The following is a 57,671-nucleotide window of genomic DNA, read 5'->3' on the forward strand; positions in this document are numbered from 1 at the left end:
GGCTCATGTCTTCAACAGAAAATCCGGTGGTGATAGCTAAGGGGATCCACCTGTTCCCATGCCGAACACAGCAGTTAAGCCCTTATACGCCGAAAGTACTCGAGTGGAAACGCTCCGGGAGGATAGGGAGCTGCCGGTTAAACCAGAAAGAGCATCGCAGAAGCGATGCTCTTTCTTTTTGTGTGTAGATCTGCTTTAAACGGTCATTTCCGGATATTTTTTCCGGATGAGTTCTTTGATGAAGCGTACATAGGTGCTGCTCTCTTCTGTCAGACCGTTTTCCTTCAGGTACAGGATACCCATGAAACAACTCTGTTTCAGAGGGAAGGCAGTCAGTCCGTAGAAGTCCAGCAGGGAGGACGGCAAACCGAAGCCGATGGCAAAGCTGTCGGTGCTGGCCACGATCTGGTGCCGAAGGGATGCACTGGAAATTTCGATGATCCTGGAAGGATCGGCATACCGGGCGGCCTCTTTGATGGTCTGGAGTACCGGGGTCCCTACGTAATCTACGAAAGGATAATCATGGAGCCCGTCAAGGGCCAGCTGGCCATCCCTGATCAGAGGGTGATCTTTCCGGACGGTGATGATCAGCGGGAGCCGAAGCAGGGAATGGTAGGTGATGTGCCGGTTTTTCAACCGATTCAGCCAACTGCTCTCGAATTCTCCCGTTCGCAGGATGGAACCGATCTGGGCCGTTCCCTGATACACGTCATTGACAATCTGGTCAATGGTGCCGTTGGTGAAGCGGAACTGCAAAAGGGAGGGATTTCCATAGAATTTCAGAGTCTGGAGAAAGGCCTGTTCGTAAATATAGGAATTGGTGGATGCCACATGAAGAAGCTGGATGGCCTGCTGGGTCGCCAGGTTCTTCATTTTTTTGTATTCGCTGATGATTTTCCGGGCATGCTGAAGGAACAAGCGGCCTTTTTCTGTGGGCAGCACCCCATTGTGGCTGCGGATAAAAAGAGAATAGCCCAGCTCCCCTTCCAGAGCATGCAGGCTCTGGCTCAAATGAGGCTGGGACAAATGCAGCACAGCAGCTGCCCGATTGATGGATTTCTGTTCCGCAATGGTCAGGATGTGCAACAGCAGGAGTATGTTCATGGGATGGAATCTCCTCTCATTATAATTGATATTTATACCTCTAAAGAATATACATATTTTTCAAAAGCAATATTCCATGATATAGTCATCATAACAAATTTGGCCAAATATGTAAAATAAAGCAAAAGGAACGTTTAATTATCGAGGGGGAGTGTGGATATGAGTCCATTAAATATAGTCCTGGTGATTCTGGGTGTGACTATCCTTGCGTTCATTACGGGTAAACTTCCTTATACCGTTATTGCAATAGGGATCATCTCCTCTTTGCTGCTGACCCATGTGATGGACATCAAGCAGGCCTTCTGTGCGCTGACTGATAAGAATGTAATCATGCTGGCAGCCATGTTCGTCATCAGTGCCGGCATTGTGAAATCAGGGATCCTGGATCATGTGAAGGACTGATCCATCAGTATCAGGATAAGTCCCATCAGGTTATCCTGGTGTGTATGCTGGTTGCTGCTTTCCTTTCCATACTGAGCAGTGCCGTAGGGACCATGGCCATCCTGCTGCCGCTCATTATTTCTGTGGCCCATGACCTTCATATGAGCCGGAGCAGGCTGATCTACCCGCTGGCGGCTGTGGCCAATATCAGTACGGCCTGCACGTTCCTGGGACAGGGTGCTTCCAATATGATGTGGAATGATGTGATGATGCGGATCGGAGGCAAGATCCCCTTTACCATCTGGGATTTTACTATTGCCCGGATGCCGGCCATCCTTCTGGCCATCGTATATGGCATCTTCATTGCGCCGAAGCTGCTGCCGGACATTCCGGATTCTGCCTTTGATGACACCATGAATTATGGGGCCGGTAAAGAAAAAGAGGATGCCAACCCCAAACAGAAACTGGCTGCTGTCATTTCTCTGCTGACCATAGCCGCCATGCTGGTCCTGGACTATTTCAAAATTGTTCCTATGTATCTGAGTGCCTGTATCGGTGCAGCGCTGCTGATTGCCACCGGTGTGCTCAGTGAAAAAGAAGCACTGGGGTCCATCCATGGTCCCACCATGTTCCTTTTCATCGGGATGCTGCCGCTTTCCGATGCCCTGAAGATTACCGGAGCGGCCGATGTGGTGGCCTCTCAGATCCAGCTGCTGCTGGGGAATACCACAAATCCTTATCTCATCATGGCCGTATTCTTCATCATCCCGCTGATTGTGACCCAGGTCATGTCCAATATTGCGGCCATTGCCGTATTCATCCCGCTGATTTCCAGTGTGGCCGTGAGCATTGGGGTGGATCCTCGGGCAGCGGTTATGGGCACTATGGTGGCCAGCGGGACGTCCATCCTGACCCCCATGTCCTGTGCCTGCCAGGCCATGATCATGGCACCGGGCGGGTATACGCTGAAAGATTATCTGAAATGCGGAACGCCGCTGGCTCTTTTGATCACCGTGGTGAGCATCATCCTGCTCCCCATTTTGTATCCTTTTTATAATTGACATCTGTTCTGGGAAGGAAGATAAACTATGGAAACGAAAAAAGCAAAAGCACTGCAGGGAATCGAACAGAAAAGAGAACAGCTCATTGCACTGAGCGATGCCATATGGGATCATCCGGAAATCCGGTACACGGAATATGCTTCTATGGAGCTATTGTGCCAATTCCTGGAAAAAGAAGGATTCACGGTGGAAAAGGGAATCGCCAACATTCCCACGGCATTCCGGGCCACCTTCGGCAGTGGTCACCCTTTTATGGGATTCCTGGGAGAATATGATGCGCTGGATGGCCTTTCTCAGAAACCCGGCATTACCCATCCGGAAGCCCTGGTACCTGGCGGAAAGGGGCATGGCTGCGGCCATAATCTGCTGGGAACCGGCTGTGTGGCTGCAGCCATGGGCGTGAAAGCCTATCTGGAAGAGAATCATCTTTCTGGTACAGTTATCTTTTTTGGATGCCCTGCCGAAGAAGGAGGATCGGGGAAGAGTTTCATGGCCCAGGATGGGGTCTTCGATGGACTGGACATGGCTTTTTCCTGGCACCCGGAAGCCTGGAACGAAGTCCTGGCAGGTGGATCACTGGCCAACCATCAGGTCCTTTATGAATTTTACGGCAAGGCTTCCCATGCTTCCGGGGCTCCGGAAAAAGGCCGCAGTGCACTGGATGCAGTCCAGCTGATGGATACGGGGGTGGAATATCTGCGGGAACATATGATCGATGCGGCCCGGATCCACTATGCCATCCTGGATGCGGGGGGAAAATCTCCCAATGTAGTACCGCCCTTTGCCAGTGTGCTGTATCTGATCCGGGCTCCCCGGAATGAACAGGTACAGGAATTGAACGACCGTGTGGATGAAATTGCCCAGGGGGCAGCCTTGATGACCCGGACCCGGGTGGAGAAAAAATTCATCAAGGCCTGTTCCAGCCTCATGGACAATACTGTCATGGAAGAAGCTCTGCAGAAGAACCTGGAGGGGATTGAACGGGAAGCCTATACGCCGGAGGAACTGGAACTGGCGCATGCCCTTTCGGCCAGCGCCGGCGGCCAGAAAATGGATCTGGAAAAGCTCCTGGAAAATTACGACAGATCCCATCGAGCGGAAGTGCGGAAACTGCTGGCACCTTATGCGAAAGCAACGGTTAATGATTTCATCATGCCGCTGAAGGATCGGGAGAACATGCTGAAGGCTTCTACGGATGTGAGCTGGATCTGTCCCTGTGCGATTTTCACTGTCGCTACCTGGCCCGCCGGTGTGACACCGCACACCTGGCAGGCCGCCAGCCTGGGCAAATCCACTTTTGCCCAGAAAGGGATGTTCTTTGCGGGGAAAGTCATGGCCGGGACAGCCATCGATTTCCTGGAACATCCGGAGATGCTGGAGCATGCAAAGGAAGAGCTGAAGAGCCGCGTGGGGGAACAGGGGTATGTAGCACCCATCCCGGCCCATGTGAAACCGCAGATTCCTGAAAAACACTGACAATAGAAAAGCTGGATGAGGGGAAAGAAACTGTTATCAGTCGGCTTTTGATGAACTGATAAACTCCAATACAAAAAGAGACTTTTGATTCGTATGAATCGAAGGTCTCTTTTCGTGTTCATAGGCCCTTATTTTGCAGATCACATAGCAGATGACCCATAACCACAACGAAATGTTGTGTATGCACCCATTATTATTTGTTTTTCATTGTGATATTTTCATGTTACAGTATAGTCAGAAAACATTTGATCCGGATGCAATTGTAGAATTCAACATGAGGAGGAATCAATCATGGGAATCGTAATTCCTTTTTTAGCAGGATTGGCCTTGATGCTGCTACTGATGATCAAAACGAAGCTGGGTCCTTTTATGTCGATGTTGTTGGGCGCATTTATCATAGGCATAGGATGTGGCCTTCCTGCTGGCAAGGCAATTTCTTCAATTACGACAGGGTTCGGGAATATCTGTCGGAGCATCGGTATTGTAATCATTTTTGGGGCTGTTTTGGGTGATTATCTCGATAAGTCCAATGCTACACAGAGAATTGCTTCCACTTTGCTGCGAATCGCAGGAAAAAAGAGAGCAGATGTGGCTTTATCTGCCACCGGCTTTTTGGTCAGTATTCCTGTGTTCTGTGATGTTGCACTGATCATGCTGGCTCCGCTGGTCAAAGCCATCGCGAAAAAGAGTGGGCAGGCACTTGGCGCCCTGGCAGTAGGATTGGCTCTTTCTTTGTTGACGACGAATACCTATGTGGCGCCGACTCCGGCACCGATTTCCATTGTTTCGATTCTCGGTATGGACCTGGGCGAATCGATTTTCTGGGGATTGATAGTTGCTGCTGTTAATTGCATGACAATTCTGGCATATTGTCGATTTTATCTGGAAAAGAAACCTCAGGGTTGGTTCCAGAAAAGTGATACTGCTATAATGACTGATATGGATGAACCGGAATCGGCATCCAATAATGAAAGAAAAGGACAGCCGTCTTTCCTGGCTTCGATTTTACCTGTGATTGTGCCCATTGGACTCATTCTTCTGGCTACGACCTGTAAGATGCTGAGGGTGCAAAATGAAGCTTTTCTTTCAGTAGTTAATATGTTGGGAGATAAGAACATCGCTCTTTTTATTGGAATCGTAACGGCAGTTGCACTCTTATATCGGTATTTACCCAGAGAGGAAGTCTTCAAATCTATGAATGATGCGCTGACTTCATCTGGTCCGGTCATCTTTATAACGGCTGCTGGTGGTTCTTTGGCCAATGTGATCAACACAACGGGTGTAGGGAAGGTATTAGCTGACAGTCTGACTGGTATGGCTCTGCCTTATCTGTTGATTCCCTTCCTTATCTGTGGCTTTTCTAAATTTGTCCAGGGTTCTTCGTCCGTTGCCGTGATCATGGCCTCTACCTTGACGTTACCCCTGGTACAGAGTGGCATGCTCAGCCCGGTAGTTGCTTTTATTGCCATCTGTGCCGGGAGCGGCTTTGGCTCCCACGTCAATAACAGCTATTTTTGGGTCTTTGCCAACTTGTTTGGTTACGATACCAAAACGACTTTAAAATCCCTGTGTGTCGGCCAGCATGTCATGGCTTTTACGGGGCTCCTATGCGCTTATGTGCTGAGCCTGTTTTTATAAATCAATGAGGGGGGCTTGATTTTGGAGAATGCAGAAAAGTATTTCCTTTTGGCCGTAGAAGAAATGAATTTTACACGGGCAGCGAAACGGGCCTATGTGACCCAGCAATGTCTGAGTAAGAATATACAGCAACTTGAGAACCGCCTGCAGGTGGAATTGTTCCAGCGGGAGCCCAAACTGGCTCTGACACCGGCAGGGCGGATGCTGTATGAAACCCTGCGCAGAGTGGAGCTTCTGGAAAACGAGTTCCATTCCAGACTGGAACTGGTCCGCCAGGACAATTCCGGTCTGCTGCGCCTGGGCATCAACAGTTCACGGGGACAAGTCCTGCTGCCGACTGTCTATGAAAGATATCAGAAAATCTATCCCAACATCCTGGTTTCCGTTACGCTGGATGACATCGTGGGACTGGAAAAGAAATTACTGGATAATCAGCTGGATCTGTTCCTCGGAGTGAATTGTGAAAGCAAGACGTATCTCCAGGTGGAAACCGTAGCACGGGACCAGATCTTTCTGCTGGCCACAGATGCATTCCTTCGGAAATATATGACCGGCCGGAAAGTGGAAGGCAGGCTGGCCAGTGGGGATACGCTGGAACTGCAGGATTTTGCTGTCCTTCCCCTGGCGGAGAACCGGCAGGGCAGTACAGTAGCGGCTGTATGCCAGCGCTTTCTGCAGCAAAGGGGAATCACAGCCATTTCCAAAATCCAGGTCAGTGATTATGCTACCCAGATTGCAGTGTGTGGAAAATCTTTGGCTGCCGCATTCTGTCCCCAGTCTCTTTTGTCTCTTGTGGCAGATTATAATAGCCATTCAATCGACAAACTGATGGCCTTTCATGTGGCTGGACTGGATGAAACGGTCAATTTATCACTGGTGCGGCCGCAGAGGGAAAACATGCCGGAAGTAATCAATGTTTTTCTAGAAGTCATGCGTCAGGTTATCCATGAAAATGAACTGTTCACCTATGGAATGATCAAATAAAGGAGGAATTCTCATGAATCATATTGATCCCAATGCAGAAGCTTATTATGTGGGGCTGATGAATGCCTGTGGGTATCGGGACAGGGACCTGAAAAAACCATTGATCGGCATCGTCAATTCCTGGAATGATGTGAATCCGGGACATAAACCGCTGAAAGAGCTGGCTCAGGTAGTCAAAGAGGGTGTCTGGGCTGCTGGCGGAACTCCGGCAGAATTTACCGTTCCGGCCCCCTGTGACGGCATGGCTCAGCTGCGGGGCGCCCAATGTGTATTGCCTAGCCGGGATCTGATTGCAGCTTCTATAGAAGCCATGGCCAGGGCCCATAATTTTGACGGCCTGGTCTTCCTGTGTGCCTGCGATAAAATCGTACCGGGCATGCTCATGGCGGCTGCATCTTTGGATAGACCCAGCCTGTTTCTGACGCCAGGGTCCATGCTTCCTTATGAAGAGGACGGGCAGATGTTTACCACACCGGATTTAAAGGAAGCCATCGGCAAATGGCGCAGTGGTGCCATCAGCGAGGAAACTTTTCAGCGGTATCGGCAGAATATGTGCGCTTCCTGCGGTACCTGTTCCATGTACGGGACTGCCAATACCATGGCTGTATTTGCTGAAGTGGTGGGGCTGGCTCCTTTTGGCAGTGCCACCATGCCATTCTGTGTTTCGGGCAAGACGAAAATGGCCCGGGATGTGGGGGAGCGGATCGTGGAACTGACCCGGCAGGGCATCACGGCCCGGCAGTTCCTGACGGAAAAATCTCTGACCAACGGTATCCTTCATGTAGGAGCTACAGGAGGCTCCAGCAATTTTGCTCTGCATATCCAGGCCATTGCCCGGACGGCAGAGATTCCCATGGATTTGAAGAAGTTTGATGAAATCCAGGCAAGGGTCCCTCTGATTGCCAAATTCAAACCCTCCAGTCAGTATAATCTGATTGATTATGGGAAAGCCGGTGGCGCTCTGGCCAGTTTGAAGACTATCGAAAAATTCTTGTATACAGAGGTACCTGTTGCCATGGGGGGGACGCTGAAGGAAGCTCTGGATGGGTTTAACAGGCCCATTGACCGGGAAATCATCCATGATCTGGAACATCCGATCCAGGAACAGGGATGTTTTTCCGTACTGTATGGCAATTTGGCCCCTCAGGGAGCGGTCGTGAAAAAGAGTGGCGTGGATCCGGCGATGTTTGTGCATCGGGGGCCGGCAGTTGTATTCAATTCAGAGGAGGAAGTCATGGACACGCTGCTCCATTCTGAAGTAAAACCAGGTAGTGTTCTGGTTATCCGATATGAAGGTCCAAAGGGCGGCCCTGGTATGCGGGAAATGTCCATTCCGGCCGCCATGCTCATTGGTATGGGCCTGCAGAAAAGTGTGGCTATGATTACTGATGGACGGTTTTCAGGGGCATCCAGAGGACCCTGTGTAGGGCATATCGCTCCGGAAGCCTGGGATGGGGGCCCTATCGCCTGTGTGCAAAACGGGGATATGATCCATATCGATCTGGATCGCCATATCCTGGAAGTGGAAATTTCAGAGGAAGAAATGGCGCAGAGAAAAGCAAAGCTTGTGAAACCGGAACATCCGGCCAAAGGCATCTTGAAAAAATACCGCAAAGGGGTGGAAGGCGCGGATACAGGGGCTTTATGGCTGTACTGAGCCTGCCAGGCTGCAGAAACAAAAAACAGGCCTCTTGACAATTGTACCCATTGGGGGTATCATAAGAATCACAGAAAAGGGTACCCTGGTAGGGTATTAAAAGGAGAGGATTCTGCCATGAAGCAATATATCGTCACGGGCATGACCTGTGCATCCTGTCAGGCTCACGTGGAGAAAGCCGTTGCCGGTGTGCCGGGCGTGAAGAGCGTTTCGGTTTCGCTGCTGACCAACAGCATGGGAGTGGAAGGGACCGCTTCCGATGCGGAAATCATCAAAGCGGTGGAAGATGCCGGTTATGGGGCTTCTCTGAAAGGGGCCTCCCAGGCCCGACAGGGAATTGCGGAAAAAATGGCCGCTGATGAAGAGGCCCTGAAGGATCACGACACGCCCCGGCTGCGCCGTCGTCTGGTGATGTCCCTGGGCTTTTTGCTCGTACTCATGTATCTGACCATGGGTCACAACATGCTGGACTGGCCGGTGCCGGTTCTGCTGGAGGGGAACCACCTGGGCCTGATGCTGACCCAGATGCTGCTGGCCATCATCATCATGTCCATCAATAAGGATTTCTACACCAGCGGGTTCAAGACACTGCTTCACGGGGCACCCAACATGGATACCCTGGTGGCTTTGGGTTCCTCCGTTTCATTCCTGTGGTCCCTGGGTGTGTTCTATGAAATCACCTATCTGACGGCTCATGGAGCACCGTTTGCGCGGCTCCATCATATGTATATGCACGACCTGTATTTTGAAACGGCTGCCATGATCCCCTCTCTGATTACTCTGGGCAAGATGCTGGAAGCCATGAGCAAGGGACGGACCACCGATGCCCTGAAGGGCCTCATGAAAATGGCTCCCAGGACGGCTGTGCTGATCCGGGATGGGAAAGAAATCACGGTTTCCATCGATGATGTGCAGAAGGGAGATATTTTTGCTGTACGCCCCGGGGAAAACATCCCGGTGGATGGTGTGGTGGTCAAGGGCACTTCTGCCGTGAACGAAAGCGCTCTGACCGGTGAGAGCCTGCCGGTGGACAAGAAACCGGGGGACAAGGTATCCACAGCCACCATCAACCAGTCCGGGTACCTGGAATGTGAGGCCACCCGGGTAGGGGAGGATACCACCCTGAGCCAGATCATCAAACTGGTCAGTGATGCGGCTGCCACCAAGGCGCCCATTGCCCGGATCGCCGATCAGGTTTCAGCCGTATTCGTTCCCGCCATCATCGGGATTGCCCTGGTTACCACCATCGGCTGGCTGCTTGCCGGTGTGCCTGCTGCCCAGGCCATCAGCTACGGCATTGCCGTACTGGTGGTGGCCTGCCCCTGCGCCCTGGGACTGGCAACCCCTGTGGCCATCATGGTAGGGAGCGGGGTGGGTGCCAAAAACGGCATCCTGTTCAAGACTTCCCAATCTCTGGAAATGGCCGGAAAAGTGAATATCGTGGCCCTGGACAAGACCGGGACCATTACCAGGGGCCAGCCCAAGGTCACGGATGTCATACCGGCAGCTGGCTATACGAAAGAAAGCCTGTTGCAGCTGGCCTATGATCTGGAACAGAAATCTGAACATCCACTGGCCAGGGCTGTGGTGGAAGAAGCACGGAATCAGGATATGGAGCCGGGAGCCGTGGATGATTTCCAGGCCCTGCCGGGCAACGGACTGCAGGTCATGCAGTATGGCAGCAGGCTGCTGGGCGGCAGCCTGACCTACCTGGAAGAACAGGGAATGGTGGGAGCCGACATGAAAGCCCATGCTGCGGAACTGGCCGGACAGGGCAAGACTCCGCTGCTGTTTGCCAAAGACGGCAGACTGGCCGGGATGATTGCCGTAGCTGACGTAATCAAGGAAGACTCGTCCAAAGCCATCCAGGAACTGAAGGACATGGGCATCGAAGTGGTCATGGTCACCGGGGATAACCAACGGACCGCTGAAGCCATCGGGAAACAGGCCGGGGTGGACCGGGTCATCGCCGGGGTCCTGCCGGAAGGCAAGGAAACTGTGATCCGGCAGCTGCAGGAAGCGGGTACGGTGGCCATGGTGGGCGATGGCATCAACGATGCGCCTGCCCTGACCCGGGCTGACCTGGGCATCGCCATCGGGGCCGGTGCCGACGTGGCCATCGATTCCGCCGACATCGTGCTGATGAACAGCAGACTGACTGACGTATCCGCTGCTGTGCGGCTGAGCCGGGGAACGGTGCGGAACATCCACGAGAACCTGTTCTGGGCTTTCTTCTACAACATCCTGCTGATCCCCTGTGCCGCCGGACTGTATCCCTTCCGGATGAATCCTATGCTGGGGGCAGCGGCCATGAGCATCTCCAGCTTTACGGTATGCATGAATGCCCTGCGGCTGAATCTGTTCAGGATCCATGATGCCAGCCATGACAAGAAACGGGAAAACAGGGCGAAAGCCATTGTGGAAAGCGAGACTTTCCAGGTGGCAAGACCTCAGGCTGCTGCTGCCGGCCATACCGTGGTGCTGGACGTAAAGGGCATGATGTGCGCCCACTGCGAAGCCCATGTAAAGAAGAGCCTGGAGGCCCTGGATGGGGTGATCAGTGCCCAGGCTGACCATACGACCGGCAAGGTGCAGGTGCGGGAATCCAAAGAGGTGCCGGAAAACGACCTCAAGAGTGCCATTCTGAAAGCAGGGTACGAATACCAGGGAATCAAGGCCTGAGAGCCTTGTTCCCCCTCTTTTTCCCCTTGACGAAATTTCGTTAACAACGGTATAATGGTTAACGTAATACCCACTGATAAAAGGAGGATGTCTTTGACCTATGGCTTTGGAAAAAGGCGCAGTTGTAGATGGGATCGTCACCGGGATTACGAATTTCGGTGCATTTGTGTCGTTACCCGAAAATAAGGTTGGTTTGATTCACATTTCTGAGGTTTCCAATGTCTTCGTCAAAGATGTACATGATTTCCTCAAAGTGAAGGACAAAGTCACCGTAAAGGTGGTTTCGGTGGATGAAAAGGGCAAGATCGGCCTTTCTCTGAAGGCTTTGATGCCGCCGGCTCCCATGCAGGAACGGAAACCGGGCCACTCTTTCGAAAACAGACATTTCGAAGGGAAACGCTTCGAAGGCGGGAACAAGCACTTCGAAGGCGGCAAACGGTTCGAGGGCAAGAAGCGGTTCGAAGGCAAATCCTTCCACGGAGCTCCCCGGCCCACGGGTCCCGTAAGCTTCGAAGACAAGCTTTCCAGGTTCCTGAAGGAAAGCGATGATCGTCTGCTGGATCTGAAACGGAATACGGAATCCAAACGGGGCGGCCGTGGTGCTCGCAGAGGAGATTGATGAACACAAAAGGTACTTCCTCGGAAGTACCTTTTTTTATTAAGGAGTGAGTGGAAGACGTGAGTATTCTGGAAGACAGCATGAAGAAACTGGTGGCAGATTCTCCACTCTGGCAGCCTCAAACGACGGTGATCGCCGCCTGCAGCGGGGGTGCCGATTCCCTGGCCCTGACTGACGCCATGGCCAAACAGGGAGAAGAGGATCAGGTACGGGTCCTGGTGGTCCATGTGCAGCACCATCTCCGGGGGGAAGAAGCCGAACGGGATGCCCGCCTGGTAGAAGCGTACTGCGCACAGAACGGACTGGCATTCAAACGGGTGGATGTGGACGCTGGAGAACTGGCCCAAAAAGAAGGGCTTTCCATTGAAGATGCGGCCCGGCGGCTGCGCTATGAAGCCCTGGAAACCAGCCGGAAGGAAGCGGATGCGGCAGCCATCTTCCTGGCCCATCATCGGGATGACCAGGCGGAAACGGTGCTGCTCAATCTGCTGCGGGGTGCCGGTACCCGGGGCCTGCGGGGGATGCTGCCGGTGAGCGGTTATCTGGCCCGTCCCTTTTTGGGCATTACCCGGCGGGATACGGAAGCCTACTGCGAGGAGCAGGGGCTGACCTACTGCCAGGACAGCAGCAACGGGGATCTGACCCTGAAACGGAACTGGGTACGGCAGAAACTGCTGCCCCTCCTGGAAACCCAGAATCCCCAGATCCGCAAGCAGCTTGCCCAGGCGGCGTCCCTGGCGGCCGATGATGAAGCCTACCTGGAACACCAGGCCAAACGGTATATCAACTGTTATGGACGGGAAGTCTTTGACACCTGGGATATCAAGGTGGAAAAAGAATTTGCCGCCCTGCCCCTGGCTCTCCAGAGCCGGGTGATCCGGATCCTGGCCCGGAAAGTGGGCGGCAGTGAAATCGGTTATGAACATGTCCAGAAAATCCTGGATATGATTGCACGGGGAGTGGGCAACAAAGCCCTGGATATCCCCGGCAGTGTCCGGCTGATCTATCTGAACGGCCGGCTGATGGTGGGAAAGAACCAGCGGTCCCGGGAAGAGGAACGGGCTGCCAAACTAGCACAAAAGGAGCGTCAAAGAAATGAACGACAAAATTGAAAAGATCCTGATCGACGAGAAAACGATGAAAGCTCGCATCGCTGAAATGGGCGCCCAGATCAGCAGGGATTACGCCGGGGAAGAACTGGTAGTCATCGGCCTGCTGAAGGGAGCTGCCTACTTCCTGACGGAACTGACCCAGCACATTACTGTCCCCGTGCGCATCGATTTCATCAAGGCCTCTTCCTATGGTTCTGGCACCAAATCTTCCGGCAAAGTGGAAATCGACTACGATACCAGCCGCAATATCGCCGGCAAGAACGTATTGCTGGTGGATGATGTGGTGGATACCGGCCTGACGCTGAAGGCTGTGGGCGAGTTGTTCCACAACCGCAACCCGAAATCCCTGAAATTTGCGGCCATGCTGGATAAGAAGGAACGCCGTCTGGTGAAAGTGCTGCCTGATTACTCCGGGTTCGAGATTCCCGATGAATTCGTGGTGGGCTTCGGCCTGGATTATGATGAAGAATTCCGGAACCTGCCTTACGTGGGCATTTTGAAACGTTCCGTCTATGAAAAATAATTTCTCCATGTCCTGAGGCAAAGCGGGAAACGCCCCAGGCAGGAAAGGAGCCAAGTGTGAGTAAGTTTATCCGCAATCTTGTATTTTACCTGCTCATCGTCATCGTAGGGGTCTGGATCTATGATTATTACAATGCTTCCAGCACTCCCAAGAATGAAATGAGCTACAGCAACTTCATCAAGGAAGTCCAGCAGGATGAGGTGAAGAATGTTACCATTGTGGACAACTCCGTGATCAAGGGCAAACTGAAGAACGGAGCCGAATTCACTACCATTGCCCCCCGGGACAACAAACTGGTGGAAACCCTGGAAGCCCGGGATGTGGAAATCAAGGCGGAATTGCCGCCTCAGCCCTCCATGCTCAGCAACCTGCTGACTTCCATACTGCCCATGGTGGTCATCGTCATTTTGTGGTTCTTCATGATGAATAACGCCCAGGGCGGCGGCAGCCGGGTCATGAGTTTCGGCAAGAGCAAAGCCAAACTGTATGGGGACGGCAAGAGCAAGGTCACCTTCAAGGATGTGGCCGGGGCTGACGAAGCCAAACAGGAACTGGAAGAAGTGGTGGAATTCCTGAAAGCGCCTCAGAAGTATAATCAGCTGGGGGCCAAGATTCCCAAGGGCGTACTGCTGTATGGGCCTCCCGGAACTGGTAAGACCCTACTGGCCAAGGCCGTGGCCGGGGAAGCCGGCGTGCCCTTCTTCAGCATCTCCGGTTCTGATTTTGTGGAAATGTTCGTGGGCGTCGGCGCTTCCCGTGTGCGGGATCTGTTCGACCAGGCCAAGAAGAATGCTCCCTGTATCGTATTCATCGACGAAATCGATGCTGTGGGCCGGCAGAGAGGTGCCGGTCTGGGCGGCGGCCACGATGAACGGGAACAGACGCTGAACCAGCTGCTGGTGGAAATGGACGGCTTTGGAGCCAATGAAGGGATCATCATGATTGCCGCCACCAACCGTCCGGATATCCTGGATCCGGCCCTGCTGCGGCCGGGCCGCTTTGACCGGCAGATCGTGGTGGACAAACCGGATATCCGGGGCCGCCGCGCTATCCTGCGGGTCCATGCCAAAGGCAAACCCATCGATTCCAGTGTGGATCTGGGTGTGATCGCCCGTCAGACGCCCGGCTTCACCGGGGCGGATCTGGCCAACCTGGTGAACGAAGGAGCCCTGCTGGCTGCCCGGAACAACCAGGTGACCATCACCATGAGCGATCTGGAAGAAGCCGCTGAACGAGTGATGATGGGACCGGAACGGAAAAGCCGGGTCATTACCGATGAAGAAAAGAAACTGACAGCCTACCATGAAGGCGGGCATACTCTGGTGGGCATGCTGCTGGATCATACGGATCCGGTGCATAAGGTCACCATCATCCCCAGAGGCCGGGCGGGCGGCTATACCCTGAGCCTGCCTACGGAAGACCGGTACTATGCAACCCGCAGTGAAATGCTGGATCAGCTGAAAGTGCTGCTGGGCGGACGGGTAGCTGAAGCCCTGGTGCTGCACGAAATCTCCAGCGGTGCCAGCAGCGACCTGCAGCGGGCTACGGAACTGGCTCGCCGCATGACCTGCGAATACGGCATGAGCGAGGTCCTGGGGGCCGTGACTTTCGGCCATCGCCAGGAACAGGTATTCCTGGGCCGGGATATCGGACGCCAGAATGACTACAGTGAAAAAGTGGCTGCCCAGATTGACGGTGAAATCCGCCGGTTCATCGATGAAGCTTACGAAGGCACTGTCAAACTGCTGAACGACAATATGGACAAACTGCACCTGATTGCCAGGAACCTGATCGAACGGGAAACCCTAGAAGGCCATGAAGTGGAAGAACTGATCAAATATGGCCATATCCTGGAAAAAGGGGAAGTGCCTCCCAGAGAGGATGCTCATGAACCCAGGGATGGGGAAGCAGATCCCATCGGGTAGCAGCTTCTGACGGGGTGTGAGAAAACATTTTTCACACCCCCTTTTCTTTTGACAGTTGTGTTAACTAAATCCTAAATATATGGAAACGAAAGGAAGTGCTGTTATGCGCAACGAAATTTTGAAGATCCTGCGGGACAAGGCTCCGGAACCGGTTTCCGGAGAAGAACTGGCCAGAACCCTTGGCATCACCCGGACGGCCATCTGGAAACACATCCAGGTGCTGAAGGAGGAAGGATACGGCATCGAAGCCTTCACGAAGAAGGGGTATGTGCTCACCAGCGTGCCCGACAAGCTGCTGCCATCGGAAATTGGCGAAAAGCTCCATACCCGGTTCCTGGGCCGTCACATCTGTTATGAGGAAAGTGTGGTCAGCTCCAACGAAGTACTGAAAAAACTGGCGGAGCAGGGGGCTGCCGATGGCACTGTCTGCGTAGCCGAAGAACAGTCCGGCGGCAAGGGCCGGCTGAGAAGAGGATGGTTCAGCCCCAAGGGCAAGGGGCTGTGGTTTTCCGTACTGCTGAAACCCACTTTCCTGCCCCAGGAAGCGCCCAAAATGACCCTGCTGGCCGCAGTGGCCGTGGTACGGGCCATCCGGGAAGTATGCGGCGTGGAAGCCCAGATCAAGTGGCCCAACGATGTGCTGTTGGAAGGGAAGAAACTGGTGGGCATCCTGACGGAAATGAGCGCCGAATTCGGCCACATCAATTACCTGGTGTGCGGCACCGGCATCAATGTGTGCGTACCGAAGGAAATGGTTCCGGAGGACCTGCGGGCTTCGGCTGTTTCCATCACCGATGTGACCGGCGATAAGGTGGATCGGGTGGCACTCCTGGCCAGGGTACTGGATTATATGGAACTGTATTATGACGAAGCCTGTAAGAACGGGTTCGGGGCTGTTTTCGACCAGTGGCGGAAGTATTCCATCACTCTGGGCAAGCAGGTGAAAGTCATCGCACCGGACAAGACCTACGTGGGCACGGCCATGGATATTGACAGCACCGGGGCCCTGCAGGTGCGGAAGGAAGATGGTACAGTGGAAACGGTGCTGGCGGGAGATGTGTCCATCCGTCCGGCCCAGGGAAAGGGGAAATACGCATGACTCGTACAAGGGATTTAATGGGGGCAGCCCTGTTTGCGGCTCTGATGATCGTCAGCTCTTATGTGACCATTCCCATCGGGCCGGTACCGATCACCCTGCAGACTTTCATGGCCATGCTGACCGGCTTCTTGCTGGGTCCTGTGTGGGGGGCGGTGAGCATCATCGTCTGGCTGCTGCTGGGCTGCCTGGGCCTGCCGGTTTTCAACCAGGGACAGTCGGGCATCGTCATGCTGGCAGGACCCACCGGGGGCTTCCTGATCAGTTTCCCCCTTGTGGCCTTTTTGTCCGGAAAGATCAGCTGCGGCAAAAGTGGGGACAGCCTGCTGAAGAACTTCGGGTATCTGGCGCTCACCATGGTGGTGTGCTACGCCATCGGGGCCATCGGTTTCAAGCTGAGCTTTGCCTGTTTCCTGCATAAGCCCATGACCTGGGGCAGGACCATGGCGTTGGCAGTGGTTCCCTTCCTGCCGCTGGACATTGTCAAGAGCTTCCTGGTAGCCCTCCTTGGCATCCGCATCCGCCGGGCTCTGAAAGCCGGAGGCATGTGGCGAATTCCTTGACTTTCTCGGGCTTTCCCCCTATAATAAAAGCGTTTCTGACCAGGGTAGAGAGGCCCTGATATACTAGACCGGAATATTTTGGAGGTAATGAGACCATGTTGATGGTAATGGATGTTGGGAATACCAATATCGTAGTAGGCGTTCATGACGGCAAGGCTTGGCAGGCACATTGGCGGATTTCCAGCATCCGTTCCCGTACTTCGGATGAATTCGGCATTGTCCTGGGGAGCATGTTTGCCTACAGCGGCATGGATATGAAGGATATCGAGGATATCATCATTTCCACAGTGGTGCCGCCCCTGCTGGTGCCCTTGTGCAACATGTGCAAACGGTATTTTGGAATCACACCTTTTGTGGTGACCAGCGAAATCAAGACGGGCCTGCAGCTGGATTATGATGATCCGTCCCAGATCGGGGCTGACCGGATCGTGAACGCAGTGGCTGCCCATGAAATGTACGGCGACAAGGGCAACCTGATTATCATCGACTTTGGTACGTGCACTACGTTCTGTGCCCTGCGGCCGAACGGGGAATACCTGGGGGGTGCCATTGCCCCGGGCATCGGCATTTCTGCAGAAGCCCTGTTCCAGAAGGCGGCCAAACTGCCCCGGATCGAACTGATCAAACCTCCCAAAGCCATCTGCCGGGACACCATCCATGCCATGCGCAGCGGAGTTATCTTCGGGGCTGTGGGACAGATGGACGGTCTGATTACCCGCATGAAAAAAGAATTGGATGGACAGGCATTCGTTGTGGCCACCGGCGGTTTCGGCAAGCTGATGGCTTCTGAATCGGAACACGTGGATGTGGTGGAACCGTTCCTGACCCTGGAAGGTCTGCGGCTCCTCTACAATATGAACCATACCCGGCAATATTGATCAGGAAAAAATGAGGGGGAACGGTCAGGCCGTTTCCCCATTTTTTCTTTATGAGAAAGGAACATATGCAGGAACAGAATATCTTTACAAGGGATCCGGTGATCCTGGGCCCGATGGCCGGGGTGACAGATCTGCCATTCCGTGTGATCTGCCGGGAACAGGGGGCCGACTATGTGGTATCGGAGATGGTCAGTGCCAAGGCACTGCTGTTCAAGAACCCCAAGACCTTTGCCATGCTGGAGGTGGATCCCCGGGAACATCCAGTGGCCATCCAGCTGTTTGGCTCTGTGCCGGAAGAACTGGCGGAGGGCGCCAGAATCGTGGCGGAACATGGAGCTGATGCCATCGACTTCAACATGGGATGCCCGGTACACAAAATCGTGTCCAACGGTGAAGGATCCGCTCTGATGAAGGATCCGGAACGGGCCTATGCCTGCCTGTGTGCCCTGGTGGACGCAGTGGATCTGCCGGTGACGGTGAAGTTCCGGGCCGGCTGGGATGACGAGCACAAAAATGCTGTGGAGATCGCCCGGCTGGCGGAAAAAGCCGGGGTGGCAGCAGTGGCCGTCCATGGCCGTACCCGGGGCCAGTTCTACAGCGGGAAAGCGGACTGGGATATCATCCGCCAGGTGAAGGAGGCAGTTTCCATCCCGGTCATCGGCAACGGGGATGTGTTCACGGCCCGGGATGCCCTGGCTCTGCGGGAAGCCACTCACTGTGATGGCATCATGATTGCCCGGGGCGCCCAGGGCAATCCCTGGATTTTCCGGGAGGTGAAGGCGGCCCTGGCTGGTGAGCCTGTACCGGAAGTGACCCTGCAGGAACGGTTCGCCATGGTGCGGCGGCACCTGCGGGATCTGATTGCTTTCAAGGGCGAGAAGGTGGCTGTCCGGGAAATGCGCGGTCACGGGGCCCATTATTTCCATGGCCTGCCCCGCAGTGCGTTCTATCGCAACGCCATCAACCAGACCTTGACAAAAGAAGCACTGGAACAGGTGCTGGATGCATACGAAAAAGAGCTGTCGCAGCATTGAGCGACAGCTCTTTTGTCATTGATTTTCAAAAAAATGCATTCCGGCAGATGGTATCCATGATGTTTTCTTCCCACACGTAATTGCCGCTGTACCGGCCGGCACTGCGGGGATCGTCGTCTTCGGCAATGGCTTCGCCGTTCATCATATAGATGAAACCATCCTTCGTGCCGGGAATCAGGAATACCCCGGACAGCAGGCCGTAGGCTTCGCCGGTATGGCCCACCAGATCCAGTTCATGATCTTTGACGGCACGGCTGGTGCCATTTCCTCTGATCTGATACAGGCCAAGGCCATAGGATTCGATGGAGCCGCCATAGGTAAAACCGTTGGGATTCTTCGGATCATAAGTCCACTGGGGCGTCATCATCTCTTTCAGCAGTCCCGGACGGATGATCTGCTTCCCTTTGTATCGGCCTCCGTTCACCAGCATTTCCAGCGTATGGCCCAGTTCGTCATAACTGATCCGCAGACCGCCCTGGGGGGAGAAGATGGTGGCGTTGGTGCCGGGGACATAGTCCTTCAGATCATAAAAGGTATCCAGATCCCGGTGGTCCGGATTCTGCACTTTCACCTGATCCTTCGGGGGCTGCTTTCCCTGGTAATCATCGATCTGGGGGATCCAGCGACCGTTTTCATCCCATTTGCCGTTGCTGTTTTTCTGGTAGATCACGCCAAGGTTGCTGAATTCTCCTCTGGACAGGTTGCCAGGGGTATAGTCCGCTTTGATGTCCAGCTGTTTCAGGATGTGGTCCTTCTGGTATTGATCGAATCGTTCACCGGTGACTTTTTCGATGATGGTGCCCAGGAGACCGTAGTTGATGTTGGAATATTTGAAGCTCCTGCCCGGGGCCTGGCCCAGGGGGGCAAAGTGGTCTCCGCCTTCATAGAATTTGCCTTTTTCTGTAAAAAATTCCTGCACGGAGTCAGAGGGAGGGATGGCGTACAGCTTGCCGTCCCGGAGACTGGAGGTGTGGGAGAGCAGCATGCGTACGGTAATGGGTGTATCCGGATAGTTGGGGTTCCGCAGCCTGAAGCCCAGCAGATCGCTTACATCTTCATCCAGCTTCAATTTGCCCTCATCCACCAGCTGCATGATGGTGAAGGCAGTGAACATCTTGGATACGGACGCAGCACGGAACCGGGTCCTGCTGGTGATGGGCAGGTCTTTCTGGCCGGGCTTTTCCGCAAAATACCGGTGGCCGGCGAAATGGGTGTAGGCTTTTTTGCCGTTTTTATATACTTCTACCCCCAGACCGGGCACATGGGTGCCGCTGTGGCCGATCATGGCATCCAGCTCGGCGGTCAGCTGTTTCCTGGCAGGAGCGGGAATGCCTTTCTTCGCCCTGGCAGCCAGGACGGCGGGAGGCAGCAACAGGGCGGCGCACAGCCCCAGGGTTGCAGCTTTGATGAATCTTCCTTTGCGCATGGGACAACCTCCTGAATTGTAAATTCTTTTTGCTATTGTCATTATAACTGTGAACATTTTGCCCGTCAACATGTATACAAAATACTATATAATGTAAAAATATTAGACAAATCGATTGACACAGAATGGGGAATCAAGTAAAGTAATAGTGTAAATCGATAGAAATGCTGCTTCATTTTGTGTGGAACATCCGCCAATGTCCCAGGGAGCAAGATGAGTTCCAGCAATGGTGTAAAACAGGGGTTTTATGCCTTGCTGGCTTTTTTATATCCCGGGGCGGCATTTCAGTCATCAGTCAGGGAGGCAGACCAATGGAATTATCAAAATGGGTGGACAATAACAAACAGGCCATGGTAGAAACGCTGCAGCAGGCCATTCGGATCAAGAGTGTCCGGGAAGACGCACAACCGGGGAAACCTTTCGGGGAAGGGCCGGCGAAATGCCTGGAATTCATGCTGGAGAAAGCTGCCGCTATGGGGTTCATAACGGAGAATGTGGATCACTACATGGGCTGGTGCGAATATGGAGAAGGGACGGAGATGGTAGCTGTCCTGGGGCATTTGGACGTGGTGCCGGAAGGAGAAGGCTGGGACAGGGATCCCTACAGCGGCGACTGTGACGGGACCAATGTGTACGGCCGGGGCACTATGGATGATAAAGGTCCCACCACTGCTGCTTTGTATGCCCTGAAGGCCCTGAAGGACAGCGGAGTGCCTCTGAAACGGCGGATCCGCATTCTGTTTGGCACCAATGAAGAGACCGGCAGTGCCGATATGAAACATTACCTGGAAAAGGGCGGGGAAATCCCGGTGTGCGGCTTTACGCCTGACGGAGAATATCCGGTGATCAACGGGGAAAAGGGAATTATCAATGTAACTTTCTCCAGAAAATATACCCAGAGCGGCCCGCTTGTCCTGAAGAGCCTGAAGGCCGGCTCCGCCTTCAACGTGGTACCTGCTCTGGCGGAAGCGTTTGTAGGCTGCACTCCGGCGGAAGCCACCCGGCTGCTGGAAGAAGTGGTGACACCGGAACCCAAGGTCCGGTGGGAAGTGGTCCCCGAGGGGCTGAAGGTGGCGGCGCAGGGGGTACAGGCCCATGCGGCCCATCCGGAACAGGGCGAAAATGCTGCCGGCCGACTGTTCAAAGCACTGGCCCAGCTGCCCTTCTGTACGGAACTGAAGGATACCATGGCTTTTCTGGCAGACAAAATCGGCCTGGAGGTCCATGGGGAATCGCTGGGCATCTGTCTGGAAGATGCTGATTCCGGAAAACTGTCCTTCAATGTAGGGGTGGCGGAAGCCAGTGAAACGGAACTGACGGTGAAGATCAACTATCGGTACCCGGTGACGAAGCACTATGAGGACTGCGCTCCCAAACTGGATGCTGCCTTTGCCGGTGCCGGGTTTACGAAAGTGGCAGAAACCCACAAGAAGGCTCTGTACGTGGATCCCCGGACACCCTATATCCAGACCCTGCTCCAGGTATATGGGGAGATGACGGATTTCAAACCGGGCACCCTGTGCATCGGCGGCGGCACCTATGCCAAGGCCATTCCCAATATCGTGGCCTTCGGTCCCATCTTCCCGGGGGATGCGGTGCGGGAACACCTGCCCAATGAATACTGGGAAATCGAGAAGCTGGTACTGAATGCCCATATCTATGCGGAAGCTCTCTATCGGCTGGCCAGGTAAGGAGGAATCATCATGAAGATTACGAAAGTACGGCTGGGGCGGATCTCCGTCCCTCTGCGGGTGCCCTTCAAGACGGCCCTGCGCCAGGTCAACAGTGTGGAAGACGTGATCGTGGAGATCCATACGGATACCGGGGAAGTTGGATTTGGGGAAGCACCTCCCACCGGTGCCATCACCGGGGATACCACGGGGGCCATCATCGGGGCCTTCCAGGATCACATCAGCAAGACCCTGACAGGACGGGATGTGGATGATTTCGAGGATATTACCCAGGCGGTGCAGAAATGCATCGTCAAAAATACCAGTGCCAAGGCAGCGGCAGATATTGCCCTCTGGGACCTGTACGGCAAGAAGTACGGCATTCCGGTGTACAAGATGCTGGGTGGTGCCCGGAACCAGATTGTCACTGACCTGACCATCAGTGTGAACCCGCCGGAAGAAATGGCCCGGGACGCCGTAAATGCGGTGGAGCGGGGGTATGATACCTTGAAGGTGAAAGTGGGCATCGATCCCTCCCTGGATGTGGCCCGGCTGGCTGCCATCCGTCAGGCGGTGGGACCGGACATCCGGATCCGCATCGATGCCAATCAGGCCTGGACTCCGAAACAGGCAGTGAAGCTGCTGAACCAGATGCAGGATAAGGGACTGGACATCGAGCTGGTGGAACAACCGGTGAAAGCGCATGATTACGAAGGTCTGAAGTATGTGACGGAACGGTCCTATGTCCCCGTGCTGGCTGATGAAAGCGTCTTTTCCGTGGAAGATGCCCTGAAGATCGTCCAGATGCAGGCAGCGGATCTGATCAACATCAAACTGATGAAATGCGGCGGACTGACCAATGCCCTGAAAATCGCCACCCTGGCAGAGGTCTGCGGGGTAGAATGCATGATCGGCTGCATGCTGGAGGCCAAGGTCAGTGTCAATGCGGCTGTCCACCTGGCCTGCGCCCGGAAGATCATCACCAGGATCGACCTGGACGGGCCGGTACTGTGCTCAGAAGATCCGGTCCTGGGCGGTGCCGTCTTCAACGAAAAACAGATTACTGTCAGCGATGCACCGGGACTGGGCATTACCGGCATCGAAGGCATCCGTTACCTGGATGACTGACCATCCGGACGGGAAACAAGAAAGGGGAGATGAACGATGGTCATTACCAACGGATTTACCTATATTGCGTTCCTGATGTTCCTGGCAGGGGGGCTCCTGGCTTTGGAAAAATACACCAAGTGGAAGATTTTCAACCTGGTTCCGCCTCTGGTGTGGATCTACGTGCTGAACATGGTATTTTGCACCATGGGCCTGTACCATTCCAAGGAAGTTTCCGCTGCCTACAAGGCACTGAAGAACAACCTGCTGTATGCCATGATCTTCGTCATGCTGCTGCGCTGCGATTTCCGGAAACTGGCCAAACTGGGCGGCCGGATGGTGGCCATCTTCCTGGGCTGCTCCGTGACGCTGTTTGCGGGCTTTGTCATCGGCTATCCGATCTTCAAGGGTTTTCTGGGAAGTGACAGCTGGGGCGCTGTAGCTGCTCTGTACGCCTCATGGGTCGGAGGTTCTGCCAACATGGCGGCCATGCAGGCGGCCCTGCCGGTGGATGCCGGTGCCTACAGCTGCGCCCTGGCCCTGGATACAGTGTGCTATTCCGTGTGGATTGCCCTGCTGCTGCTCATGGTGAAATACGCCTCCAGATGGAATAACGCTGTCAAGGCCGACACTTCCAAGCTGCAGGCCGTGGCAGATGCGGCTGCAGCCGAAGTGGCCAAGGAAAAGAAAAAAGCCGGGGCGGCTGACTGGATCTTCCTGATCGGTGTGTCCCTGCTGGTGTCTGCCATCAGCCAGAGCGTGGGCGCATCCCTGAATGCTTCTTTAAAGGCTGTGGGACTTGGGATGTTCGATAAGGGCACCATGACGACGGTGTTCGTCACCGTACTGGGGCTGATCTGCGCCATGAGTCCTCTGGGCAGGGTACCGGCAGTGGAGGAACTGTCCAGCGTATACCTGTATGCCGTAGTGTCCCTGCTGGCCTCCACTGCTTCCGTCATGGACCTTCTGAGTGCGCCCATGTGGGTGGTGTACGGATTCTTCATCCTGGCGGTGCATGTAGTCCTCATGTACGTGCTCAGCAAGCTGTTCCACTGGGATCTGTGCATGGTGTCCACAGCATCCCTGGCCAACATCGGCGGGGCAGCATCGGCGCCCATCGTGGCTTCGGCCTATAATGAATCCTACGCCGGCATCGGCGTGCTGATGGGGGTGCTGGGTGCCGCCGTCGGGAATTTTGCCGGTCTGATCTGCGGCTATATCTTGAAAATGATGGCCTGAGGGGTATAATGAGAAAGACATCCAGGCTGGAAAGATCAAAGAGGGTGTGAAAAATGTTTTTCACACCCCCTCTTTTTATGTGGGCCGAATATGGCTGAAGGAGAAACTGGAATATGGACAAACGGACTCTTTATATTACGGGAGAAGCACGGACGAATATGGACAATGCCATCACCAAGATCTATGGAGTGTTCTACATGGCTTTCGAGGTGGTGGAAAGCACCGGGGAGATCGTGGACGTGGACTGCAATGCGACCCTGGAACTGACCCGGAATTTCATCCGGAAGCTGTTCCTGAACCATTCCATGGTCCTGGATTCCGTGTTCCTGGAACAGGAAGTGAACGGAAGGTATTTCGGCTCCTCCGGCAAAGCCATTCTGGCTGCCTACCGGGATGCAAGGCAGCATTACAGACAGATTGTGGAAAGGTGAGGCACTGCTTCACTGGCTGGCGGAACTTCGCTGATGCCAGCCAAAGTGCAGGAGCTGCAGAGGCGTATTTCATAACCTCTTTACTCAACTAAAGTTCGGAAATAAAGCCTGTAATTGATTATAATCAATGTTTTATAGTAGAATCATCAAAACATCGTTAATAAAATCGAACATTAAATAAATATAGCAATAAAATAATTCGAAAAAAATCGTTTTCCCTCTAGGCAGACGGAATCCTTTGTGCTATAATAAGGCACGTAAACAAGGATACGGGTTTTGGAAGGGTTCCATTAACCAAGCCAGGTATTCGAAAAGAATTTCAAGTTATCGAGGGGAAAGGGGATTTCAATTATGTACGAAAAAGATTTACTGTACGTCATTAAACCCAGTCAATTAACACCGGATACGTTAAAGGTTCTGCTGGCTCAACATCCTGAAATCAAATTCGTGTCCTTTATGGGCATCGATTTCGCTGGGAACGATACGGATGAAAAGGTTCCCATCAGCGCACTGCTGGATGACATGGATACCATGCTGTACCATCATACCGCACAGACCGATGGTTCTTCTGTGGTGCTGCCTGGCGTCGCTTCTCTGAATGATGCCCGTGTAGATATGGTGGCTGACCTGTCCGTGAACTGGTTCATCGATTACAACCTGGAACACATCGATCCGGAAACGGGCAAACTGGTAGGCACCCTGCGGGTTCCCTGCTTCCTGAAACACAACGGTGAATTTGTGGATTCCCGGTATCTGCTGAAGAAGACCCTGGAATACGTTGCGGATGAAACCCTGAAAGCCATGAAGGCTGAAGGCCAGGTCCCCGGCCTGGCATTTGCTGCTGATGATGTGGACAAAGTCACCTTCACCAGCGCAACGGAACTGGAATTCTGGGTAAAGACCCCCACGGAAAATGTTTCTACCGAAGCCCTGTCTTCCTCCCAGATCATGCAGGAACAATACTGGGCCCGTACCCGCGGCAACGTGCGTACCGCTCTGGAACAGGCCGTTGAAGTCCTGGATCTCTATGGCCTGGAACCGGAAATGGGCCATAAAGAAGTGGGCGGCGTCCGCGGCCAGCTGGATGCCAACGGCAATATGACCCATGTGAACGAACAGCTGGAAATCGACTGGAAATATTCCAACGGTCTGCAGGCTGCTGATAATGAAATCCTGGTCCGCACCGTAGTGAAAGAAATCTTCCGTGCCAACGGCCTGGAAGTTTCCTTCCTGGCAAAACCCATTGTTGGCGTAGCCGGCAGCGGCGAACATACTCATGTAGGCATGGGCTGCATCACCAAGGACGGCAAGTTCCACAACCTGTTCAGCCCTGCTGACATGACGAAGGACTTCCTGTCTGCTGTAGGGTATGGTGCTCTGATGGGTATCCTGAAGAACTACGAAGTCCTGAATCCCATTGTTTCCTGCACCACCGATGCTTTCAAACGGCTGAAACCCGGGTTTGAAGCTCCGATCTGCATCGTGACTTCTCTGGGCAAGGCTCCGGACATCCCCTCCCGGAACCGTACCATCCTGGCAGGTCTGATCCGCGATCTGGACAACCCGAAAGCCACCCGTTTTGAAATGCGTGCACCGAACCCCTTCACCAACACCTATATGGCACTGGCTGGTTTCTACATGGCTGCCCTGGACGGCATCAAAGCCGCTCTGGGTTCCGGCAAGAGCACCGATGGCCTGTGTGCTGAACTGTCCAAGAAGACCGGCGAAGAAGGCTTCTATCTGGAAAAAGACCGTGAATATCGTTCCGAAAACGATGTGTTCGAAGATTATACGGAAGACGAACGGAATAAATACTTCGGCAAACCGCCTGCGACCGTATGGGAAAACTGCAAAGCTTTCGATGCCTATCCTGAAAAGGTTGCTGTGCTGACCCAGGGCGACATCATCAAACCGGTTTACCTGAAATCTTTTGAAACCGGTGCTCTGATCCGGTGGCAGACCGAACTGCTGAAACACATCATCCCTGATTACAGAACGAAGATCGTTTCCATGAAACCGGTTGTCAGCAAAAGCAGCACCGCCTGGGACGATGGCATGTGGCAGAGAGTACAGGAACTGCGGATCCTGATCGCCAAAGATACGGATACCAGCACCAGCCTGTTCACCCAGATCGGCAAAGCTTTTGCTGAGGAAGACTTCGACAAGGCTTCCAATCTGCAGAAGACCCTTGATGCCAAGATGGAAGAACTGGAAGGCCTGTATACCGACTACAAAAACAACATCCTGTAAGAAGAGGATGCAGGCAAAAAAGGAGGAAGTCGCACAGTGCGTCACAAGACCAATGGTCTCCTGCTGGCGCTCCTGCTCCTTCTCCTGACGCCCCTGACCGGAAAAGCCGCCACTGTGAAACCAGTGGCGGTTTTGGGGTCTAAGGGTCAAAAGGTGGAAGAAGTACAAGCTATGTTGTCCAAATTAAACTACTATCACGGCGATATAGATGGAGAGTTCGGAACAGGGACACAGATTGCAGTCAGGAAATTTCAGCAAAAGAACCGGAAACCCCAGACCGGGCAGGTTACCTGGTCAATCTACAATTTGATGAGCAAACAGAGCAAACTGGATTTTGGCCGGTTCCGGAAAACATGGATGATGGAAACCACGGGGTACAGCCCCCAGGACCCGGGTGTGACGGGAATCACCTATTCAGGGATCCCCATGCGGCGGGGTGTGGTGGCCGTGGATCCGGTACTGATCCCTCTGGGTACGAGAATGTATATTATGGGCTATGGCGAAGGATATGCCTGCGACATCGGTTCGGCGATCAAGGGCAATAAAATCGACCTGGCATTTGACAACCGCGGACAGGCGCTTGAATGGGGCCGTCGGCGGGTACGCGTGTATATTCTGTAAAAGTGCGGTATAATAGGCATATCAAGAACAGATGGGGGGACGCTGCAGAGCGCCCCTTTTTAAAGGAGTGAACGAATTGCTGACGGCAAAAGAAATCCCGGGCTGGATGGAACAGAAGTTCGATGCGAACTCCTTCATGAAGCTGGCGGATGTGAAACTGGAAAAAGTGACCTGCGGGTACTGCGAACTGAGTATGGATGCCGACCCGGAACACAAACACGGGAACCGGTACGGAGTGATCCACGGCGGTGCTCTGTTTACCTTGGCGGATACGGCCATGGGAGCCGTAGGGTACAGCATAGGCTGCAAGGTGGTGACCCTGTCCAGCTCCATCAACTTCATCAGCAATACCAGCGCCAAGGAAAAGGTGTGGGCCAAGGCTTCACTGATCCATGCGGGCCGTTCCACCATGGTGGTCAGAGTCATGATCTATGACCATACGGGAAAGGAAATGGCTGATGTGACAGGGACCATGTTCGTGATCGGTCATTTTGACGAAATTCCGAAAAAGTGGTAAAATAAGCCTGCATTTAGGCTTAAAAACGTGAGCAATAACGATAAAACAGGAGGAACCTTATGGATTTCGCATTAACCGAAGAGCAATTGGAACTGCAGGCAATGGTTAAGGATTTCGTAGACAAGGAAGTCGTACCCTATACCGAAGAAATGGACCGGGAAAACCATGCCAGACCGGAAATCTTCAAAAAGGCCGGCGACATGGGGCTGCTGAACCTGGTGGTTCCTGAACAATATGGTGGTCCTGGCCTGGACAGCATCACCATCGCAACCATTTATGAAGAACTGGGGAAGGGCTGCGCCGGCATCGCAACTTCCATTGCGGCCAATGCGCTGGCTTCCTATCCTATCCTGATCGCCGGCAACGACGAACAGAAAAAATACCAGTGTGACCTGCTGAATGACGGAAAACTGGCTGCCTTCGCCCTGACCGAACCGGGTGCCGGTTCCGATGCCGGTGCCGTTTCCACCAAGGCTGTAAAAGAAGGGGACCACTATGTGCTGAACGGGAACAAAGTGTTCATCACCAATGGCGGCATCGCCGACAGTTTCCTGATTTTTGCCAATACCCGGAAAACCGGTGGAATCCGCGGGCTGACGGCCTTCATCGTACCGAAAGGCACTCCTGGTTTCTCCGTAGGCCGCAAAGAAGACAAGATGGGGATCCGTCCTTCCAATACCTGTGAACTGATCCTGGAAAACGTGGTGGTTCCCGAGAGCATGCGGGTAGGCCGTGAAGGCCAGGGCTTCCGTATCGCCATGAACACCCTGGACAGTGCCCGTCCCTTCGTTGCTGCTGTAGCCGTAGGTCTGGCACAATCCTGCCTGGATATCGCTGCTCACTATGCCCGGGAACGGAGACAGTTCGGCCAGCCCATTGCTTCCTTCCAGATGGTTCAGGCCATGATCGCCGATATGGCTATGAAAGTGGAAACGGCCCGTCTGATGGTCCACAAAGCCTGCTGGATGCGTGATAAGGGCGTGGAATTCGGCAAGGAAGCTGCTATGAGCAAATGCTTCGCTTCCGATGTGGCCATGGAAGTAGCTACCGATGCACTGCAGATCATGGGCGGCTATGGGTACATGAAAGATTATCCCATGGAAAAGAAGATGCGGGATGCCAAGATCCTGCAGATTTACGAAGGAACCAACCAGATCCAGCGTATGGTCATTGCCAACAAGATCCTGTACTGATCAGCAAATTGCCGCCTGCGGGCGGCAATTTTTTTATCTGGTTGTCAATTTTCGGAAAATAGCATATAATGAGTCTTGTATACAATGATGGCTCCGGGGTGATGCAGGAGCCAAGAGTGGATATAGGAGAGGAATACAATATGATCAGTGCCGGATTGTTAGCGGAAGCGAAAGAAACTGTAAGAGATTTGAGCGTTCGTGAATTGATTGAAGAAGCCGTCCGTAATGGAGAGGGGACTTTTTCTGATCGGGGCGCCCTGCGGGTGACTACCGGTACCCATACGGGCCGTTCTCCCAAGGATAAATTCATTGTTGATACGCCGCTCACCCATAACGTGGTGAACTGGGACAACAACCAGCCCTGCAGCCAGGAAACCTTCGACAAGCTGTATGCCAAATGTGAAGCGTATATCAAGACCCATAAGGTCTATGTGAAAAACGTGAAGGCCGGGGCTGATCCCAAATACCAGATCCGGGTGAAATTCATCAATGAAAAAGCCTGGCAGACCGTATTTGTCAGCCAGCTGTTCATCAAGACAGATGAGCCCAGCACTGTACAGGAAGATTTCACTGTGATTTCCCTGCCCGGCGTGGAAGCGGATCCCGCTGTGGACGGCACCAATTCGGAAACCTTTATCATCCTGAACTTTGACAAGAAAGTGGTCCTGATCGGCGGCGGCCTGTACGCCGGCGAACTGAAGAAATCCATTTTCTCCGTCATGAACTACCTGCTGCCTCTGCAGGACATCCTGACCATGCACTGCTCCTGCAACGAAGGGCCCAAGGGTGATGTGGCCCTGTTCTTTGGCCTGTCCGGTACCGGCAAGACCACCCTGTCCGCTGATCCCCATCGCAGCCTGATCGGCGATGATGAACACGGCTGGGGCGACAACGGTGTGTTCAACATCGAAGGGGGCTGCTACGCCAAGTGCATCGACCTGACGGAAGACAGCCAGCCGGAAATCTACGGCGCTGTACGGTTCGGTGCCGTCATGGAAAACGTGGTGGTAGATCCCAAGAACGGGGTACCCGATTTCTCCGACAGCAGCATCACGGAAAATACCCGTGTGGCTTATCCGCTGAATTATATCCCCAATGCCAAGCTGCCCAGCATGGCCGGCCATCCCAGGAACATCATCTTCCTGACGGCCGATGCCTTTGGCGTGTTGCCTCCCATTTCCAAACTGACCAAGGAACAGGCCATGTACCATTACCTGACGGGGTACACCAGCAAAGTGGCCGGTACGGAACGGGGAATCACGGAACCCCAGGCTACCTTCTCCACGGCTTTTGGGGCACCCTTCCTGCCGCTGCAGCCGCTGACCTATGCCAAACTGCTGGGTGAACGGATCGCCAGGCATGAAACCAACGTGTACCTGGTGAACACCGGGTGGAGCGGGGGCCCTTATGGGGTGGGCAGCCGGATGAAACTGGCTTACACTCGTGCCATGATCCATGCGGCGCTTGATGGAGAACTGGGCAAGGAAGGCTGGACGACCATGCCCATGTTCGGCGTTTCCATCCCCAAATCCTGCCCCAATGTGCCCAGCAACGTGCTGAACCCCAGAAGCACCTGGGAAGATAAGGCTGCCTATGACGAAACAGCCCGGAAACTGGCCAGACTGTTCCAGGAAAACTTCAAGAAATTCCAGGGCAAAGTGACGGACGATATTGCGTCCGCCGGTCCGGTGGCTGACTAACAGAATACGGAACTGAAACGGGACTGTCCGGTGCGGCAGTCCCGTTTTTATGTTATAATAAGATATTGCGAATGATGAGCGAGAGGGGTGGAACAATGGCAGCTGTATATTGTCCGGATGAAGCGGCCACAGAAGAACTGGGACGGCGCCTGGGCCAGCTCTGCCGGGAGGGGGATGTGTTCCTTCTGAACGGAGACCTGGGAACGGGGAAGACCTGCCTGGTGACGGCGGCCACCACGGCCATGGGAGTGGACCCCAAGGAGGTCACTTCGCCGACTTTTTCCTTGATGAACGTATATCATGGAAAAGAACTGAACATCAAACATTTCGATCTGTACCGGATCAACTGGCCGGAAGAACTGGAAGACATTGGTTTTTCCGAATATGCCGGAGGGGACGGGGTGACGTTCGTTGAATGGGCGGAGCTGTTCCCCGATGCCATGCCGGAAGAAAATCTGGAATTGAAATTCTCCCGCAAAGGAGAGGGACGGGAAGTGGAATTCCTGCCCCACGGAAAACGGTATGAGGAGTTGGCCGGGGCTCTCATGAAAGAGTACGGCCAGGAAGGGTAATGACGTGCTGATATTAGGAATGGATACGGCGACCCGGGTGTGCTCGGTAGCCGTCTGTAAGGATGAGAAGATCCTGGGCAGCCTGGACATCAATGTGGGGCTGACGCACTCCGAGGGGCTGGTTCCCCAGCTGGAGACCCTGCTGAAGCTGGCCCGGGTGAAAAAAGAAGAACTGGACCTGATTGCGGTGAGCCGGGGGCCGGGTTCCTTTACGGGCCTGCGCATCGGCATGGCGACTGCAGAAGCCATGGCCTACGCCCTGGACAAGCCTCTGGTGGCGGTGGATACCCTGAAGGCCATCGCCTATAATCTGCCGGTGTCCGGGGTGCGTCTGACACCTGTCCTGGATGCCCAGAAGGGTAACCTGTATGTGGGCAGCTATGCCTGGAAGGATGGCCAGCTGGTGGAACTGGCGCCCGTAGAGATCGTGGCCGGCAAGGAACTGGCTGCCAGACTGGAAGCAGGGGATACACCGGCCGTCCTCATGGGTGAGTGCCAGCGGGTACCCATGGAGGGAGAATTCAGGAAGGTATCCATGGCACCGGAAAGCGCCCGTCTGCCCCGGGGTTCTTCTGCAGCGATCCTGGGCGCAAAACAGTTCGACCCGGAAGTGGATAAATATGCCTATTTCGGGATGGATCCCTTCTACATCCGGCGGTCGGAAGCGGAGGAATTATGGGAAAAGAGACATCCACAGGGACGGTAAGACCCCTGGTGGAAAAAGATCTGGAGTGGCTGCTGCCGCTGGATGCCGGCTCCTTTGCGGAAGCCTGGGAGGAAGCTGCATGGCGGGATGAACTGGCTGGTCGGCTGGGGCACTACATCGCTCTGGAGCAGGATGGGGTACCCGTGGCGTTCGGCGGTTTCTGGCTGGTGGCCGGGGAAGCCCAGGTCATGCGCCTGGCGGTGGATCCCGGACGGAGGGGCGAGAAACTGGGCCTGCGCCTTCTGGAAGCCATGCAGGAGGAAGCCCGGCGCCTGGAAGCCTTCGAAATGACGCTGGAAGTACGGGAAAGCAATATCCCGGCCCGGCGCACCTATGATCATGTGGGATTTACGGAATGCGGACGGCGGGAAGGTTATTACGGAGATAATGGGGAAGCGGCGATCCTGATGCGCTGCGACCTGTAAGATAGAGGAGAACATGGAAAACAAGAACATCAATATCCTGGGAATCGAAAGCAGCTGTGACGAGACGGCAGCTTCGGTGGTGCGCAACGGCAGAGAAGTCCTGTCCAATGTGGTGTCCACCCAGATCCTGGTCCACCGGAAATTCGGCGGGGTGGTGCCGGAAATCGCTTCCCGGAAACATATAGAACATGTAATGCCGGTGATCCACAAAGCCCTGACGGATGCAAAGATGACCCTGCAGGACGTGGACGCCATTGCCGTGACCTACGGACCCGGACTGGTAGGCGCCCTGCTGGTGGGTCTCAGTGCTGCGAAGGGGCTGGCCCTGGGCAGCGGCAAGCCTCTGATCGGGGTGAACCATCTGGAAGGACACGTCTTTGCCAATTTCCTGGCGGATCCGGATCTGAAACCGCCGTTTTTGGCTCTGGTGGTCAGCGGGGGGCATACGTCCCTTCTGGTGGTGGACGATTACAACACGTTCCGGCTGCTGGGGCAGACCCGGGATGATGCGGCGGGCGAAGCCTTCGATAAGATTGCCCGGTTCATGGGTCTGCCCTACCCGGGCGGCCCGGAAATCGAACGGCTGGCCAAAAACGGCGATGCCAATGCCATTGATTTTCCGCGGCCTCTCCTGCCCGGCTGCTATGATTTCAGTTTCAGCGGGCTGAAGAGTGCGGTGATCAACTACGTGCATACGGAAGAACAGCGCAAGAGTGATTACCGCCGGGAAGACGTAGCAGCGTCGTTCCAGCAGGCCATTGTGGACGTTCTGGTGAAAAAAGCACAGGAGGCACTGAAGGCTACCGGACTGAAGAAAATCGTACTGGCCGGCGGTGTTTCAGCCAACCGGCATCTGCAGGAAGCTCTGGCCAGAGGAGCAAGGGCAGTGGGGGCCGAACTGGTCCATCCCACGCCCATCCTGTGTACCGATAATGCGGTGATGATCGGGGTGCGGGGGTATTACCAGTATCTGAACAAAGATTTTGCCGATCTGGATCTGAATGCGGATCCCAGTCTGAAACTGGGGAAATGAATAACGGGGCTGCCTCAATGGCAGCCTCGTTTTTAGTGAAGAGGAAAGTTTGTATTTCGGGCTAAAGGTTGGCAAATGCCTGGCGGCATTTGCCAGCGTTAGGGTTCGGAGAAGGAAACTTTAAAGTACGAGGAGACTTGGAACATGGTGAAAAAGAGTAAGTACCACAATTGTCTTTGTTGTGGGGAGGGTGTTGTAGAAGGAAACCAACTCTATGATATTTGTGGTGTTTGTGGATGGGAAGACGATCCTGTACAGGCGGAAAATCCTGATTTCCCTGGTGGTGCCAATAAAATGTCTCTGAATGAAGCCCGTAAGGCTTGGAAGCAAGGAAAGGAAGTCATTTAAAGTGGATTTGCAATCTAAATGCAACAACAGCATAAAATAGAAATGACACATATGAAATTCCACAATGAAGATTGCCGGACCATCAGGCACCGGGGGAATTTCGTGGAAATCGAAGATCGAGACGAGGCTGTCAGCGAGGGGTATGTTCCCTGCCAGGTTTGTCATCTATGAGGCAAGGGATTGGCTCACCGGGCGACACGGCTGCGCCGGTCTTGGTAAGCCACTACGAATGGATGCGTACCATTGGCTGGTTGTCGAACAATCGATGCCAGATCGAACTATTAACAACTGAAACAGCCCTGCCGGGCGACTTGGGCTCGGACGCCCCTTTACGGGTCGTCCCTACGAATGGGATACGAACCTTTGGCGTTATGCCGATCTTCTAACCACTAATCACTAATCATCACTACCCACTAAAAAATAAGGCCGCCATCGAGGCAGCCTTATTTTTCATCTTCATTTCTTTTTTTCTTTCATGGAGCTGATGAGTGCATCCACCAGGTCGTCCATGCTCCGTTCCTGGCCTCCGGTCATCCGGGAGTTGATGGTCACGCCGTCCTGGAGCACGGTCATGGCCTTCATGTTACTTTCCAGGAAGTCGGTCATCAGGCCGCCCACCGTGCAGGCCCAGGAGCCATTTTCGATGATGCCCACGATCCGCTTCTGCAGGTTCAGGGCTTTCATGTCTTCCAGGAAGCTCAGCATTTTGGGATAGATGCCCAGATTGTAAGTTACGGAAGCCAGCACCAGGTGGCTGTACTTGAAAGCATCGGAAATCAGATAGGAAATATCTGTTTTGGACACATCGTACATATGGATACGGGTCATGCCCTTTTCCGCCAGCTTGGCCGCCAGTACGGAAGCAGTGCTTTCCGTGTTGCCGTACATGGAAGCATAGACCAGCAGCACGCCTTTTTCTTCCGGTTCATAGGTGGCCCAGTGCACGTATTTGTCCAGCAGGTAGGGGATGTTGTTCCGCCATACCGGACCATGCAGCGGGCAGATCATCTTAATGTCCAGCTGGCTGGCCTTGCCCAAAAGGTCCATGACGAAGGGGCCGTATTTGCCCACGATATTGGTGTAGTACCGGCGGGCATCATCCAGCCAGTCCCGGTCAAAATCCACTTCGTCGTTGAAAATCCGGCCGCCCAGGGCTCCGAAGGAACCGAAGGCATCGGCAGAGAACAGGGTTCCGGTGGTCAAATCGAAGGAAACCATGGCTTCCGGCCAGTGAACCATGGGAGCAGCCACAAAGGCGATGGTGTGTTTTCCGAATTTCCGGGTGTCGCCTTCCCTGACTACCACCTTTTTTTCGTCTTCCATCCGGTACCCGAACTGGTCCATCAGGGTAAAGGCCTGCTCATTGCTGATGACCACAGTTTCCGGGTGGCGCAGCAGCACTTCTTCAATGGAGGCGGCATGATCCGGTTCCACGTGGTTGATCACCAGGTAATCCAGTTTGCGGCCCTTCAGTACGCCTTCCACATTTTCCAGGAACTGCCTGCACACGGACCAGTCGGCCGTATCGAACAGAACGGTTTTTTCGTCCAGCAGAAGGTATGAGTTATAGGATACGCCCCGGGGAATGGGGTGGATGTTTTCGAACAGTGCCAAACGGCGGTCATCGGCACCGACCCAGTACAAGTCTTTGGTTAATTGTCTAACGCATTCCATAGTTACGCTCCTTTTCTCACTTTACGGCTACGAATTCGGACTTGGCAGAGTTGCACAGCGGGCAGACCCAGTCTTCTGGAAGATCCTGGAACCTGGTGCCCGGTTTAACATCCGCATCAGGATCTCCCAGCTCCGGGTTGTATTCATACCCACAGCCCTTGCAGACGTAACGGCCTTCCGGCATATCCTTCAGGATCAGCGGCTTCTTCATCTTTACCATGGGAGGAGCCGGCTTCTTGGGCTGGCCGTTGTTGAGGGCTTTGGCCAGGAGCGGCAGGATCACCTTTACGTCGCCTACGATACCGTAGTCACAGTTCTTGAAAATGGGAGCGCCGGCGTTGCTGTTGATGGCTACGATCGTGGTAGCATTTTTGATGCCTTTCAGGTGCTGCACGGCTCCGGAGATGCCGCAGGCAATGTACAGGTTGCCATTGAACTTCTGGCCGCTCATGCCCACATACCGGTCGATGGGTACGTACTGCAGCGTCTCAGCCACAGGACGGGAGGAGCCTACAGCGGCACCGGCCTGTCTGGCCAGTTCTTCAATCAGCTTCATGTTGGCTTTTTCACCGATGCCCTTGCCGGCGCTGACCACCCGTTCCGCATCGGAAATCGGGGTGTCGACGGGGATGCCTACGGTAAAGTCATAGCCGTCGTCTTTCAGAGCCTGGACCAATGCCGCCACTTGTTCTTCCGGCGTGCCATCCTTGAAAATCTGTTTCTTGCGGGAGCCGGTGACAGCTGCATTTTGCCTGGGAGCACCGCCATGTTTGGCTACGGACATCTTGTCGGTGATGTGAGAAGCGATGACTACCCGCTGGATTTCGTTGGTGCCTTCGTAAATCGTGGTGATCTTGGCGTCACGATAGAATCGTTCCACATCCATGCCTTTCAGGTAACCGGTACCGCCGAATATCTGCAGGGCATCGTTGGTGATGGAGACGGCGGCGTCAGATGCGTACATCTTGGCCATGGCGCTTTCCATGCCGTACTCCTGATGGTTCTGCTTCAGTTCTGCGGCGCTGTAGACCAGGAACCGGGCTGCCCGCAGTTTGGTGGCCATGTCAGCCAGCTTGAAAGATATGCCCTGGTTCTGGCAGATGGGGGCGTTGAACTGGATCCGTTCCTTGGAGTAGTTCAGGGCGGCTTCGTAGGCGCCCTGGGCAATACCCAGTGCCTGGGCAGCAATTCCGATGCGGCCGCCGTCCAGGGTTGCCATGGCGATCTTGAAACCCTGGCCCCGTTTGCCCAGGAGGTTCTCTTTGGGAACCTTTACGTTGTTGAAGAGCAGTTCAGCCGTAGCGGAGGAGCGGATGCCCAGTTTGTCGTAATGGTCGCCGAAGGTGAAGCCCGGCATGCCCTTTTCTACAATAAAGGCGCTGATGCCCCGGGTACCCTTGCCCGGTTCCGTTACGGCAAACACCACGTAAGTATCTGCCTTGCCGGCGTTGGTGATGAAAATCTTATTGCCGTTCAGGATCCAGCTGGTGCCGTCGAAGACAGCAGTGGTTTCTGTTTCACCGGCATCGGACCCGGCGTTGGGTTCGGTCAGTCCGAAGGCACCGATCTTTTTGCCGGAAGCCAGGGGCACCAGATATTTCCGTTTCTGTTCTTCGGTACCGAATGCGAAAATGGGGTAGGAACCCAGGGAAACGTGGGCGGATAGAATCACCCCTGCACCGCCGTCTACACGAGCCAGTTCTTCTACGGCGATGGCATAGTCGATATAGTCCAGACCGGCACCGCCATATTCTTTGGGGAAGGGGATACCCATCAGGCCCATTTCGCCCATTTCTTTTACCTGTTCATCGGGGAATTTGTTTTCCTTGTCCAGCATGAACGCAACGGGTTTGATTTTGGATTCTGCAAAACCGCGGACTGTAGCGCGGAATTCTTCATGATCCTGTGTGGTGGTGAATAACATGGTACTACCTCCTCTTATCATAAAAGTGGAAAATCATTTACGTGATGACAAGACTAAAAACAAGAATTAAATTATTTTAATAATTATTATATCTTACAATCAAATAGTACTCTTTTCTGATACGTTTGTCAATGGAAAAATCAGATGAAAGCTGACAAAAAATAAGACGCCTTTCGGCGCCTCATTTTTTATGACACAACCCGCAGCTGCCGCAATTGCCGCCGCAGGAACTCTTTCCGTTTTTATGGTCCCGGTACATGGAGCGGATCACGGCCGCTACAATGATGAGCAGGACCATTCCTACGATGAACGTGCCCATAAAAACATCTCCTTTTCAAGTAAGCCAAAGGGAGGTACCCTCTGGATACCTCCCTTTCGTATATATCATCAGTCAATCACATCTGCCGTATCTTCGATCTTGATTTCTCCGTTGTATTTGGGAGCCGGACGCAGCAGCAGGTAAACCATGACAGCCAGTACCACACAGGCAGCAGCCGTACCCAGGGTGAAAGCACCGGTAGAGATGAAGCTGCCGAACTGGTAGAACATCAGGGCCATGCAGTAAGCAAAACCGCACTGGTACCCGATGGCAATCAGGGTCCATTTGCCGCTGTTCATTTCTCTCCGGATGGCACCCATAGCGGCTACGCAGGGAGCACACAGCAGGTTGAATACCAGGAAGGAATAAGCACTCAGCACGGAGAAGTCCTGAGCAAAGGTACCCCAGAATTCTTCGCCGTCTTCAGCGGCATCAGCCAGTCCATACAGGATGCCGAAGGTACCTACCAGGTTTTCCTTGGCAATCAGGCCGGTGAAAGCAGCCACAGCGGCTTTCCAGTCGCCCCAGCCCAGCGGGGAGAAGAGCCAGGCGATTTTGTTGCCCAGGAAGGCCAGGATGGATTCGTTCAGGGCATCTTCATCCAGCATGGCGAAGGCGCCGTCCTCCCAGCCAAAGCTGGACAGGAACCACACCAGGATGGTGGACAGCAGGATTACGGTACCGGCCTTCTTGATGAAGGAGGAGCTCCGTTCCCAGACGCTGCGGCCGATGTTGCCCAGGGTGGGCATATGGTAGGGGGGCAGTTCCATGACGAAAGGCGCAGGATCCCCCGCGAACAGTTTGGTCTTTTTCAGGATGATGCCGGAAATGATGATGGAGAAGATCCCTACGAAGTAGGCGGAAGGAGCAACCCACCATTCTCCATCGAAGTAAGCACCGGCAATCAGAGCGATGATCGGCATCTTGGCGGAGCAGGGGATCATGGTGGTGGTCATGATGGTCATACGGCGGTCGGACTGGTTCTCGATGGTACGGGAAGCCATGATACCGGGCACGCCGCAACCGGAACCAATCAGCATGGGGATGAAGGATTTGCCGGACAGACCGAATTTCCGGAACGCACGGTCCAGGATGAAAGCGATACGGGCCATGTAGCCGCAGGCTTCCAGGAAGGCCAGGAAAATGAACAGGACGACCATTTGCGGTACAAAACCCAGGACGGCGCCCACACCGGAAATGATACCATCGACTACCAGGCCGTGCAGCCAGTCGGCTACACCCAGGCTGTCCATGAAGTCGTCAGCAGCCGGGATCAGGATATCCCCGAACAGGGTATCATTCACCCAGTCCGTAGCATCGCCGCCGATGGTGGTCACGGAAATGTAATAAACCAGGAACATGATGGCAGCGAAAATGGGGAGGGCCAGCCACCGGTTGGTCACGATTTTATCGATCTTATCGGAAGTGGTCAGTTTGCCTTTGCTCTTCTTGATGTTGCATTCACCGATGATGGAGCTGATGTATTTGTACCGTTCGTTGGTGATGATGGATTCAGAATCATCGTCCAGTTCCTGCTCCACGGCTTCGATGTCGCCGTCGATGTGGTCAAGGACGGACTGGGGCAGCTTCAGGGCTTCCTGTACTTTGTCATCCCGTTCGAACAGCTTGATCACATACCACCGTTCCTGATGGGCGGGCAGCATGCCCTGGGTGGCTTCTTCGATGTGGGCAAGGGCATGTTCCACCGGACCGTCGAAGGAGTGTTTGCTGACCATGACCTGCTGGTGCTTGGCTACTTTGGCAGCCAGGTCAGCAGCTTCCTTGATGCCTTCGCCGGTACGGGCGGAGATTTCAATCACCGGGCAGCCCATCCGCTGGCTCAGTTTGTCGATGTTGATGATATCGCCGCTTTCCCGGACCATATCCATCATGTTCACGGCCATGACCATGGGGATACCCAGTTCAGCCAGCTGGGTGGACAGGTACAGGTTCCGTTCCAGGTTGGTGCCGTCCACGATGTTCAGGATGGCATCCGGCCGTTCTTTGACCAGATACGTACGGGATACTACTTCTTCCAGGGTGTACGGGGAAAGAGAGTAGATGCCGGGCAGGTCCTGGATGATCACATCCGGATGACCGGTCAGTTTCCCTTCCTTTTTTTCTACGGTAACACCGGGCCAGTTGCCGACGAACTGGTTGGAACCAGTCAGGGCATTGAACAGGGTGGTTTTACCGGTGTTGGGGTTGCCGGCAAGGGCAATCTTGAATTCCATGTAAAAATACCTTCTTTCTTTCCCAAATCTTACTTTAACAAAAATAAGTTAGAAATAACTAACAAAATGATAAAAATGTTACAGCTCTTTCACTTCTACCATTTCTGCGTCTGCTTTCCGCAGGGAAAGTTCATAACCGCGAACCGTCATTTCGACAGGATCTCCCAGAGGAGCCACTTTACGGATATGGATGGGAGTACCCTTGGTGATCCCCATGTCCATGATCCGGCGCTTGATGGCACCTGTGCCGTGCAGTTTCACGACTTCGTAATCTTTGCCCGTCTGGGCGTCTTTCAATGTAGCCATTGAATTTTCCCCTCCTATTATTTTATTGAACCATGATTTTTGCAGCCATTTCCATACTGATGGCTACCCGGGATTCCCGGATGTTCAGGATGAGCCCGCTGGGCGTATGCTGTACGATGGAAATCACCGCACCCTGGGTGATGCCCAGGTTTTCCAGGTGGGTCCGTACCTTTGGAGAACCGCCTACCCGCTGGACTGTCAGAGACACGCCTTCATCCGCAAACGTTAAGGGCATGATGCTACCTCTTTTCTCACTGAATTCATGGAAAGCAACTTCCATACAGAGTATGTTAGCACATACTAACAATCGAGTCAATGGGGTGTGACAAAAAAAGGAACTGCCGGGCGGCAGTTCCTTTTGAGATTTTCTTATTCTTTCTTATCCTTCCGGATGCAGTTTCTTTTCTGTAAAGGCCTTCAGCCCGTTCAGGGCAGCCAGGAAAACGCCGCCCATCAGGAACCAGAACACGTGGAACGTATCCCAGGAAAGTGCAGGCTGAGGGACCTTCAGTGTGGTGGGACCCTGGGCGATGGCGTACAGGGAACCCACCATCAGTCCCAGGATGAAGTACACCATGGCAGCCCGGTGATTGTCCAGCGCATTCTTCACCAGTTTGATGATGCCTATGATGCCGGCCAGGATACCGCAGCCGAAGATACACAGCACCGGGAAGTAGGACAGGTTCATGTGCAGGGATTCCTTGATGGCGGTGATGACAGGTACGTACAATCCGAAGATCAGCAGCATGGTGGAACCACTGATGCCCGGCAGCACCATGGCACAGATGGCAATCATGGCGCAGACAAAGATGTACAGGGCCAGGAGAGGGGAAAGAGAGCCGATTTCCACGTTGGTGCCCTGACCGCCGGTGGGGTTCACAGCCGCAATGACCAGCACCAGGATAATGCCCAGGATCATGAAAAGGATCCGGCTGGTCCGCTGCAGACATTCCTTTTCTTCCTTAATAATAAGGGGAAGAGAAAAAATGGAAAAGCCCAGGAACAGGGAGCTGAGTTCGTAGATGTGGGAGGCAAACAGGCTGGCAATGACCAGGACTGAGGAACCCATGCCGATGAGCCAGCCCATCCCCAGTTTGCCCAGGAACCGGATGGCTTCTTTTTTCAGTTCCAGAGTGCCGTGGGTCAGCACATACAGGGAACCGATGAATTCATCGTAGAAGCCCAGCACAAATGCAATGGTACCGCCGGAAACGCCGGGGACACTGTCGGCCAGGGCCATGCAGAAGCCCCGCACCATATTCAGGAACAGATCCATATCTTTCTACCTTCCTTTGCAAATCCTCTTGTCAGAAGAGGTCTTTTCCTATAGTATAGGAAAGGGTCATAAACAATTTGAAAACAAAAGTAAAATACTTCCGCAAAAAATTGTGTTATAATGATACATCGGACTGCTGATTTCCAGGAGTCCGCAGCAAAACCATATTATATCGTATTTTGACGCAATTTTGAATAGAAAAGGGGAAATCCGCTGGATTTCCCGGTGCTAGGAGGATGCAGATTGGATAGAAGCGAACTGAAACTGAAACTGATGGAGTATGCGGCCAAAGGATACCAGGTGCCCCGCATGGACATGATCAAGACTCCGGAACAGATTGCAGGCATCCGGGTAGCTGGTAAGGTGAACTCGGAAGTGCTGGATGCAGTGGAAAAGAACATCAAAGTGGGAATGACCACTGACGATATCAATACCATCGTCTATGATACGACTATGAAACTGAAGGCCATTCCGGCCTGTCTGAACTACGAAGGCTTCCCCAAATCGGTGTGTACGTCTGTCAACGATGTCATCTGCCATGGCATTCCGGATCCCCATCAGGTGCTGAAGAGCGGGGATATCGTCAACGTGGATGCCACCACGATCTACAACGGCTATGTGGGGGATGCTTCCCGGATGTTCATGCTGGGCCGGGTGCCGGCCAGCCGGAAAAACCTGGTGGGCATCACGAAAGAATGCCTGAAACGGGGCATGGAGAATGCCGTGGGCTGGAAGAACACCCTGGGGGATGTAGGGGCGGCCATCCAGCAGTTCGCCCAGAAACACGGTTACAGTGTGGTACGGGATTTCGGCGGCCACGGCGTGGGCCTGGAAATGCATGAAGACCCCTTTGTGGCCCATTTCGGCAAACGGAAGACGGGTATGCTGCTGGTACCGGGCATGGTGATCACCATCGAGCCCATGATCAACGAAGGGACAGCGGACCTGTGGATCGATGAAATGAACGGCTGGACCGTACATACTGCCGACGGCAGGGACAGTGCCCAGTGGGAACATACTCTGCTGATCACCGAAGGAGAACCGGAAGTGTTGAGCTGGTAAGCCCAGATTGCTGCAGGAAATCCGAAGGGGCGCACCAGGACTTGCGTAGCGATGCCGTCCGATGCGCCCGCTGACAAACAGGAAAGGATGCTTGACATGACATTTATGGAATTGGCCAGGGCCAGATATTCGGTCCGGAAATTCAGTGACAGACCCATTGAAAAAGGAAAAATGGATGCCATCCTGGAAGCGGGACGCATCGCTCCTACCGGGCATAACTACCAGCCCTACCGGGTGTACGTGCTCCAGAGCCCAGAAGCCCTGGAAAAAATCCGCAGCCTGACCCGCTGCGCCTTCAACGCACCAGTGGTGCTGATGGTGACCGTGCGTAAGGATGAGGAGTGGGTGAATCCCTTTGAACACAGCATCCGGGCCGGTGAACAGGATGCCAGCATCGTGGCCACCCATATGATGCTGGAAGCCTGGGAACAGGGCATCGGCTCCTGCTGGGTGAACTATTTCCCGGTGACGAAAGTGGCCGATACCTTCGGTCTGGAACTGAACGAAGTACCTCTGCTGCTGATGCCCATGGGCTATACTGCGGAAGGGGTGCATGCCGCCCATCTCCATAATGAACGGAGAAGCAACGACGAACTGGTGAAAGTACTGTAAAAAAACGGGGTGTGAAAAATATTTTTTCACACCCCGTCACTAGTCACCAGCCACTAGTTACTGGCTTTTCTGCGTTTGCGGAAGCCTGCCCAGATAAACAGCAGCAGGGCGATCACAAAGGAGAACAGAGCTGTCACCTGGGCACTTTTCAAACCCAGGAACATGGGCTGTACGTAATCGCCCCGCAAAAACTCCAGAAAGAACCGCAGCCCGCTGTAGAGCATCACATACAAGCAGCAGGGCTGCCCTTTTTTTGGCTTTGTGGTCTGGAACAGCAGCAGGAGCGCAAACAGGACCACATCGATCTGTCCTTCCCACACTTCTGCCGGCCACAGAGGCTGGGTCCCGTAGGTGCTGCGGGCCAGGGTACCGGCCGGGTACAGGATTCCGAAATCACCGCCGGTGGGAGATCCGAAAGCGTCTCCATTCAGCAGATTGGCCATGCGGCCGATGCTTTGGCCGATGAAAAGAGACGGACAGATGACGTCCAGCATTTCAATCCAGTCCACCTTATGGCGCCAGCAGTAAAAAGCCCCGGCAGCGACGCCGCCCAGGATGCCTCCCTGGATGGCCATGCCTCCCTGCCAGACGAAAGGGATTTCCAGCAGATGGCTGCTGTAGTAGCCCCAGTCGAAGAAAAATACATCCCACAGCCGGGCACCCACCAGGCCGGCGAATCCGCCGTAGATGCCGATGTCGGGCAGCAGTTTTTCCCAGCCCCGGCCGTCCCGCCAGGCCAGGAAATAGGCCACGGATGTGGCCATAAAGATAGCCAGGCACAGCATGAGCCCATACATGCGGATGGGAAAGCCTCCAATGAAAAACAGATATTGATGCACAGTTGAAGCGTCCTTTCATACACTAACCACCAGTCACCAGCCACTAACCACTAGCCGCTAACCACTAGCCGCTAACCACTAACCACTAACCACTAACCACTAACCACTAACCACTAACCACTAACCACTAACCACTAACCACTAACCACTACCATATCCGTACCAGCCGGAAATCCACGTAATCGGCGGCCACCAGACGATACCGGGTGCCGTCCCGTACTCCCTGGAACAGGTTCAGGAAATGCGCCGCATCTCCGTGTACGTGGCCGTAGATGCACTGTTCCACACCGTATTCTTTGCACAGTTCCGTAAAACCGGTGACTTCATCCGGATGGTAGAGCGGGGGATAGTGGAGGGCTGCGATGAGATGCTTCGCTCCGGCCGCCCGGGCCCCTTCCAGGCTGCGTCCCAGCCGCTGGCATTCCCGGTCATAGATCAGCTGGTCGTGTTCGCTGAACCCCTGCATGCTGGGGAGGTTCCAGCCCCGGGTGCCGCACAGGGCCACATCCCCGGTCTGGTAAAATGTGTTGTGGAGAAAATGGATTCGGGGCAGGGCCTCTTCCATTTTTTTCAGGGAAGTCCACCAGTAGTCATGGTTCCCTTTTAAAATTACCAGTTCGCCCGGCAGGTCCTGCAGGACTTCCAGGTCTCTTTCCGCGGCATCGGGCAGTTCCATGGACCAGGAGGTGTCGCCCACCAGCAGCACCGTATCGCCGTCCTTTACCGTCTGTTTCCAATACTCCAGCACTTTTTCCCGATGGTTCAGCCATTGTTCTCCGAATACTTCCATGGGTTTCGTGGGAGGTTCTCCGGAAAAATGCAAGTCTCCCATGGCATAGATTGCCATAGTTCCCACTCCTTCCTGCGTTGACTTTATAAGTTGTGAAATATATAATGAATCTATTACACATGATAAAAACCACTGTAATACACATATGTTACTGAATCCCGGCAACTTATGCAAGGTGTTTCAGACAGGTTTTCTCAATAGGAGGTATGTTCATGTTCGAGGAAAAGTATGAACCGCATGAGATCGAAGCCCGGTGGCAAAAGTACTGGGCAGACCACAAAACCTACAAGGTGGAGAACGATGACCCCCGGCCCAAATCCTATGTGCTGGAAATGTTCCCCTATCCTTCCGGCAACCTGCACATGGGGCATGTGCGGAACTATTCCATCGGGGACGTAGTGGCCCGCTTCCGCACCATGCGGGGCTTCAATGTACTGCACCCTATCGGATTCGACTCCTTCGGGATGCCGGCTGAAAATGCGGCCATCAAGCACCACATCCCCCCTGCCAAATGGACCATGGAAAACATTGCCAACATGACCCGGCAGCTGCGGGAACTGGGGCTTTCCTACGACTGGGACCGTCAGGTGACCACCTGCAAGGAAGAATACTATAAATGGACCCAGTGGTTCTTTGAACTGATGTACAAACGGGGCCTGGCTGTGAAGAAGGAAGCTTCCGTGAACTGGTGTGACACCTGCGGCACCGTACTGGCCAACGAACAGGTGGAAGACGGCAAATGCTGGCGCTGCCACCAGCCGGTAGAGAAGAAACAGCTGAGCCAGTGGTTTTTCAAGATCACCGATTACGCTGAACAGCTGCTGGATGACCTGGACAAGCTGAAGGGCTGGCCTGACCGGGTCAAGACCATGCAGCGCAACTGGATCGGCCGCAGCGAAGGTCTGGAATTCGGCTTTGATGTGCCCAGCCTGCACAAGAAGCTGATGGTCTATACCACCCGGCCGGATACCATCTACGGCGTTACCTTTGTGGTCATCCCGCCGGAACATCCCATGGTGGAAGAACTGCTGAAAGACAACCCGAAGAAAGCCGAACTGGAAGCTTTCTGCAACCAGGTGAAGAATACCTCTGATATCGAACGTACCTCCAGTGAATCGGAAAAAGTGGGCATGTATACCGGCGTGGACTGCATCCATCCGCTGACCGGCGAAAAAGTCCAGATCTGGATCACCAACTATGTACTGGTGGATTACGGGACCGGCGCTGTCATGGGCGTGCCCACCGGCGACCATCGTGACTGGATGTTTGCCACCAAATATGGCATCAAGAAGATCCTGACCCTGCAGCCCAAAGACCATGAACTGAAACTGGAAGAAATGACTGACGCCTATGAAGATAAGGAAGGCGTACTGGTCAATGCCGGTCCGTTCACCGGCATGGAAATGCACAAGGCCATGAAAGCCATTATCGACTACATGGAAGAAAAGGGCCTGGGCAAGCGCCGGGTGAATTACCGTCTGCGTGACTGGCTGATCAGCCGGCAGCGGTACTGGGGCTGCCCGATTCCAGTGGTGTACTGTCCTCACTGCGGCGAAGTGCTGGTACCGGAAAAAGACCTTCCGGTGAAACTGCCTACGGACGTGAAGTTCGATGCAGGCGCCAGCTCCCCGCTGGCTACCAGCGAGAGCTTCGTGAACTGCACCTGCCCGAAATGCGGCGGTCCGGCCAAGCGTGAACTGGATACCATGGATACCTTCCTGTGCTCCTCCTGGTACTATATGCGCTATACCGATCCCCACAACGACAAGGCACCATTCAGCGAAGAAGCTGTGAACCACTGGATGCCGGTGGATCAGTACATCGGCGGTATCGAACACGCCATCCTGCATCTGCTGTATTCCCGGTTCTTCATGAAAGTGCTGCATGACGCCGGCCTGGTAAAAGCCGACGAACCCTTCACCAACCTGCTGACCCAGGGAATGGTGATCAAGGACGGGGCCAAGATGAGCAAATCCCTGGGCAACGTGGTCTCTCCGGAAGAAATCGTAGGCAAATTCGGGGCTGATACGGCCCGCCTGTTCATCATGTTCGCCGCTCCTGTGGAACGGGAACTGGAATGGAGCGACAAGGGCGTGGAAGGGTCTTTCCGGTTCCTGAACCGGGTATGGCGCCTGGTATACCACTTCAGGGATATCCTGGCCCAGAAAGTGACCAGCTATGATACGAAGAACCTGAACGAACAGGACAAGGAACTGCGCCACATCCTTCATGTAAGCGTGAAGAAAGTGACCGAGGACATCGACAACCGGTTCAACTTCAACACAGCCATTTCCACGCTGATGGAGCTGGTGAATGCTCTGTATGCGTACAAGGAGAAGGCGGAGACCGTGAATGCCGGCCTGATTTACGAAGCCATTTCCAAACTGCTGCTGATGCTGGCTCCGTTTACCCCGCACATCACGGAAGAACTGTGGCATGATGCCATGGGCAGCGAAACCAGCATCCACAAGGAAGCCTGGCCGACCTACGATCCGGAAGCCATCAAGGTGGACGAAGTGGAAGTGCTGATCCAGGTGAACGGCAGGGGCAAGGACCGGATCATGGCGGCACCGGACATCAGCCGGGATGAACTGGGCAAACTGGCTCTGGAACAGCCGGAAGTGAAGGCTGCCATCGGAGACAAGAAAGTGCTGAAAGTCATCGCTGTGCCGGGACGGCTGGTGAATATCGTAGCGAAATAAAAAAATAGAATGGAAGGGGGGTGCAGACGCATCCTCCTTTTTCCATTCTTGACGTTTCTTTGCACTTAATGACCTTCTTTTTGCAGGGTGGGAGGAATCCGCTCTTTCGTGTCGAATGGGGTGGATAGACTGCTTCTGCAAAAAGGAGGTTATTTTTGTATGGATCCATGGGAGAAGAAAAAATGGCTGGTGGTGCTGGGCATTGTGCTCTGCTGCGTAGCGGGCGGCCTGTGGCAGAGCCGGAACCGGACGCCGGAGACGGGTACCGGTCAGGCGGAGGCGCAGATGGCGGAGCCCCGACAGGAAAAGAAGGCACTGGCTACCGTCTACATCAGCGGGGCAGTGCAGAATCCGGGACTGTATCAGGTGGAGCCGGGCATCCGGTACCAGGAGGCCCTGAAGGCAGCTGGAGGGGTCACGGAGGAGGCGGATCTGGCCCGGGTGAACCTGGCGAAGAAATGCAGGGACGGCAGCCAGGTGAATGTACCCTTCCTGAAAAAGAGCAGCCGCCGGAGCAGGGGAAAGGAGAATCCACCGGGTGAGGACGGGAAAGAGAAAAGTGCCGCCACTGCATCCGGGGAGGCTTCTGCGGCTTCTGACACAGTCGGCAGAGTGAATCTGAACACAGCGGATGAAGCCCAGCTGACTGCCCTGCCGGGCATCGGCCCTTCCCTGGCCCGCCGGATCATCCTCTACAGGCAGCAGAAGCCCTTCCGGCGTGTGGAAGACCTGCAGCAGGTATCCGGCATCGGCTCGGCCAAGTTCCGGAACCTGGCAGGACGGGTGGAGGTGTAGCATGGCCCTGGTCCTGGAAGCCGGTCTGGCTTTTGCCCTGGGCATTGCAGCGGGACTGGGGAAACCGCTGTCCTGGTGGGTGTGGAGCATATCGTCAGGTATCAGCAGCTGTCTGCTGTTCTGGCTCCATCGGAAACAGAAGGGACGGGACAGCTGGAAACTGGGCTGCTGTCTGCTGATCTTCTGCCTGGGCGGCCTGCGGGCCGCACTGTCTTCCACTGCCCAGCAGCGGATGGCTCCTCTGGTGGATCAGAACACGGTCATTACGGGCAGGATCGTGCCCGGTTCTGCCCGCACCGGGCGGTCCGGCTCCTGTTTCTTCCTTTTGGAGGAACCACGGGGCAGGGTACGGGTACTTGTCCGCAAATCCGGGAAATTCCAGCCCCGGCTGGGTACTGTGGAGGTGCGGGGGATATTCCGGGCTCCGGACGGGTTCTATAACCCGGGCCAGCTGGATCCGGAGATACGGGCAGCCATTGCCGGGGAAGGTGGCAGCCTGGAAACAGAGGGGCGGATGTGCCGTCTGGTGGACCGGCTGCCCCTCTGGCCGGACCGGATCTTTGCCTTTGGGGAAAAACTGCGCAGCCAGCTGCACCAGACGCTGAGCCCGGAAGACAGTGCCCTGCTGGAAGGCATGCTGCTGGGCGGCAGCAGCGGCATCGCTCCGGATCGGCTGCGGCTGTTCCAGCGCTGCGGTCTCAGCCATCTGCTCTCTGTTTCCGGCAGCCATGTGGCACTGCTCCTGAGTCTGTTTGCCGGAGGCGCTGTTTTCCTGCGGTTGCCTCGAAGGATGGGGGCCTTGCTGGTGACTGTCCTGCTGCTGGCCTATGGGCTGTTGTGCGGGATGAGGGCGTCCGTGTGCCGGGCACTGCTCCTGGGTCTGGGAGCCCTGTGGGGCCGGGTGCACCGGAAACGGGCCAGCAGCACGGCTTTCCTGGGCCTGGGACTGCTGCTCCTTCTCGCCTGGCAGCCCTGGTGGGTGTGGGACCCGGGGTTCCAGCTTTCCTTTGCAGCATCCGGAGGTCTTTTGCTGCTGCGTCGTCCCATGGAAAGAAAGCTGGCAGCCTGGCTGCCTCTTCCCCTGGCCCGGGGCTTTTCCGTGCCCCTGGCAGCCCAGGCACTGGGCCTGCCGTTTCTGGTGCACCATTTCCATATGCTGTCCCTGGTGTCCCTGCTGGCCAACGTGCTGCTGATCCCCCTGCTGTCCCTTTGCCTGACCTTCGGCGCCATCGGAGCTTTCCTGGGTACTCTGGGGCTCTTCATCCCCGCCCGGCTGTGCCTGGTGGGAGCGGGGCAGCTGCTGGGCTTTTCTCTGTGGGGCGGAGAATGGCTCTGCCGCCTGCCCGGTACCCACTGGATTACAGGGCAGGTGCCTTTCTGGGTGTGGCCTCTGTATCTCCTGCTGCTCCTGGCGCTGCTGGAACAGGGCTGGTTCCAGCCGGAACGGCCCCGTCTGCGGCGGGCGGGAATCCTGGCTTCGGGGCTGGCTCTCCTTATGGTGCTGGGTGCCCGGCATTTCCGTCCCCAGCCTTTTACCGCTTATTTCCTGGATGTGGGACAAGGGGACTGTGCCGTGGTGGTGACGCCCCGGCGGCAGGTGTTCGTGTTCGATACGGGCGGTCTCAGCGGGCATTTTGACACGGGCGAACGGATCCTGGTGCCTTTCCTGCGCTATCTGGGGATGGACCGGGTGGATGCGGTCTTCGTCAGCCATGGACACCATGACCATGCGGGCGGACTGGCCGGACTGCTGCGCTGGCTGCCGGTGGAAACCATTTATCTGCCCAACGAAAACCCCAGTGAGGATATAGGAAAAGCGATGCAATTGATACAATTTAAAAATATCAGTAAAATTGTATACAAAATGCAAACAAACCAGAAAATAAGAAAAAAAGAGAGTATAATACAAATTGTAGAAGCACCGAAATGGGAAGAGAAAGGAGGCAAAGGGAACGAGAACTCTGCCATCGTACGTGTGAGCTGTGATGGCCACAGTCTTCTGTTTACCGGAGATGCTCCGGCGGACGTGGAGGAACTGGCGGCAGCAAAGTCCATCCGGAGCGATGTGCTCAAAGTATCCCATCATGGTTCCAGGACTTCCTCTGCGGAAGTCTTCCTGGAGGCTGTGCGGCCACAGGTGGCCGTGGCATCAGCCGGCAGGCGGAACCATTTCGGCCATCCCCACAGGGAGACAATCGAAAAACTGGAAGCCCGCAGGATTCCCCTGATCCGGACGGATCAGGAGGGAGCCGTGAAGATCGTTTTTGACGGAGCTGTTCCCATATGGTATAGTTATCGTTGGCAGCGAGATTCTTTCTAGGAGTGGATCTATTGTGAACGATAGAGCAGATGTGTTTCTGGAAAATCTGCGGAAAAATCCAGCTTGTCCTCATGTTGTCATTGCCTGGGGGGAGGAAGAGTACTATAAGAAGGCCATTCAGAAGGCCTTTCGCCGGAAAGCCTTTGCTTCCGGGGAGGAACCCACAGAATGGAACTTCAGGGGAGATTTTGAACTGAACGCTTTGGCGGAAGCCATCAACAGTATGCCTTTCTTTGGAGGAGGGAACTGGATCGTCATCGAAGACCCCAGAATCCTGACCGATAAGGAAAAAAACGGCGGAAAAAAAACGGGTGCAAAAGGGAAAAAGAAGAAACAGGCTCCCATCGAGCAGTTCATGACGCTGCTGACGGATATGCCGGAGTATTCTTTTCTGATCTGTCTTTGCAGTAAATTGGACAAAAGGCAAACATTTTATAAAACCATGAGCAAGAAAGTTCAGGTGGTAGAATGCAGTCCCTTGCGTCCCTACCAGCTGCAGCCCTGGCTGCGGCAGCAGGCGGATCAGTATGGTGCCCGCTTCACACCGGAGGCCATGAGCCTGATCATGGAGTATGTATCGGCGACAGATATGGCGCCGCTGCTGTTCTTGCAGCAGGAGATCGGCAAGATCGCCCTGTATGCGGGAAAGAGGAAACTGTGGCAGGCACAGGATGTGGCACAGATGTTTTCGCAATTGCCGGAGATTTCCGGATTTGCCTTGGGGAATGCAGTAGAAGAGAGAAAATTGGGAAAAGTTCTCCTTCTGCTGGCTGAAGAGAAAAAGAACAGTGGCAGTGACGGCTTTTACAGCCTGACCATGCGGCTGGTCTCCTCACTGCGGCGAATGCTCCAGGTAAAGGAACTGATGGAAAAAGGTGCTCGACAGGAGACCATAGCGTCTACGCTGAAAATGCATCCTTATGCGGTTAAAATGGCCATGCAGCACAGCAATCATTTTTCACGTGAATCCTTACAGACATGCATGGTGGAAATGGCCCGGATGACAGCAGACTCCCGAAAGAACGGACGCACCTGGTCCCGCCTGGAAGAAATTTTGGTAAAACTGGTCGCTGAAAGGTAAAAAATTCAATATGGTATTTGAAGGAGGATTAAGGGAATGTTTGCATTAAATTCTTACCAAACCTTGGCTGTTGGTATCTTGCTGTACTACCTGGGTAAATGGCTCAAAACGAGAATCAAATTTTTCCAGACCTACTGTATTCCTAACCCGGTTATCGGCGGCGTGCTGTTCGCACTGATCAACCTGGCTCTGTTCGAAGCAGGCACCGGCGCCATCAAACTGGATACGGTACAGCAAAGCTTCTTCATGAATATGTTCTTCACCAGCGTTGGCTTCAGTGCCAGCTATGCTCTGCTGAAAAAGGGCGGCCGTGACGTGGTCATCCTGACTATTCTCTGTGCCGTGCTGATCAGCTGTCAGGATATCATCGGCGTAGGGCTGGCTTCCGTACTGGGCCTGCAGCCGCTGCTGGGCCTGTGCGCAGGGTCCATTCCTCTGGTGGGCGGCCATGGTACTTCCGGTGCCTTCGGTCCCATGCTGGAACAGCTGGGTGTGAGCCGTGCCAACACCGTGGCCATTGCCATGGCTACGTTCGGCCTGATCTGCGGCTCTTTGATGGGCGGCCCTGTGGCGCACCGTCTGCTGGAAAAATTCCATCTGCACAGCACCAAGGAAGACCAGGAAGGGGCTAACGAAAAAGCCCAGAGCATGGAAGAAAATGCTTCCCTGGCTATGACTCCTGAAAACTTCATGCTGGCTACCGGCGAAGTCCTGGTTGCCATGGGTCTCGGCACCATCGTCAGCAAGTTCTTCACCAGCGTCGGTCTGACGTTCCCTGGTTACATCGGCTCCATGATCATCGCTGCCATCATCCGGAACATCTCTGACCACGCCAACGGCGGTCTGCCTGTTCCCATGCAGGAAATCGGCACCGTTGGGGATGTTGGCCTGAACATCTTCCTGAGCCTGGCTATGATGAGCCTGCGGATCTGGGAACTGTTCGACATCGCCGGCCCTCTGGCCATCATCGCTGTTTGCCAGACTATCTTCATGGCTCTGTTCACCACTTTCGTGGTATTCAATGTCATGGGCAAGGACTACGATGCAGCTGTTGAAGTTTCCGCAGTGTGCGGCTTTGGTATGGGCGCAACCCCGAACGCCATGGCTAACATGAGCGCCATCACTGCCAACTACGGCCCGGCACCCCGTGCTTTCTTCGCCGTACCTCTGGTAGGGGCTATGTTCATCGACTTCGCCAACTCCGGTATCCTGATGATCTTCATCAACCTGTTCAAATAACCGGAACACAGTTTTTCACAAAAGGGCTGTGGAGAAATGGATTTTCATTTCTCCACAGTCTCTTTTTCTGTTTCTGGCTCTGTTCCATCGATGTTGGGATGCTTCCTGGCTTTATTGTAGCAAAAGAGAAATACTGTTGTAAAACTGTTTATTTGAGTATATAATACAGGGAAAAGACGATATATCGGAGAAGGAGAGAGACCGGATGAATTTCAACCATATCCGTTACTTTTTGATGACAGCCCAGGAAGCCAGCTTTTCCCGGGCGGCCCAGCGGCTGCACATTACCCAGCAGACTTTGAGCGGGCAGATTGCGGCCCTGGAAAAAGAATTGGGATGCAGGCTGTTCCTGCGTCATGTACCTCTGGAACTGACCTATGGGGGCAAGGTGTTCATGGAATACGCCCGCCAGTTCCAGGAACGGTACCGCAGCATGGAACAGGCCTTTCAGGATATCCAGCACCAGGAAAAAGGCTGCCTGCGGCTGGGAATCGCCTATACCAGGGGCCATATCCTGCTGCCGCCTCTGCTGCAGCGATTCCAGCAGCTGTATCCGCTCATGGAAGTGGAAGTGGCAGAAGAAAGCAATGCGGAACTTCTGCTCCAGCTCCAGGAGGGGGAAACGGATCTGATGATCGGATACTTTCCCGAACCTGTGAGCGGTATCCAGACCCGGATGCTGCAGATGGAGGAAATCCAGCTGGTAGTGGCTGACGAATTGCTGGAACGGGTCTATGGAAAAGAGAAAGAGACGGTGATCCGGCAGCTGCGGGAAAGCCGGGATCCCCGGGTGCTGCGGGACTGTCCTTTTCTGCGGACCGATGTGGCCGATCTGGCCGGCTACCTGGTGATGAAGCTGCTGAACCGTCTGCAGTTCGTGCCCCGGCAGAAGGTCAAGGCCCACAACCTGGAACTGCTGCTGGAATTGTGCGTAGCGGGAGCCGGCGTATGTTTTTCACCTGATTATCTGGTAGAAGGGTTCCTGCGTCCGGAACAGCGGGCAAAGCTGCTGCAGGTGCCTATGGGAGAAGATCTGCGTTATCCCATCTGTTTCGGCTGGCGTACCGGCAACTACCAGTGGAGCATGCTGGAAAAGTTCATGGAATGCGCTAAAAAGAAAGTGTAAAGGAATAATAGAACCTGCTTGACATGGAAAAAGCGCCGCTTCACTGCGACGCTTTTTTGAATTTCTGCTCTTCTTCGATATCCAGGTTGGGCTGGGTGAAACCTCTTCCGAACACGTTGTTGGCATCCTGGATGGTGACAAAAGCCATGGGGTCCACTTCTTTGATGATCTTTTCCAGGTGGGCCAGCTGGGTCAGCTTGACCACCACCAGAAGAATTTCCAGGGGCTGCCGGGTGTATCCGCCTTCCCCGTGGAGGATGGTGATGCCCCGGTTGACCTCGTCCATGACCCGCCGGCCGATTTCTTCGGCATGGATGGAGACGATGATGACCTGCTTCTTGTAGTCGAAGCCCACCATGAATACATTGGTGGCCTGGAAGGTGATGAAGAACAGAACCATACTGTACAGCACCGGGGTGAGCCCCAGGAATACCACAGCGGCCAGCATGACGCAGGTGTCGAACAGGAAGTTGGTCGTGCTTACGGAGATGTTGTAGTATTTTTTGGTCAGGAATCCAATGATGTCAACGCCGCCGGTGGAGGATTCGGACCGGTACACCAGGGCACTGCCCAGGCCGCCCAGTACCCCACCGGCAATGCAGCACAGCAGCTGGTCGGAGATATCCACGTAGTCCTGCACAAAGGCGGTGCCGTCCAGGGCGGCGGAGAACAATACTGTGCCGATGACACTGTCGATGAAGAACTGCCGGCTCATGTATTTCCAGGCCACGTAGAACAGCGGGATATTGAACAGGAAACTGGTGATGCCGGGGGGCCAGCCGGTCAGGTAGTACAGGATGATGGAGACCCCGGAAATACCACCGGACAGGAATCGGTGCTGGACAAAGAATGCGTTGATGGCCAGAGCCATCAGCAGGCATCCCAGGGCCGTCATGATATAACGGATGGCAAGCTTTTTCATAGGCATGACCTCCTCTTTCAGCATTCCTTTTATTGTAACATCTTTCCACTGCTGCTGACAGAAATTTATGATACTAGAACGTTCGACAAAAATGATTCAAAAAATGTTCATAAAGTTTCTCCCAACTTATTGCGGAGCGGGCGTTTTCACGATACAATAATATGGATACAGAATACATTTCGTTTAGAGGGGAACATTCCATCAACAGGAGGCGGAAAGACATGGAACGGACGGCCTATGGCAAGATCAACCTGGGGCTCAGGGTATTGGGCAGGAGACCGGATGGTTATCATGAAGTGGATATGATCCTGCAATCCATTTCTCTGGCGGATACCATCGCTTTTGTTCCAGCCGATACTTTCAGCCTGGAAACGGACTGTCCGGATCTGCCCTGTGATGACAGCAACCTGATGGTGAAGGCGGCCAGGGCTTTTGCTCAGGCTGCCGGCTGTTCTGCCGCTTACCACCTGTCCTGCACCAAACGGATCTTCCTGGCCGCAGGGCTGGCCGGGGGCAGTACGGATGCGGCGGCTGTGCTGCGGGGTCTGAACGACCTCTCAGGCAGGCCTCTGGACCGGGCCGGACTGGAACGTCTGGGCGCCACCATTGGCAGCGATGTGCCCTTCTGCATTTACGGGGGCACCCAGCGGGGACGTGGCCGCGGCGAGCAGATGACAGTACTGCCGGCGGCACCTCTTTTGTGGCTGGTGCTGGTGAAACCCCGTGATCTGGGGGTTTCCACAGCCTGGGTCTATGGACAGATCGACAAGGCCACGGACCGGGAGCCGGTAGACATGGACGGGCTGGAAAAAGCCCTGCGCCAGGGTGATCGGAAACAGCTGCTGGCACTGATGGCCAATGACCTGGAATGGGTGACCCTGAGGGCCCATCCGGAACTCCAGGCACTGAAAGAGACCATTGCGGCCCAGGGCGCCGAAAAGGTGCTTATGAGCGGCAGCGGCCCCACGTTGTTTGGAATTTTTGCAGGCCGGAAAGAAGCCCAGCAGGCGGCTGACCGGCTTCGGGAAATAGAGAGAGATGCACAAATCAAAATCGCACATACGGTGCAGGAGGAGTAGAGCAACATGGTGCAGCATTTAAAACAGATTCCGTTGGACAGTTACAGACCTTTGCGGGATGTGGTGGTGGATAACATCCGCCAGGCCATTATTGGCGGGCAGTTCCCGGCCGGTATGCGGTTGATGGAACTGCAGCTGGCAGAAGAGATGGGGGTCAGCCGGACTCCGGTACGGGAAGCCATCCGTAAGATGGAACTGGAGGGCCTGGTGGTGATGATCCCTCGTCGGGGTGCCTACGTAGCCGACATTTCCATCAAGGACATCAACGAAGTGTACGAAATCCGTACGGCTCTGGATGTACTGGCTGCCGGACTGGCTGCTGAACGGATCGATGATGATGAAATCAAGCAGATGAAGGAACTGCTGGATGCGGACAAGCCTCTGGTGGCTGCCAAGGATTATCCCAAGATCATTGAAAACGATACGGCATTCCATGATGTGATCTACAAGGCGAGCCGGAACAAGCGGTGCATGAATATCATCAGCAACCTGCGGGAACAGATCACGGCGATCCGGGGCCGTTCCATGCCGTATCCCGGCCGTCTGACGGATATGATCAGGGAACATGAGAATATTTACGAAGCCATTTCCCAGCGGAGCGTGGACAAGGCCCAGAAGGCCGTACGCACCCATATGGAGAATGCGGAACGGACACTGCTGAAGGTCATTGAAGCCAACGAGAAGGCTTCAGAAGAGAAACAGAAGAAAGAGGGTAAAGCGTAATGGCAAGAATCAAGCGCCTGGAACGAATCGTAGCGCTCACCAAAGAACTGAATGATCACCCGTTCCAGTTGTTCCCCTTCTCTTATTTTTGTGAGAAGTTCACGGTCGCCAAATCCACCCTCAGTGAAGATGTCCAGACTGTGCGCAACGGGTTGGCCGCCTATGATCTGGGAATCATCGAGACCGTGGCCGGGGCCAGCGGCGGGGTGCGGTTCATTCCCTACCATTCTCCGGAGGCGGACAATGAATTCCTGTGGTCCCTGGCCAAGAAACTGAATGACCCCTCCCGGCTGCTGCCAGGCGGGATGATCTATATGAACGATATCCTGTTCACGCCGGGCATCTCTACCCGGCTGGGCGAAATCATCATGCAGCGGACCCTGGAATTGAAGCCCGATTTCATCATGACCGTGGAAGCCAAGGGGATTTCTCTGGCACTCAGTACGGCCCGGGCTTTCAACATCCCCATGGTCATGGCCCGGAAGGAAGCAAGGATTACCGAAGGACCGGCCGTTTCCATCAGTTATGTGAGCGGCTCCAGCAAAAAGATCCAGACCATGAGCCTGCCCCGGAAAGCCCTGCCGCCCAGGGCACGGGTCCTGGTGGTGGATGACTTCATGCGGGCCGGCGGTACGGCCAAGGGCATGCAGGAACTGGCTGAGGAAGTGGGTGCCCAG

The 57,671-nt window shown here is 54.5% G+C and carries 52 protein-coding genes and 1 rRNA gene (1 of these 53 running past the window's edge); 41 read left to right on the plus strand and 12 right to left on the minus strand.

Going from position 1 to position 57,671, the window contains the following annotated elements; genetic code table 11:
• Positions 1–22 precede the first annotated feature (22 nt).
• A 5S ribosomal RNA gene (gene rrf, locus ACR0QW_RS02425) occupies positions 23–139 on the plus strand.
• Between the two features lie 56 nt (positions 140–195).
• Here the strand turns inward: rrf and ACR0QW_RS02430 are convergent.
• Positions 196–1,104, minus strand: coding sequence for a LysR family transcriptional regulator (locus tag ACR0QW_RS02430; protein ID WP_432642140.1), 909 nt, complete (start codon positions 1,102–1,104; stop codon positions 196–198).
• A 159-nt stretch (positions 1,105–1,263) separates the two neighbouring features.
• Here ACR0QW_RS02430 and ACR0QW_RS02435 point away from each other — a divergent pair, with 159 nt between their 5' ends.
• The 15 genes from ACR0QW_RS02435 (at position 1,264) to dusB (ending at position 18,733) form a co-directional block, all read left to right on the plus strand.
• Entirely contained in the window at positions 1,264–1,506 is a 243-nt protein-coding gene (locus tag ACR0QW_RS02435; RefSeq protein WP_432642141.1) for an SLC13 family permease, read from the plus strand.
• Between the two features lie 44 nt (positions 1,507–1,550).
• Positions 1,551–2,546, plus strand: a complete 996-nt coding sequence (locus ACR0QW_RS02440) for an SLC13 family permease (RefSeq protein WP_432642142.1) — start codon at positions 1,551–1,553, stop codon at positions 2,544–2,546.
• A 27-nt stretch (positions 2,547–2,573) separates the two neighbouring features.
• Positions 2,574–4,022, plus strand: coding sequence for a M20 family metallopeptidase (locus ACR0QW_RS02445; RefSeq protein ID WP_432642143.1), 1,449 nt, complete (start codon positions 2,574–2,576; stop codon positions 4,020–4,022).
• A gap of 291 nt (positions 4,023–4,313) precedes the next feature.
• The gene (locus ACR0QW_RS02450; protein ID WP_432642144.1) at positions 4,314–5,660 is read left to right on the plus strand and encodes a GntP family permease; all 1,347 of its coding nucleotides are present in this window, start codon (positions 4,314–4,316) and stop codon (positions 5,658–5,660) included.
• Between the two features lie 21 nt (positions 5,661–5,681).
• Positions 5,682–6,644 (plus strand): LysR family transcriptional regulator, encoded by a 963-nt coding sequence (locus tag ACR0QW_RS02455; protein ID WP_432642145.1) that lies wholly within the window; start codon positions 5,682–5,684, stop codon positions 6,642–6,644.
• 13 nt (positions 6,645–6,657) lie between these two features.
• Positions 6,658–8,301 (plus strand): dihydroxy-acid dehydratase, encoded by a 1,644-nt coding sequence (locus ACR0QW_RS02460; protein WP_432642146.1) that lies wholly within the window; start codon positions 6,658–6,660, stop codon positions 8,299–8,301.
• A 117-nt stretch (positions 8,302–8,418) separates the two neighbouring features.
• Complete coding sequence (locus ACR0QW_RS02465) at positions 8,419–10,983, plus strand: heavy metal translocating P-type ATPase (RefSeq protein ID WP_432642147.1); 2,565 nt, start codon at positions 8,419–8,421, stop codon at positions 10,981–10,983.
• 100 nt (positions 10,984–11,083) lie between these two features.
• Positions 11,084–11,602 carry a S1 RNA-binding domain-containing protein gene (locus ACR0QW_RS02470; RefSeq protein WP_432642148.1) on the plus strand — a complete coding sequence of 173 codons (519 nt, stop codon included), beginning with the start codon at positions 11,084–11,086 and terminating at the stop codon, positions 11,600–11,602.
• Between the two features lie 59 nt (positions 11,603–11,661).
• Positions 11,662–12,714, plus strand: coding sequence for a tRNA lysidine(34) synthetase TilS (gene tilS / locus ACR0QW_RS02475; protein ID WP_432642149.1), 1,053 nt, complete (start codon positions 11,662–11,664; stop codon positions 12,712–12,714).
• Positions 12,698–13,237 (plus strand): hypoxanthine phosphoribosyltransferase, encoded by a 540-nt coding sequence (gene hpt / locus ACR0QW_RS02480; protein WP_432642150.1) that lies wholly within the window; start codon positions 12,698–12,700, stop codon positions 13,235–13,237. The genes tilS and hpt overlap by 17 nt, the downstream gene beginning before the upstream one ends.
• A 56-nt stretch (positions 13,238–13,293) precedes the next feature.
• The gene (gene ftsH, locus ACR0QW_RS02485; protein ID WP_432642151.1) at positions 13,294–15,162 is read left to right on the plus strand and encodes an ATP-dependent zinc metalloprotease FtsH; all 1,869 of its coding nucleotides are present in this window, start codon (positions 13,294–13,296) and stop codon (positions 15,160–15,162) included.
• A 103-nt stretch (positions 15,163–15,265) separates the two neighbouring features.
• Complete coding sequence (locus tag ACR0QW_RS02490) at positions 15,266–16,261, plus strand: biotin--[acetyl-CoA-carboxylase] ligase (RefSeq protein ID WP_432642152.1); 996 nt, start codon at positions 15,266–15,268, stop codon at positions 16,259–16,261.
• Positions 16,258–16,821, plus strand: a complete 564-nt coding sequence (locus ACR0QW_RS02495; protein WP_432642153.1) for a biotin transporter BioY — start codon at positions 16,258–16,260, stop codon at positions 16,819–16,821. Before ACR0QW_RS02490 ends, ACR0QW_RS02495 begins: the two co-directional genes overlap by 4 nt.
• 95 nt (positions 16,822–16,916) lie before the next feature.
• Complete coding sequence (locus tag ACR0QW_RS02500) at positions 16,917–17,699, plus strand: type III pantothenate kinase (RefSeq protein WP_432642154.1); 783 nt, start codon at positions 16,917–16,919, stop codon at positions 17,697–17,699.
• 65 nt (positions 17,700–17,764) lie between these two features.
• Positions 17,765–18,733, plus strand: coding sequence for a tRNA dihydrouridine synthase DusB (gene dusB, locus ACR0QW_RS02505; RefSeq protein ID WP_432642155.1), 969 nt, complete (start codon positions 17,765–17,767; stop codon positions 18,731–18,733).
• Between the two features lie 25 nt (positions 18,734–18,758).
• Here dusB and ACR0QW_RS02510 read toward each other — a convergent pair whose 3' ends face one another.
• Positions 18,759–20,159 (minus strand): serine hydrolase domain-containing protein, encoded by a 1,401-nt coding sequence (locus ACR0QW_RS02510; protein WP_432642156.1) that lies wholly within the window; start codon positions 20,157–20,159, stop codon positions 18,759–18,761.
• A gap of 311 nt (positions 20,160–20,470) precedes the next feature.
• On the opposite strand from ACR0QW_RS02510, the gene pepV reads away from it, so the two are divergent.
• The 14 genes from pepV (at position 20,471) to ACR0QW_RS02580 (ending at position 33,971) form a co-directional block, all read left to right on the plus strand.
• A complete protein-coding gene (gene pepV, locus ACR0QW_RS02515) occupies positions 20,471–21,850 on the plus strand; it encodes a dipeptidase PepV (protein WP_432642157.1) in 1,380 nt (459 codons plus the stop codon).
• A gap of 12 nt (positions 21,851–21,862) precedes the next feature.
• Positions 21,863–22,957, plus strand: a complete 1,095-nt coding sequence (locus ACR0QW_RS02520; RefSeq protein ID WP_432642158.1) for a dipeptide epimerase — start codon at positions 21,863–21,865, stop codon at positions 22,955–22,957.
• A gap of 36 nt (positions 22,958–22,993) precedes the next feature.
• Positions 22,994–24,175 carry a DUF819 family protein gene (locus ACR0QW_RS02525; protein ID WP_432642159.1) on the plus strand — a complete coding sequence of 394 codons (1,182 nt, stop codon included), beginning with the start codon at positions 22,994–22,996 and terminating at the stop codon, positions 24,173–24,175.
• A 113-nt stretch (positions 24,176–24,288) separates the two neighbouring features.
• Positions 24,289–24,606, plus strand: coding sequence for a DUF3870 domain-containing protein (locus tag ACR0QW_RS02530; RefSeq protein WP_432642160.1), 318 nt, complete (start codon positions 24,289–24,291; stop codon positions 24,604–24,606).
• 351 nt (positions 24,607–24,957) lie between these two features.
• Positions 24,958–26,856, plus strand: a complete 1,899-nt coding sequence (locus ACR0QW_RS02535) for a glutamine synthetase (protein ID WP_432642161.1) — start codon at positions 24,958–24,960, stop codon at positions 26,854–26,856.
• 36 nt (positions 26,857–26,892) lie between these two features.
• On the plus strand, positions 26,893–27,477 hold the full coding sequence (locus ACR0QW_RS02540) for a 3D domain-containing protein (RefSeq protein ID WP_432642162.1): 585 nt from the start codon (positions 26,893–26,895) through the stop codon (positions 27,475–27,477).
• 67 nt (positions 27,478–27,544) lie between these two features.
• Entirely contained in the window at positions 27,545–27,994 is a 450-nt protein-coding gene (locus ACR0QW_RS02545; RefSeq protein WP_432642163.1) for a PaaI family thioesterase, read from the plus strand.
• A 59-nt stretch (positions 27,995–28,053) separates the two neighbouring features.
• Positions 28,054–29,187, plus strand: a complete 1,134-nt coding sequence (locus ACR0QW_RS02550; RefSeq protein WP_432642164.1) for an acyl-CoA dehydrogenase family protein — start codon at positions 28,054–28,056, stop codon at positions 29,185–29,187.
• Between the two features lie 140 nt (positions 29,188–29,327).
• Positions 29,328–30,887, plus strand: coding sequence for a phosphoenolpyruvate carboxykinase (ATP) (gene pckA, locus ACR0QW_RS02555; RefSeq protein ID WP_432642191.1), 1,560 nt, complete (start codon positions 29,328–29,330; stop codon positions 30,885–30,887).
• Between the two features lie 95 nt (positions 30,888–30,982).
• Positions 30,983–31,459: a tRNA (adenosine(37)-N6)-threonylcarbamoyltransferase complex ATPase subunit type 1 TsaE gene (gene tsaE / locus ACR0QW_RS02560; RefSeq protein WP_432642165.1), complete on the plus strand. Its 477-nt coding sequence runs from the start codon at positions 30,983–30,985 to the stop codon at positions 31,457–31,459.
• Between the two features lie 4 nt (positions 31,460–31,463).
• A complete protein-coding gene (tsaB, locus tag ACR0QW_RS02565; protein WP_432642166.1) occupies positions 31,464–32,165 on the plus strand; it encodes a tRNA (adenosine(37)-N6)-threonylcarbamoyltransferase complex dimerization subunit type 1 TsaB in 702 nt (233 codons plus the stop codon).
• Positions 32,135–32,590, plus strand: a complete 456-nt coding sequence (gene rimI / locus ACR0QW_RS02570) for a ribosomal protein S18-alanine N-acetyltransferase (RefSeq protein ID WP_432642167.1) — start codon at positions 32,135–32,137, stop codon at positions 32,588–32,590. Before tsaB ends, rimI begins: the two co-directional genes overlap by 31 nt.
• A gap of 13 nt (positions 32,591–32,603) precedes the next feature.
• Positions 32,604–33,623, plus strand: a complete 1,020-nt coding sequence (gene tsaD, locus ACR0QW_RS02575; protein ID WP_432642168.1) for a tRNA (adenosine(37)-N6)-threonylcarbamoyltransferase complex transferase subunit TsaD — start codon at positions 32,604–32,606, stop codon at positions 33,621–33,623.
• Between the two features lie 144 nt (positions 33,624–33,767).
• Positions 33,768–33,971, plus strand: coding sequence for a CPCC family cysteine-rich protein (locus ACR0QW_RS02580; RefSeq protein ID WP_432642169.1), 204 nt, complete (start codon positions 33,768–33,770; stop codon positions 33,969–33,971).
• Positions 33,972–34,427: 456 nt separating this feature from the next.
• Here ACR0QW_RS02580 and ACR0QW_RS02585 read toward each other — a convergent pair whose 3' ends face one another.
• From ACR0QW_RS02585 to ACR0QW_RS02615, 7 genes are all read right to left on the minus strand, one after another.
• Positions 34,428–35,645, minus strand: a complete 1,218-nt coding sequence (locus ACR0QW_RS02585; RefSeq protein WP_432642170.1) for an FprA family A-type flavoprotein — start codon at positions 35,643–35,645, stop codon at positions 34,428–34,430.
• A gap of 16 nt (positions 35,646–35,661) precedes the next feature.
• Complete coding sequence (locus ACR0QW_RS02590; RefSeq protein WP_432642171.1) at positions 35,662–37,569, minus strand: acyl-CoA dehydrogenase family protein; 1,908 nt, start codon at positions 37,567–37,569, stop codon at positions 35,662–35,664.
• A 181-nt stretch (positions 37,570–37,750) separates the two neighbouring features.
• Positions 37,751–37,888, minus strand: a complete 138-nt coding sequence (locus tag ACR0QW_RS02595) for a FeoB-associated Cys-rich membrane protein (RefSeq protein ID WP_432642172.1) — start codon at positions 37,886–37,888, stop codon at positions 37,751–37,753.
• A 68-nt stretch (positions 37,889–37,956) separates the two neighbouring features.
• Complete coding sequence (gene feoB, locus ACR0QW_RS02600; protein WP_432642173.1) at positions 37,957–40,122, minus strand: ferrous iron transport protein B; 2,166 nt, start codon at positions 40,120–40,122, stop codon at positions 37,957–37,959.
• A 78-nt stretch (positions 40,123–40,200) separates the two neighbouring features.
• Positions 40,201–40,428 (minus strand): FeoA family protein, encoded by a 228-nt coding sequence (locus tag ACR0QW_RS02605; protein WP_432642174.1) that lies wholly within the window; start codon positions 40,426–40,428, stop codon positions 40,201–40,203.
• Positions 40,429–40,450: 22 nt separating this feature from the next.
• Positions 40,451–40,663, minus strand: coding sequence for a FeoA family protein (locus tag ACR0QW_RS02610; protein WP_296398690.1), 213 nt, complete (start codon positions 40,661–40,663; stop codon positions 40,451–40,453).
• A 144-nt stretch (positions 40,664–40,807) separates the two neighbouring features.
• Entirely contained in the window at positions 40,808–41,704 is an 897-nt protein-coding gene (locus tag ACR0QW_RS02615) for a DUF368 domain-containing protein (protein ID WP_432642175.1), read from the minus strand.
• Positions 41,705–41,977: 273 nt separating this feature from the next.
• On the opposite strand from ACR0QW_RS02615, the gene map reads away from it, so the two are divergent.
• Positions 41,978–42,766, plus strand: coding sequence for a type I methionyl aminopeptidase (gene map, locus ACR0QW_RS02620; RefSeq protein WP_432642192.1), 789 nt, complete (start codon positions 41,978–41,980; stop codon positions 42,764–42,766).
• 96 nt (positions 42,767–42,862) lie between these two features.
• On the plus strand, positions 42,863–43,378 hold the full coding sequence (locus tag ACR0QW_RS02625; protein ID WP_432642176.1) for a nitroreductase family protein: 516 nt from the start codon (positions 42,863–42,865) through the stop codon (positions 43,376–43,378).
• Between the two features lie 53 nt (positions 43,379–43,431).
• Here ACR0QW_RS02625 and lgt read toward each other — a convergent pair whose 3' ends face one another.
• Positions 43,432–44,217, minus strand: a complete 786-nt coding sequence (gene lgt / locus ACR0QW_RS02630) for a prolipoprotein diacylglyceryl transferase (RefSeq protein ID WP_432642177.1) — start codon at positions 44,215–44,217, stop codon at positions 43,432–43,434.
• Positions 44,218–44,365: 148 nt separating this feature from the next.
• Entirely contained in the window at positions 44,366–45,064 is a 699-nt protein-coding gene (locus tag ACR0QW_RS02635) for a metallophosphoesterase (protein WP_432642178.1), read from the minus strand.
• A gap of 155 nt (positions 45,065–45,219) precedes the next feature.
• Here ACR0QW_RS02635 and leuS point away from each other — a divergent pair, with 155 nt between their 5' ends.
• The 6 genes from leuS to ACR0QW_RS02665 all read left to right on the plus strand — a co-directional run bounded on the left by leuS (position 45,220) and on the right by ACR0QW_RS02665 (position 54,270).
• A complete protein-coding gene (gene leuS, locus ACR0QW_RS02640; protein WP_432642179.1) occupies positions 45,220–47,709 on the plus strand; it encodes a leucine--tRNA ligase in 2,490 nt (829 codons plus the stop codon).
• 159 nt (positions 47,710–47,868) lie between these two features.
• Positions 47,869–48,504: a helix-hairpin-helix domain-containing protein gene (locus ACR0QW_RS02645; protein WP_432642180.1), complete on the plus strand. Its 636-nt coding sequence runs from the start codon at positions 47,869–47,871 to the stop codon at positions 48,502–48,504.
• A gap of 1 nt (position 48,505) precedes the next feature.
• Complete coding sequence (locus tag ACR0QW_RS02650; RefSeq protein WP_432642181.1) at positions 48,506–50,824, plus strand: DNA internalization-related competence protein ComEC/Rec2; 2,319 nt, start codon at positions 48,506–48,508, stop codon at positions 50,822–50,824.
• Positions 50,825–50,837: 13 nt separating this feature from the next.
• Complete coding sequence (gene holA, locus ACR0QW_RS02655; RefSeq protein WP_432642182.1) at positions 50,838–51,905, plus strand: DNA polymerase III subunit delta; 1,068 nt, start codon at positions 50,838–50,840, stop codon at positions 51,903–51,905.
• Positions 51,906–51,941: 36 nt separating this feature from the next.
• Positions 51,942–53,144: a sodium/glutamate symporter gene (gltS, locus tag ACR0QW_RS02660; protein ID WP_432642183.1), complete on the plus strand. Its 1,203-nt coding sequence runs from the start codon at positions 51,942–51,944 to the stop codon at positions 53,142–53,144.
• A 205-nt stretch (positions 53,145–53,349) separates the two neighbouring features.
• Positions 53,350–54,270, plus strand: a complete 921-nt coding sequence (locus ACR0QW_RS02665; RefSeq protein WP_432642184.1) for a LysR family transcriptional regulator — start codon at positions 53,350–53,352, stop codon at positions 54,268–54,270.
• 40 nt (positions 54,271–54,310) lie between these two features.
• Here ACR0QW_RS02665 and ACR0QW_RS02670 read toward each other — a convergent pair whose 3' ends face one another.
• Positions 54,311–55,192 carry a YitT family protein gene (locus ACR0QW_RS02670; RefSeq protein WP_432642185.1) on the minus strand — a complete coding sequence of 294 codons (882 nt, stop codon included), beginning with the start codon at positions 55,190–55,192 and terminating at the stop codon, positions 54,311–54,313.
• 221 nt (positions 55,193–55,413) lie between these two features.
• Between ACR0QW_RS02670 and ispE the strand changes: the two genes are divergently transcribed.
• The 3 genes in view from ispE to purR are tightly spaced (at most 6 nt apart) and all read left to right on the plus strand, a layout consistent with a single transcriptional unit that may run on beyond the window.
• Positions 55,414–56,271, plus strand: coding sequence for a 4-(cytidine 5'-diphospho)-2-C-methyl-D-erythritol kinase (ispE, locus tag ACR0QW_RS02675; RefSeq protein ID WP_432642186.1), 858 nt, complete (start codon positions 55,414–55,416; stop codon positions 56,269–56,271).
• A gap of 6 nt (positions 56,272–56,277) precedes the next feature.
• Complete coding sequence (locus tag ACR0QW_RS02680; protein WP_432642187.1) at positions 56,278–56,994, plus strand: GntR family transcriptional regulator; 717 nt, start codon at positions 56,278–56,280, stop codon at positions 56,992–56,994.
• Positions 56,994–57,671 carry the 5' portion of a pur operon repressor gene (purR, locus tag ACR0QW_RS02685; protein WP_432642188.1) on the plus strand. It continues 135 nt past the right edge of the window, so only the first 678 of its 813 coding nucleotides appear in the window; it begins with the start codon at positions 56,994–56,996; the stop codon falls past the right edge of the window. Before ACR0QW_RS02680 ends, purR begins: the two co-directional genes overlap by 1 nt.

It is taken from the genome of Acidaminococcus sp., from assembly GCF_050873445.1.
GTDB lineage: Bacteria > Bacillota > Negativicutes > Acidaminococcales > Acidaminococcaceae > Acidaminococcus.

What these genes read in the sequence shown, in the direction of transcription:
- ACR0QW_RS02430 (WP_432642140.1), bottom strand. Translation starts at nt 1,104, where the DNA reads ATGAACATACTCCTGCTGTTGCACATCCTGACCATTGCGGAACAGAAA.
- ACR0QW_RS02435 (WP_432642141.1), top strand. Translation starts at nt 1,264, where the DNA reads ATGAGTCCATTAAATATAGTCCTGGTGATTCTGGGTGTGACTATCCTT.
- ACR0QW_RS02440 (WP_432642142.1), top strand. Translation starts at nt 1,551, where the DNA reads ATGCTGGTTGCTGCTTTCCTTTCCATACTGAGCAGTGCCGTAGGGACC.
- ACR0QW_RS02445 (WP_432642143.1), top strand. Translation starts at nt 2,574, where the DNA reads ATGGAAACGAAAAAAGCAAAAGCACTGCAGGGAATCGAACAGAAAAGA.
- ACR0QW_RS02450 (WP_432642144.1), top strand. Translation starts at nt 4,314, where the DNA reads ATGGGAATCGTAATTCCTTTTTTAGCAGGATTGGCCTTGATGCTGCTA.
- ACR0QW_RS02460 (WP_432642146.1), top strand. Translation starts at nt 6,658, where the DNA reads ATGAATCATATTGATCCCAATGCAGAAGCTTATTATGTGGGGCTGATG.
- ACR0QW_RS02465 (WP_432642147.1), top strand. Translation starts at nt 8,419, where the DNA reads ATGAAGCAATATATCGTCACGGGCATGACCTGTGCATCCTGTCAGGCT.
- ACR0QW_RS02470 (WP_432642148.1), top strand. Translation starts at nt 11,084, where the DNA reads ATGGCTTTGGAAAAAGGCGCAGTTGTAGATGGGATCGTCACCGGGATT.
- hpt (WP_432642150.1), top strand. Translation starts at nt 12,698, where the DNA reads ATGAACGACAAAATTGAAAAGATCCTGATCGACGAGAAAACGATGAAA.
- ACR0QW_RS02490 (WP_432642152.1), top strand. Translation starts at nt 15,266, where the DNA reads ATGCGCAACGAAATTTTGAAGATCCTGCGGGACAAGGCTCCGGAACCG.
- ACR0QW_RS02495 (WP_432642153.1), top strand. Translation starts at nt 16,258, where the DNA reads ATGACTCGTACAAGGGATTTAATGGGGGCAGCCCTGTTTGCGGCTCTG.
- ACR0QW_RS02500 (WP_432642154.1), top strand. Translation starts at nt 16,917, where the DNA reads ATGTTGATGGTAATGGATGTTGGGAATACCAATATCGTAGTAGGCGTT.
- dusB (WP_432642155.1), top strand. Translation starts at nt 17,765, where the DNA reads ATGCAGGAACAGAATATCTTTACAAGGGATCCGGTGATCCTGGGCCCG.
- ACR0QW_RS02510 (WP_432642156.1), bottom strand. Translation starts at nt 20,159, where the DNA reads ATGCGCAAAGGAAGATTCATCAAAGCTGCAACCCTGGGGCTGTGCGCC.
- pepV (WP_432642157.1), top strand. Translation starts at nt 20,471, where the DNA reads ATGGAATTATCAAAATGGGTGGACAATAACAAACAGGCCATGGTAGAA.
- ACR0QW_RS02520 (WP_432642158.1), top strand. Translation starts at nt 21,863, where the DNA reads ATGAAGATTACGAAAGTACGGCTGGGGCGGATCTCCGTCCCTCTGCGG.
- ACR0QW_RS02525 (WP_432642159.1), top strand. Translation starts at nt 22,994, where the DNA reads ATGGTCATTACCAACGGATTTACCTATATTGCGTTCCTGATGTTCCTG.
- ACR0QW_RS02530 (WP_432642160.1), top strand. Translation starts at nt 24,289, where the DNA reads ATGGACAAACGGACTCTTTATATTACGGGAGAAGCACGGACGAATATG.
- ACR0QW_RS02535 (WP_432642161.1), top strand. Translation starts at nt 24,958, where the DNA reads ATGTACGAAAAAGATTTACTGTACGTCATTAAACCCAGTCAATTAACA.
- ACR0QW_RS02550 (WP_432642164.1), top strand. Translation starts at nt 28,054, where the DNA reads ATGGATTTCGCATTAACCGAAGAGCAATTGGAACTGCAGGCAATGGTT.
- pckA (WP_432642191.1), top strand. Translation starts at nt 29,328, where the DNA reads ATGATCAGTGCCGGATTGTTAGCGGAAGCGAAAGAAACTGTAAGAGAT.
- tsaE (WP_432642165.1), top strand. Translation starts at nt 30,983, where the DNA reads ATGGCAGCTGTATATTGTCCGGATGAAGCGGCCACAGAAGAACTGGGA.
- rimI (WP_432642167.1), top strand. Translation starts at nt 32,135, where the DNA reads ATGGGAAAAGAGACATCCACAGGGACGGTAAGACCCCTGGTGGAAAAA.
- tsaD (WP_432642168.1), top strand. Translation starts at nt 32,604, where the DNA reads ATGGAAAACAAGAACATCAATATCCTGGGAATCGAAAGCAGCTGTGAC.
- ACR0QW_RS02580 (WP_432642169.1), top strand. Translation starts at nt 33,768, where the DNA reads ATGGTGAAAAAGAGTAAGTACCACAATTGTCTTTGTTGTGGGGAGGGT.
- ACR0QW_RS02585 (WP_432642170.1), bottom strand. Translation starts at nt 35,645, where the DNA reads ATGGAATGCGTTAGACAATTAACCAAAGACTTGTACTGGGTCGGTGCC.
- ACR0QW_RS02590 (WP_432642171.1), bottom strand. Translation starts at nt 37,569, where the DNA reads ATGTTATTCACCACCACACAGGATCATGAAGAATTCCGCGCTACAGTC.
- ACR0QW_RS02595 (WP_432642172.1), bottom strand. Translation starts at nt 37,888, where the DNA reads ATGGGCACGTTCATCGTAGGAATGGTCCTGCTCATCATTGTAGCGGCC.
- feoB (WP_432642173.1), bottom strand. Translation starts at nt 40,122, where the DNA reads ATGGAATTCAAGATTGCCCTTGCCGGCAACCCCAACACCGGTAAAACC.
- ACR0QW_RS02605 (WP_432642174.1), bottom strand. Translation starts at nt 40,428, where the DNA reads ATGGCTACATTGAAAGACGCCCAGACGGGCAAAGATTACGAAGTCGTG.
- ACR0QW_RS02610 (WP_296398690.1), bottom strand. Translation starts at nt 40,663, where the DNA reads ATGCCCTTAACGTTTGCGGATGAAGGCGTGTCTCTGACAGTCCAGCGG.
- ACR0QW_RS02615 (WP_432642175.1), bottom strand. Translation starts at nt 41,704, where the DNA reads ATGGATCTGTTCCTGAATATGGTGCGGGGCTTCTGCATGGCCCTGGCC.
- map (WP_432642192.1), top strand. Translation starts at nt 41,978, where the DNA reads ATGGAGTATGCGGCCAAAGGATACCAGGTGCCCCGCATGGACATGATC.
- ACR0QW_RS02625 (WP_432642176.1), top strand. Translation starts at nt 42,863, where the DNA reads ATGACATTTATGGAATTGGCCAGGGCCAGATATTCGGTCCGGAAATTC.
- ACR0QW_RS02635 (WP_432642178.1), bottom strand. Translation starts at nt 45,064, where the DNA reads ATGGCAATCTATGCCATGGGAGACTTGCATTTTTCCGGAGAACCTCCC.
- leuS (WP_432642179.1), top strand. Translation starts at nt 45,220, where the DNA reads ATGTTCGAGGAAAAGTATGAACCGCATGAGATCGAAGCCCGGTGGCAA.
- ACR0QW_RS02645 (WP_432642180.1), top strand. Translation starts at nt 47,869, where the DNA reads ATGGATCCATGGGAGAAGAAAAAATGGCTGGTGGTGCTGGGCATTGTG.
- ACR0QW_RS02650 (WP_432642181.1), top strand. Translation starts at nt 48,506, where the DNA reads ATGGCCCTGGTCCTGGAAGCCGGTCTGGCTTTTGCCCTGGGCATTGCA.
- gltS (WP_432642183.1), top strand. Translation starts at nt 51,942, where the DNA reads ATGTTTGCATTAAATTCTTACCAAACCTTGGCTGTTGGTATCTTGCTG.
- ACR0QW_RS02665 (WP_432642184.1), top strand. Translation starts at nt 53,350, where the DNA reads ATGAATTTCAACCATATCCGTTACTTTTTGATGACAGCCCAGGAAGCC.
- ACR0QW_RS02670 (WP_432642185.1), bottom strand. Translation starts at nt 55,192, where the DNA reads ATGAAAAAGCTTGCCATCCGTTATATCATGACGGCCCTGGGATGCCTG.
- ispE (WP_432642186.1), top strand. Translation starts at nt 55,414, where the DNA reads ATGGAACGGACGGCCTATGGCAAGATCAACCTGGGGCTCAGGGTATTG.
- ACR0QW_RS02680 (WP_432642187.1), top strand. Translation starts at nt 56,278, where the DNA reads ATGGTGCAGCATTTAAAACAGATTCCGTTGGACAGTTACAGACCTTTG.